General features: G+C 70.7%; 52 protein-coding genes and 4 tRNA genes (1 of these 56 only partly in view). 37 read left to right on the top strand and 19 right to left on the bottom strand.

The window, feature by feature from the left end:
- Nucleotides 1–79 precede the first annotated feature (79 nt).
- The 3 genes from ACFRAL_RS06410 (at nt 80) to ACFRAL_RS06400 (ending at nt 3277) form a co-directional block, all read left to right on the top strand.
- Nucleotides 80–1000, top strand: coding sequence for a PAC2 family protein (locus tag ACFRAL_RS06410; protein WP_336398041.1), 921 nt, complete (start codon nt 80–82; stop codon nt 998–1000).
- Between the two features lie 244 nt (nt 1001–1244).
- Nucleotides 1245–2585, top strand: coding sequence for an RNA polymerase sigma factor (locus tag ACFRAL_RS06405; protein WP_378880917.1), 1341 nt, complete (start codon nt 1245–1247; stop codon nt 2583–2585).
- A complete protein-coding gene (locus ACFRAL_RS06400) occupies nt 2582–3277 on the top strand; it encodes a coenzyme F420-0:L-glutamate ligase (protein WP_336398040.1) in 696 nt (231 codons plus the stop codon). Before ACFRAL_RS06405 ends, ACFRAL_RS06400 begins: the two co-directional genes overlap by 4 nt.
- A 65-nt stretch (nt 3278–3342) precedes the next feature.
- Here ACFRAL_RS06400 and ACFRAL_RS06395 read toward each other — a convergent pair whose 3' ends face one another.
- Nucleotides 3343–4365 (bottom strand): sugar-transfer associated ATP-grasp domain-containing protein, encoded by a 1023-nt coding sequence (locus tag ACFRAL_RS06395; protein ID WP_336398039.1) that lies wholly within the window; start codon nt 4363–4365, stop codon nt 3343–3345.
- A 45-nt stretch (nt 4366–4410) separates the two neighbouring features.
- Between ACFRAL_RS06395 and ACFRAL_RS06390 the strand changes: the two genes are divergently transcribed.
- Together ACFRAL_RS06390 and ACFRAL_RS06385 are read left to right on the top strand one after the other, a co-directional pair.
- Complete coding sequence (locus ACFRAL_RS06390) at nt 4411–5103, top strand: alanine racemase C-terminal domain-containing protein (protein ID WP_378880912.1); 693 nt, start codon at nt 4411–4413, stop codon at nt 5101–5103.
- Nucleotides 5100–6149, top strand: coding sequence for an alanine racemase (locus ACFRAL_RS06385; protein WP_378880910.1), 1050 nt, complete (start codon nt 5100–5102; stop codon nt 6147–6149). The genes ACFRAL_RS06390 and ACFRAL_RS06385 overlap by 4 nt, the downstream gene beginning before the upstream one ends.
- A gap of 12 nt (nt 6150–6161) precedes the next feature.
- Here the strand turns inward: ACFRAL_RS06385 and ACFRAL_RS06380 are convergent, their stop codons facing one another.
- Complete coding sequence (locus ACFRAL_RS06380; protein ID WP_336398036.1) at nt 6162–6386, bottom strand: hypothetical protein; 225 nt, start codon at nt 6384–6386, stop codon at nt 6162–6164.
- 165 nt (nt 6387–6551) lie between these two features.
- Here ACFRAL_RS06380 and ACFRAL_RS06375 point away from each other — a divergent pair, with 165 nt between their 5' ends.
- Nucleotides 6552–8636, top strand: coding sequence for a DNA topoisomerase IV subunit B (locus ACFRAL_RS06375; RefSeq protein ID WP_336398067.1), 2085 nt, complete (start codon nt 6552–6554; stop codon nt 8634–8636).
- Between the two features lie 81 nt (nt 8637–8717).
- Here ACFRAL_RS06375 and ACFRAL_RS06370 read toward each other — a convergent pair whose 3' ends face one another.
- On the bottom strand, nt 8718–11177 hold the full coding sequence (locus ACFRAL_RS06370; protein ID WP_336398035.1) for a DNA topoisomerase IV subunit A: 2460 nt from the start codon (nt 11175–11177) through the stop codon (nt 8718–8720).
- Between the two features lie 68 nt (nt 11178–11245).
- On the opposite strand from ACFRAL_RS06370, the gene ACFRAL_RS06365 reads away from it, so the two are divergent.
- A complete protein-coding gene (locus ACFRAL_RS06365) occupies nt 11246–12358 on the top strand; it encodes an alkaline phosphatase family protein (RefSeq protein WP_378880905.1) in 1113 nt (370 codons plus the stop codon).
- Between the two features lie 36 nt (nt 12359–12394).
- Here the strand turns inward: ACFRAL_RS06365 and sepH are convergent, their stop codons facing one another.
- On the bottom strand, nt 12395–13435 hold the full coding sequence (gene sepH / locus ACFRAL_RS06360; protein ID WP_378880902.1) for a septation protein SepH: 1041 nt from the start codon (nt 13433–13435) through the stop codon (nt 12395–12397).
- A 212-nt stretch (nt 13436–13647) separates the two neighbouring features.
- On the opposite strand from sepH, the gene ACFRAL_RS06355 reads away from it, so the two are divergent.
- A complete protein-coding gene (locus ACFRAL_RS06355; protein WP_336398032.1) occupies nt 13648–13941 on the top strand; it encodes a DUF4193 domain-containing protein in 294 nt (97 codons plus the stop codon).
- Here ACFRAL_RS06355 and ACFRAL_RS06350 read toward each other — a convergent pair.
- Entirely contained in the window at nt 13916–14419 is a 504-nt protein-coding gene (locus tag ACFRAL_RS06350) for a DUF3093 domain-containing protein (RefSeq protein WP_336398066.1), read from the bottom strand. The two genes, ACFRAL_RS06355 and ACFRAL_RS06350, sit on opposite strands and share 26 nt — an antisense overlap.
- Nucleotides 14420–14431: 12 nt before the next feature.
- On the opposite strand from ACFRAL_RS06350, the gene dut reads away from it, so the two are divergent.
- The 5 genes from dut (at nt 14432) to dxs (ending at nt 21295) form a co-directional block, all read left to right on the top strand.
- Entirely contained in the window at nt 14432–14884 is a 453-nt protein-coding gene (gene dut, locus ACFRAL_RS06345) for a dUTP diphosphatase (protein WP_336398031.1), read from the top strand.
- Complete coding sequence (locus ACFRAL_RS06340) at nt 14881–15480, top strand: DUF3710 domain-containing protein (RefSeq protein ID WP_336398030.1); 600 nt, start codon at nt 14881–14883, stop codon at nt 15478–15480. Before dut ends, ACFRAL_RS06340 begins: the two co-directional genes overlap by 4 nt.
- Nucleotides 15477–16271 (top strand): DUF3159 domain-containing protein, encoded by a 795-nt coding sequence (locus ACFRAL_RS06335; protein ID WP_378880899.1) that lies wholly within the window; start codon nt 15477–15479, stop codon nt 16269–16271. The genes ACFRAL_RS06340 and ACFRAL_RS06335 overlap by 4 nt, the downstream gene beginning before the upstream one ends.
- A 133-nt stretch (nt 16272–16404) precedes the next feature.
- On the top strand, nt 16405–19239 hold the full coding sequence (gene acnA / locus ACFRAL_RS06330; RefSeq protein ID WP_336398029.1) for an aconitate hydratase AcnA: 2835 nt from the start codon (nt 16405–16407) through the stop codon (nt 19237–19239).
- Nucleotides 19240–19336: 97 nt separating this feature from the next.
- Entirely contained in the window at nt 19337–21295 is a 1959-nt protein-coding gene (gene dxs / locus ACFRAL_RS06325) for a 1-deoxy-D-xylulose-5-phosphate synthase (protein ID WP_336398028.1), read from the top strand.
- Here dxs and ACFRAL_RS06320 read toward each other — a convergent pair.
- The 5 genes from ACFRAL_RS06320 to ACFRAL_RS06300 all read right to left on the bottom strand — a co-directional run bounded on the left by ACFRAL_RS06320 (nt 21292) and on the right by ACFRAL_RS06300 (nt 27438).
- Entirely contained in the window at nt 21292–22002 is a 711-nt protein-coding gene (locus tag ACFRAL_RS06320) for a hypothetical protein (protein WP_378880895.1), read from the bottom strand. The two genes, dxs and ACFRAL_RS06320, sit on opposite strands and share 4 nt — an antisense overlap.
- A gap of 223 nt (nt 22003–22225) precedes the next feature.
- Nucleotides 22226–24370 carry a 3-hydroxyacyl-CoA dehydrogenase NAD-binding domain-containing protein gene (locus ACFRAL_RS06315; protein ID WP_378880892.1) on the bottom strand — a complete coding sequence of 715 codons (2145 nt, stop codon included), beginning with the start codon at nt 24368–24370 and terminating at the stop codon, nt 22226–22228.
- Nucleotides 24371–24377: 7 nt separating this feature from the next.
- On the bottom strand, nt 24378–25583 hold the full coding sequence (locus ACFRAL_RS06310; protein WP_378880889.1) for a thiolase family protein: 1206 nt from the start codon (nt 25581–25583) through the stop codon (nt 24378–24380).
- Nucleotides 25584–25655: 72 nt separating this feature from the next.
- Nucleotides 25656–26855, bottom strand: a complete 1200-nt coding sequence (locus tag ACFRAL_RS06305) for a ribonuclease D (protein WP_378880886.1) — start codon at nt 26853–26855, stop codon at nt 25656–25658.
- Nucleotides 26848–27438, bottom strand: a complete 591-nt coding sequence (locus ACFRAL_RS06300) for a DUF3000 domain-containing protein (protein WP_336398023.1) — start codon at nt 27436–27438, stop codon at nt 26848–26850. Before ACFRAL_RS06300 ends, ACFRAL_RS06305 begins: the two co-directional genes overlap by 8 nt.
- Before the next feature lie 25 nt (nt 27439–27463).
- On the opposite strand from ACFRAL_RS06300, the gene ACFRAL_RS06295 reads away from it, so the two are divergent.
- Complete coding sequence (locus tag ACFRAL_RS06295) at nt 27464–28693, top strand: alpha/beta hydrolase (protein WP_378880883.1); 1230 nt, start codon at nt 27464–27466, stop codon at nt 28691–28693.
- Nucleotides 28694–28707: 14 nt separating this feature from the next.
- On the opposite strand, the gene ACFRAL_RS06290 is transcribed toward ACFRAL_RS06295, so the two are convergent.
- Nucleotides 28708–29148 (bottom strand): SufE family protein, encoded by a 441-nt coding sequence (locus ACFRAL_RS06290; protein ID WP_336398021.1) that lies wholly within the window; start codon nt 29146–29148, stop codon nt 28708–28710.
- A 43-nt stretch (nt 29149–29191) separates the two neighbouring features.
- Complete coding sequence (locus ACFRAL_RS06285) at nt 29192–30097, bottom strand: sulfurtransferase (RefSeq protein ID WP_378880880.1); 906 nt, start codon at nt 30095–30097, stop codon at nt 29192–29194.
- A gap of 147 nt (nt 30098–30244) precedes the next feature.
- On the opposite strand from ACFRAL_RS06285, the gene zapE reads away from it, so the two are divergent.
- The 3 genes from zapE to ACFRAL_RS06270 all read left to right on the top strand — a co-directional run bounded on the left by zapE (nt 30245) and on the right by ACFRAL_RS06270 (nt 33278).
- Nucleotides 30245–31273, top strand: coding sequence for a cell division protein ZapE (zapE, locus tag ACFRAL_RS06280; RefSeq protein ID WP_378880877.1), 1029 nt, complete (start codon nt 30245–30247; stop codon nt 31271–31273).
- 163 nt (nt 31274–31436) lie between these two features.
- A complete protein-coding gene (locus tag ACFRAL_RS06275) occupies nt 31437–32705 on the top strand; it encodes an ammonium transporter (RefSeq protein WP_336398018.1) in 1269 nt (422 codons plus the stop codon).
- Nucleotides 32706–32759: 54 nt separating this feature from the next.
- Nucleotides 32760–33278: a type II toxin-antitoxin system PemK/MazF family toxin gene (locus tag ACFRAL_RS06270; protein WP_378880873.1), complete on the top strand. Its 519-nt coding sequence runs from the start codon at nt 32760–32762 to the stop codon at nt 33276–33278.
- Nucleotides 33279–33326: 48 nt separating this feature from the next.
- Here the strand turns inward: ACFRAL_RS06270 and ACFRAL_RS06265 are convergent.
- Nucleotides 33327–33402: transfer RNA gene (locus ACFRAL_RS06265), tRNA-Val, on the bottom strand.
- A gap of 156 nt (nt 33403–33558) precedes the next feature.
- Here ACFRAL_RS06265 and ACFRAL_RS06260 point away from each other — a divergent pair.
- The 3 genes from ACFRAL_RS06260 to ACFRAL_RS06250 all read left to right on the top strand — a co-directional run bounded on the left by ACFRAL_RS06260 (nt 33559) and on the right by ACFRAL_RS06250 (nt 33860).
- Nucleotides 33559–33631, top strand: a tRNA-Gly gene (locus ACFRAL_RS06260).
- Nucleotides 33632–33684: 53 nt separating this feature from the next.
- Nucleotides 33685–33758: transfer RNA gene (locus ACFRAL_RS06255), tRNA-Cys, on the top strand.
- Nucleotides 33759–33785: 27 nt separating this feature from the next.
- Nucleotides 33786–33860: transfer RNA gene (locus ACFRAL_RS06250), tRNA-Val, on the top strand.
- 63 nt (nt 33861–33923) lie between these two features.
- Here the strand turns inward: ACFRAL_RS06250 and ACFRAL_RS06245 are convergent.
- On the bottom strand, nt 33924–34997 hold the full coding sequence (locus tag ACFRAL_RS06245; protein ID WP_378880870.1) for an alpha/beta fold hydrolase: 1074 nt from the start codon (nt 34995–34997) through the stop codon (nt 33924–33926).
- 306 nt (nt 34998–35303) lie between these two features.
- Between ACFRAL_RS06245 and thrS the strand changes: the two genes are divergently transcribed.
- Complete coding sequence (gene thrS / locus ACFRAL_RS06240; protein ID WP_378880868.1) at nt 35304–37301, top strand: threonine--tRNA ligase; 1998 nt, start codon at nt 35304–35306, stop codon at nt 37299–37301.
- A 53-nt stretch (nt 37302–37354) separates the two neighbouring features.
- The gene (locus ACFRAL_RS06235; RefSeq protein WP_336398064.1) at nt 37355–37882 is read left to right on the top strand and encodes an HIT domain-containing protein; all 528 of its coding nucleotides are present in this window, start codon (nt 37355–37357) and stop codon (nt 37880–37882) included.
- Nucleotides 37883–37931: 49 nt separating this feature from the next.
- Here the strand turns inward: ACFRAL_RS06235 and pdxY are convergent, their stop codons facing one another.
- On the bottom strand, nt 37932–38783 hold the full coding sequence (gene pdxY / locus ACFRAL_RS06230) for a pyridoxal kinase PdxY (protein WP_378880865.1): 852 nt from the start codon (nt 38781–38783) through the stop codon (nt 37932–37934).
- Nucleotides 38784–38790: 7 nt separating this feature from the next.
- Nucleotides 38791–40134: an aminotransferase class I/II-fold pyridoxal phosphate-dependent enzyme gene (locus tag ACFRAL_RS06225; protein ID WP_378880862.1), complete on the bottom strand. Its 1344-nt coding sequence runs from the start codon at nt 40132–40134 to the stop codon at nt 38791–38793.
- 128 nt (nt 40135–40262) lie between these two features.
- Here ACFRAL_RS06225 and pdxS point away from each other — a divergent pair, with 128 nt between their 5' ends.
- The 11 genes from pdxS (at nt 40263) to ACFRAL_RS06170 (ending at nt 51100) form a co-directional block, all read left to right on the top strand.
- Complete coding sequence (gene pdxS / locus ACFRAL_RS06220; protein WP_336398012.1) at nt 40263–41153, top strand: pyridoxal 5'-phosphate synthase lyase subunit PdxS; 891 nt, start codon at nt 40263–40265, stop codon at nt 41151–41153.
- Nucleotides 41147–41752, top strand: a complete 606-nt coding sequence (gene pdxT, locus ACFRAL_RS06215; protein ID WP_378881303.1) for a pyridoxal 5'-phosphate synthase glutaminase subunit PdxT — start codon at nt 41147–41149, stop codon at nt 41750–41752. The genes pdxS and pdxT overlap by 7 nt, the downstream gene beginning before the upstream one ends.
- A 36-nt stretch (nt 41753–41788) precedes the next feature.
- Complete coding sequence (locus ACFRAL_RS06210) at nt 41789–42310, top strand: hypothetical protein (RefSeq protein ID WP_336398011.1); 522 nt, start codon at nt 41789–41791, stop codon at nt 42308–42310.
- Between the two features lie 74 nt (nt 42311–42384).
- Nucleotides 42385–43146 (top strand): YebC/PmpR family DNA-binding transcriptional regulator, encoded by a 762-nt coding sequence (locus tag ACFRAL_RS06205; protein ID WP_336398010.1) that lies wholly within the window; start codon nt 42385–42387, stop codon nt 43144–43146.
- Nucleotides 43147–43216: 70 nt separating this feature from the next.
- On the top strand, nt 43217–43789 hold the full coding sequence (ruvC, locus tag ACFRAL_RS06200) for a crossover junction endodeoxyribonuclease RuvC (RefSeq protein ID WP_378880858.1): 573 nt from the start codon (nt 43217–43219) through the stop codon (nt 43787–43789).
- A 61-nt stretch (nt 43790–43850) separates the two neighbouring features.
- Nucleotides 43851–44474 carry a Holliday junction branch migration protein RuvA gene (gene ruvA, locus ACFRAL_RS06195; RefSeq protein WP_378880855.1) on the top strand — a complete coding sequence of 208 codons (624 nt, stop codon included), beginning with the start codon at nt 43851–43853 and terminating at the stop codon, nt 44472–44474.
- Nucleotides 44467–45495: a Holliday junction branch migration DNA helicase RuvB gene (gene ruvB, locus ACFRAL_RS06190; RefSeq protein WP_336398007.1), complete on the top strand. Its 1029-nt coding sequence runs from the start codon at nt 44467–44469 to the stop codon at nt 45493–45495. Before ruvA ends, ruvB begins: the two co-directional genes overlap by 8 nt.
- Nucleotides 45496–45580: 85 nt before the next feature.
- Nucleotides 45581–46039 carry a preprotein translocase subunit YajC gene (gene yajC / locus ACFRAL_RS06185; RefSeq protein WP_336398006.1) on the top strand — a complete coding sequence of 153 codons (459 nt, stop codon included), beginning with the start codon at nt 45581–45583 and terminating at the stop codon, nt 46037–46039.
- Between the two features lie 43 nt (nt 46040–46082).
- Entirely contained in the window at nt 46083–47804 is a 1722-nt protein-coding gene (secD, locus tag ACFRAL_RS06180; RefSeq protein ID WP_336398005.1) for a protein translocase subunit SecD, read from the top strand.
- Nucleotides 47804–48796 carry a protein translocase subunit SecF gene (gene secF, locus ACFRAL_RS06175; RefSeq protein WP_336398004.1) on the top strand — a complete coding sequence of 331 codons (993 nt, stop codon included), beginning with the start codon at nt 47804–47806 and terminating at the stop codon, nt 48794–48796. Before secD ends, secF begins: the two co-directional genes overlap by 1 nt.
- A gap of 54 nt (nt 48797–48850) precedes the next feature.
- Nucleotides 48851–51100: a bifunctional (p)ppGpp synthetase/guanosine-3',5'-bis(diphosphate) 3'-pyrophosphohydrolase gene (locus ACFRAL_RS06170; RefSeq protein WP_336398003.1), complete on the top strand. Its 2250-nt coding sequence runs from the start codon at nt 48851–48853 to the stop codon at nt 51098–51100.
- Here ACFRAL_RS06170 and ACFRAL_RS06165 read toward each other — a convergent pair.
- The 3 genes from ACFRAL_RS06165 to ACFRAL_RS06155 all read right to left on the bottom strand — a co-directional run bounded on the left by ACFRAL_RS06165 (nt 51070) and on the right by ACFRAL_RS06155 (nt 53674).
- On the bottom strand, nt 51070–51636 hold the full coding sequence (locus tag ACFRAL_RS06165) for a hypothetical protein (RefSeq protein WP_378880850.1): 567 nt from the start codon (nt 51634–51636) through the stop codon (nt 51070–51072). The two genes, ACFRAL_RS06170 and ACFRAL_RS06165, sit on opposite strands and share 31 nt — an antisense overlap.
- 101 nt (nt 51637–51737) lie before the next feature.
- Nucleotides 51738–53243: a DUF349 domain-containing protein gene (locus ACFRAL_RS06160; protein WP_378880848.1), complete on the bottom strand. Its 1506-nt coding sequence runs from the start codon at nt 53241–53243 to the stop codon at nt 51738–51740.
- A 110-nt stretch (nt 53244–53353) separates the two neighbouring features.
- On the bottom strand, nt 53354–53674 hold the full coding sequence (locus tag ACFRAL_RS06155) for a dioxygenase (protein WP_336398000.1): 321 nt from the start codon (nt 53672–53674) through the stop codon (nt 53354–53356).
- Between the two features lie 238 nt (nt 53675–53912).
- Between ACFRAL_RS06155 and ACFRAL_RS06150 the strand changes: the two genes are divergently transcribed.
- The 4 genes from ACFRAL_RS06150 to ACFRAL_RS06135 all read left to right on the top strand — a co-directional run.
- Nucleotides 53913–55208, top strand: coding sequence for a replication-associated recombination protein A (locus tag ACFRAL_RS06150; RefSeq protein WP_378881300.1), 1296 nt, complete (start codon nt 53913–53915; stop codon nt 55206–55208).
- Nucleotides 55209–55277: 69 nt separating this feature from the next.
- Nucleotides 55278–55817: a PadR family transcriptional regulator gene (locus tag ACFRAL_RS06145; RefSeq protein WP_378880845.1), complete on the top strand. Its 540-nt coding sequence runs from the start codon at nt 55278–55280 to the stop codon at nt 55815–55817.
- Entirely contained in the window at nt 55814–56107 is a 294-nt protein-coding gene (locus ACFRAL_RS06140) for a hypothetical protein (RefSeq protein WP_336397997.1), read from the top strand. Before ACFRAL_RS06145 ends, ACFRAL_RS06140 begins: the two co-directional genes overlap by 4 nt.
- A gap of 2 nt (nt 56108–56109) precedes the next feature.
- A protein-coding gene (locus ACFRAL_RS06135) for a hypothetical protein (protein ID WP_336397996.1) crosses the window boundary here: on the top strand, nt 56110–56245 show its beginning. Its footprint extends 254 nt past the window's final position; 136 of the gene's 390 nt are visible here — the first part of the coding sequence; its start codon is at nt 56110–56112; its stop codon lies off the right edge, out of view.

Here is a 56245-nt window from a genome sequence, read left to right as displayed (position 1 = left end):
CCCGGCGGGGACGACGGGTGTTCGCTCTGAGCGCGATGGCAGCGACCCGGCGTCGGCGGTCGGCTCGTAGCATGGGACCATGCCCCTTACCGGCCCGCTGTTCGAGCGTGCGGCCTCCGCGCCGCCCGTCCCGCGCGGACTCCCGCTGGTGATCGCCCTCACCGGGTTCACCGACGCGGGCAGCGCCGTGAGCCAGGTCATCGACTACTTCCGCGATGAGCTGTCGCCGTCTCCGCTGGCCGTGTTCTCCAACGACGTCCTCCTCGACTACCGTGCTCGACGGCCGATCGTCGCCTTCGAGAAGGACCACCTCACCGACTACCGCCCGCAGCGCCTGGAGCTGTCGTTCGCGCACGACGCCCTGGGCCAGCCCTTCCTGCTGCTGGCCGGGTACGAGCCCGATTTCGCGTGGGATGCCTTCGCCGCGGCGGTGCTCGACTTCACCGAGGCCTACGGCGTGTCGACGGTGACCTGGGTGCACGCGATCCCGATGCCGGTGCCGCACACCCGGCCGATCGGCACGACCGTCAGCGGCACCCGGTCGGAGCTCACGGAGGCGCACTCGGTGTGGCAGCCGCACACGCAGGTGCCCGCCACCGCGGGCCACCTTCTGGAGTACCGCCTCGCGGCGGCCGGTGTGCGCATCGCGGGCTTCGTCCTGCTCATCCCTCACTACCTGGGCGACACCGAGTACCCCGCGGCGGCGCTCGCGGCGCTGGACAGCCTCACGGTCGCGACTGGGCTGGTCTTCGCGGGGGACGACCTGCGCGACGAGAACCGCGAGTACCTCGAGAAGGTGACCGAGCAGATCGAGGGCAGCGACGAGCTCGCCCGCATGGTGCAGGGGCTCGAGGAGCGCTACGACGCCTACATGGCGGGATCGACGCTCGCCACGCCGATGATCCACACGGGGGATCTGCCCAGCGCCGACGAACTGGCGGCGGAGCTCGAGCGCTTCCTCGCGTCGCGACCGGGCGAGGACGACAAGCGCGGTTCCTGACGCGACCGCCGCCCCGGCGGAATGTCCGCGTGCGCCGCGGCGTTGAAGCCTTCGATGGAGGTGCGCCGCACTCCGCGGGGCGATGCTGGCGGCGCACGGCAAGTATGAGATACTAGACGCTCTGACCCGTTGTCAACCGTCTTCGTCAGGCTTCCTGCCGAAGATGTGGACTTGACAAGGGTCTTACTAGTGTCCGAAACCGACCGGAGGCGCGCGGCGCGCGTCGACCGGTGAAAGGCGAAACGTGACTCCAGGCACGAACACCAAGGCTCGCTCGGCCGCGAAGGACACCGAGTCGGACGAGAAGAAGGCTCCGGCTGCGACGAAGGCCGCGGCGCCGAAGGGCGGCGCGAAGGCGAAGGCCGCGCCGAAGACGGCGTCCAAGCGCGCGAAGAAGTCGGACGACGAGTTCGAGGACGACGTCGAGGAGCTCGACGACGACGTCGAGCTCGAGGGCGACGACGTCGACGCCGACGAGGAGTCGGGCGACACCGCCGCCGCCAAGACCGAGGGCAAGCCCGCTGCCGCCGACGACGCGAACCCCGCCGAGGAGGAGGACGAGGAGGAGAGCACCAAGCCGGTGTTCACCGAGCCCCTCCCGACCGGCGCCATCGTCATCTCGTCGAGCGACGAGGACGACGTCCCCGTCTACTCGACGCAGATCACCGGCGCGACCGCCGATCCGGTCAAGGACTACCTCAAGCAGATCGGCAAGGTGCCGCTGCTGAACGCGGCCGAAGAGGTCGAGCTCGCGATGCGCATCGAGGCGGGCCTGTTCGCCGAAGAGAAGCTGTCGCACATGTCGGCCGCCGAGAAGACGTCGCAGCTCGGTCTCGACCTGCAGTGGGTCGCCCGGGACGGTCAGCGCGCGAAGAGCCACCTGCTGGGCGCCAACCTGCGCCTCGTCGTGTCGCTCGCCAAGCGCTACACCGGCCGCGGCATGCAGTTCCTGGACCTCATCCAGGAGGGCAACCTCGGTCTCATCCGCGCGGTGGAGAAGTTCGACTACACCAAGGGCTTCAAGTTCTCGACCTACGCGACGTGGTGGATCCGTCAGGCCATCACGCGCGCCATGGCCGACCAGGCGCGCACCATCCGCATCCCGGTGCACATGGTCGAGGTCATCAACAAGCTCGCGCGCGTGCAGCGGCAGATGCTGCAGGACCTCGGTCGCGAGCCCACGCCCGAAGAGCTCAGCCGCGAGCTCGACATGACCCCCGAGAAGGTCATCGAGGTGCAGAAGTACGGCCGCGAGCCGATCTCGCTGCACACGCCCCTGGGTGAGGACGGCGACAGCGAGTTCGGCGACCTCATCGAGGACACCGAGGCTGTCGTGCCGGCGGATGCGGTGGGCTTCACGATGCTGCAGCGCCAGCTCGAGTCGCTCCTCGACTCGCTCTCCGAGCGCGAGGCCGGCGTGATCCGCATGCGCTTCGGACTCGGCGACGGCCAGCCCAAGACGCTCGACCAGATCGGCGACACGTTCGGGGTGACCCGCGAGCGCATCCGCCAGATCGAGTCGAAGACGATGGCGAAGCTGCGGCATCCGTCGCGCTCGCAGTCCCTCCGGGACTACCTCGAGTGAGTGAGGCGAACGCCGGCAAGGCACTCACCGTCCAGGTCGAGGGTTCGTCGTTCGCGCGCATCCCGATCCGCACGCGGGTCGTGATGCCCGGCGACGATCTCGACGCCTTCGTGCGCGAGTACGCGGCGGACGTGGTGCGCGAGGGCGACCTGCTCTTCGTGACCGAGAAGATCGTCGCGATCACGCAGGGCCGTTCGTACCTCGTGGAGGACATCCAGCCGCGCAAGCTGGCCTTCTTCCTCTCGCGGTACGTCACTCGCACGCCCTACGGCATCGGCCTCGGCATGCCCGAGACGATGGAGATGGCGCTGCGCGAGTGCGGGACGATGCGGATCCTGTTCGCCGCGGCGGTTTCGGCCGTGACGAAGCTCTTCGGCCGCAAGGGCGACTTCTACCGCATCGCCGGCGACAAGGCCCGCGCCATCGACGGGCCGACGTCGGGCACGATCCCGCCGTACAACAAGGCTGTCGTGCTCGGACCCGAGCGCCCCCGCGAGGTCGCACAGCACCTGAAGGCGCTCCTCGGCGGCGTGTCCGAGGTCGCCGTCGTCGACATCAACGATCTCGGCGGCAACGTCCTCGGCTCCACGCTCGACAAGGCGCAGGAGCGGCGACTGGTCGCGATCCTCAAGGACAACCCGCTCGGGCAGGGGCACCAGTCCACGCCGCTCGGCATCGTCCGGGCGGTCTGACCGCCGTCACGCGAAAGGCGCGGCATCTGCTCGGATGCCGCGCCTTCGACGTCTTCAGGTCCTCCTCAGAACCCGATGGCCTTCCGATAGCGCGGCTTGTGGCCGGTGCGGATGCCGGTGACGCTCGGCTTGTTCTCGTACACGCCGGCACCCCAGTTGCCCTCGACGAGCACGGGCCCGTCGGGCGTGACGACGATGTCCCAGCCCACGTACTGGATCTGCGGCACCACGCGCGCCACCTGGTCGACGAACGCCTTGACTTCGTCGACCATGGGCAGCTGGAAGTCGGCGATCACGAAACCGCTGTCGGGGTGCGCGACGTGCACGTGCCCGTGCGAGTCGTAGCCGGGGCCGACGGCGCGGCCGTCGTCGTCGAGCATCGTGTAGAAGCCGCCGAAGGTCATCTGGTCGCTCACCTCGCCGCGCCCGAACTTCTGGGCCATCGCCAGGATGTGCGTCTCCTCGCCGTCGAAGAAGGCGGTCACCCTGGTCGTGTTCACCGTCCCCGGGCAGACGGCCGCGAGGTCGGCGTGCTGGCGGATGACCTCCTCGATGAGGAGCTCGCCGCGCGCGAGGAGACCGCGGTGGAACTCGTCCCAATCCGACACCTCGCTCGCGTGGTAGCGGTGCACGCCCGTCCCGGCCTGGCCCACGGGCTCCTTCGTGACGATCGTCCCGTGCTTCTCCGCGAAGGCGCGCACGGCGTCGGCGTTGCCCTCCTCGACGATCATCCAGTCGCGCCGCAGGAACTCGCTGAACGTGCGGTCGAAGGCCACCTTGTCGTGGAAGAGGTGGCGGTAGTCGGGGTGGTCGTACTTCTGCGACAGCTCGTTCGACACCGGATGGGTCATGTAGGTGGCGCGCTCGGCGCGGCTGAGGATCGCGAAGTCGTAGTCGACGTAGTCCTGGAAGCCCACCTGCCGGAAGCCGGCGGACCACAGCATGTCGGCGAGCACCGCGGGGGTCCACTTGCCGTGTGCGTGCGAGGTCTCCTTCGCGCGTTCGAGCACCGAGCCCACATCGATGCGGCGGGCGCGGGCGGCGAGATAGCGAAGGCGGGGCGCGAGGCCGAGGCCCTGAGAAGGCATGCGTGCTCCGGGGTCGGGTTCGGGGGACCCCGTTAGTCTAGAGGCGTGAGTTCGTCGATCCCTGGGCATGCCGCAACGGGATCCGATCCACGCAGCGCTCCGGTCGCCCGCGTCTCGCGCGCGGCGCTGGCGGCCAATGCGCGCGCCGCGCGGGAGCGCGGCATCCGTCGCTACGGGACCGCCGTGCTGCAGGCGGACGCCTGGGGGCACGGCGCGGCGCTCGTGCAGCAGGTCCTCGACGCCGCGCGGTTCGCTTCCGCCGGCGACGGCACGCCCGCCGACGCCGACGACGTGCTCGCTCCCGAGACCCTGTTCGGCCTCCCCGGCGGCGATGCCGGCACGACACCGGCCCTGCGCCTGTCGGGCACGGTGCTGTCGATCAAGGACCTCCGCGCCGGCGAGGGGGTCTCGTACGGCTACGCCTTCCGCGCACCCGCCGACACGCGGATCGCGCTCGTCACGGGCGGGTACGCGCAGGGCGTCGTCCGCGAGCTCGGAGGGGCCGTGGACGTGAGCATCGCGGGGGAGCGGCATCCGGTCGTCGGACGCGTCGCGATGGACGTCTGCGTCGTGGACGTCGCGGATGCCGCGGTCCGACGCGGCGACGAAGCGCTCTTCCTCGGCGACCCCGGCGCAGGAGAGCCGTCGCTTGCCGACTGGGTGCGCGTGACCGGGCTGCGCTCCTCGGAGCTGATCACGACGGTCGGGCTCCGCGCTCTCCGCGAGGAGCTGCCGTGACCGCGACGCTGCACGTGGACCTGACCGCCCTCGTCGCCAACATCACGAGAGTGCGCGAGGCCGTCGCTCCGGCCGAGCTGATGCTCGTCGTCAAGGACGACGCGTACGGGCACGGCCTGGCCCCCGTCGTGCGGGCCGCGGCGGGCGCCGGCGTCCGCTGGTTCGGCGCGTTCGACATCGGCACGGCCCGGGCGGTGCGCGGGGAGCTCGGCGAAGACGTCCGCATCTTCGCCTGGATCGCGGCCGCGCACGCGGATCTCCGCGCCGCCGCCGAGGCGGGCATCGACCTCGGGGTGGGAGACGCCGACCTGCTCGAGGACGCGGCGGCCGCGGCCGGGCGTGTCGGGCGGCCGCTGCGCGTGCACCTCAAGCTCGACACGGGCCTGCACCGCAACGGCGTGCGCCCCGAGGCGTGGCCCCGCTTCGTCTCCCGGGCGGCCGCGCTGGAGGCGGAAGGCGCGCTGGACGTCGTGGGCATCTGGAGCCACATCGCCGAGGCGTCGGACGACGAGGACGACGACGCGCGGGCCCTGTTCGAGCGCGGGCTGCAACAGGCGCACGACGCGGGGCTCCGCCCCGTCGTCAGGCATCTCGCCGCCAGTGCGGCCTCGTTCGCGCGCCCGGAGTTCCGGTACGACATGGTTCGCGTGGGCGCCTTCTGCTACGGCATCCGCTCGGCCGGAGGTCCGTCCGCAGGCCAGCTCGGACTCGTGCCCATCGCCCGGCTGGAGGCTGAGGTGCTCGGCGTCGGAGAGGACGGGGTACGCGTCGACGTGGGCGCGCTGCACGGTCTCCCTTCGCGCCTGGAGGGGCGGGCGAGCGTGGCCACCCCGGCGGGGACCCGGCGGCTCCTGTCCGTGGGGGAGATGGACTCGCTGATCGCTGCGTGGCCCGGAGCGGCCCCCGGAGACCGCGTGATCGTGTACGGGTCCGGCGCGGACGGCGAGGCGAGCGCGACCGATCTCGCCGAGCTCATCGGCACGATCGGCGAGGAGATCGCCGTGCGCGTCTCACCGCTGGTCCCGCGTTCGTACGCGGTGGAGTGAAGCCCGTCGCCGTCAGTCGGTGTCGGACAGCCGCGCGGTCTCGTCGTGCCAGCTCGTGGCGATCGAGCGAAGCTTCTCTTCGTACTTGCGGCCGTGGTGCGCGCAGAACAGCAGCTCGCTGCCGTTGACCTCGGCGGCGATGTACGCCTGGGCGCCGCAGGAGTCGCAGCGGTCCACCGCCGTGAGGCGGTGCTCGAGGACGGCGCCGTTCTCGGTGGGTGTCGAAAGCGTGGTCATCTCGGTGCCTCCTCGTATGCGTAGAACTCCGTAGCGGTCATGAAATACAACCACGCCCACGTCTGAGAATGCCCGGAACCGACCACATTTCGCTGAGCGCGTACGCGTCCTGCCCCATGGTGCGTGTCTGCGCGGACGTGTCGGGAGCCCCGATTACCATGGGAGATTGTGACCTCCGAGTACTCCGCCCATCATCTGCAGGTGCTCGAGGGGCTGGAGGCGGTCCGGAAGCGCCCCGGCATGTACATCGGCTCGACCGACGCCCGCGGCCTCATGCACTGCCTCTGGGAGATCATCGACAACTCCGTCGACGAGGCGCTCGCGGGGCACGGCTCCCGCATCGACATCGTGCTCCACGCCGACGGCAGCGTGGAGGTGCGCGACCGCGCGCGCGGCATCCCGGTCGACATCGAGCCCCGCACGGGCCTGTCCGGCGTCGAGGTCGTCTTCACCAAGCTCCACGCCGGCGGCAAGTTCGGCGGAGGGTCGTACGCCGCGTCCGGCGGCCTCCACGGCGTCGGGGCATCCGTCGTCAACGCGCTCTCGGAGCGGCTCGACGTCGAGGTCGATCGCGGCGGCAAGACGTGGGCGATGTCGTTCCACCGCGGCGAGCCCGGGATCTTCTCCAACGGCAGTCCGGACTCCGCCTTCACGCCGTTCGAGGAGCGCAGCGAGCTGCGCGTCGTGGGCCGCGCGGCCAAGGGCGTCACGGGCACGCGCATCCGGTACTGGGCCGACCGCCAGATCTTCACGAAGGACGCGGCGTTCAACCTGCAGGAGCTCGAGCAGCGCGCCCGGCAGACGGCGTTCCTCGTCCCCGGTCTCGAGATCGTCATCCGCGACGAGCGTCCCGGCACCGAGACCGGCGAGCCTGTCGAGACGAGCTACCGCTTCGACGGCGGCATCTCCGAGTTCGCCGACTTCCTTGCACCCGACGCCGGCGTGACCGACACGTGGCGCCTCACCGGCTCCGGCACCTTCACCGAGACCGTGCCGGTGCTGCAGGCATCCGGCGCCATGGTCCCCACCGAGGTCGAGCGGGAGTGCCAGGTCGACATCGCCGTGCGCTGGGGGACCGGCTACGAGACGGTGTCCCGGTCGTTCGTCAACATCATCGCCACCCCGAAGGGCGGCACGCACCAGCAGGGATTCGAGCAGGGTCTGATGAAGGTGCTGCGCGATCAGGTCACGCAGAACGCGCGACGGCTGAAGGTCGGGAACGACAAGCTCGAGAAGGACGACATCCTCGCCGGTCTCACCGCCGTCCTCACCGTCCGCCTCCCCGAGCCTCAGTTCGAGGGACAGACCAAGGAGGTCCTGGGCACCCCGGCCGCCCGCCAGATCGTCGCCAACGTCGTCACGCGGGAGCTCACGGCCCGATTCTCCTCGTCCAAGCGGGATGACAAGGCCCAGACCTCGCTGCTGCTGGACAAGGTCGTCTCCGAGATGAAAGCGCGCATCTCCGCGCGCACGCACAAAGAGACCCAGCGCCGCAAGAACGCCCTCGAGTCGTCCTCCCTCCCTGCGAAGCTCGCCGACTGCCGTTCGAACGACGTGGGCGAGTCCGAGCTGTTCATCGTCGAGGGCGACTCTGCGCTGGGCACCGCCAAGCTCGCCCGCAACAGCGAGTACCAGGCGCTGCTGCCGATCCGAGGCAAGATCCTCAACGTGCAGAAGGCGTCGGTCAGCGACATGCTGTCCAACGCCGAGTGCGCCGCGATCATCCAGGTGATCGGCGCCGGGTCGGGCCGCTCGTTCGAACTGGACGCCGCACGCTACGGCAAGATCATCCTGATGAGCGACGCCGACGTCGACGGCGCGCACATCCGCACCCTGCTGCTCACGCTGTTCTTCCGGTACATGCGCCCCCTCATCGAAGAGGGCCGCGTGTTCGCCGCCGTGCCGCCGCTTCACCGCGTGGTGGTCATGAACCCGGGTTCCAAGCCCAACGACACCATCTACACCTACTCCGAGGCGGAGCTGCACGGGCTGCTCACCAAGCTCACGAAGGCGGGCAAGCGCTGGCAGGAGCCGGTGCAGCGCTACAAGGGGCTCGGCGAGATGGACGCGGATCAGCTCGCGACCACGACGATGGATCGCGCCGGCCGCACGCTGCGTCGGGTGCGGATGGAGGACGCCGAGTCCGCGGCATCCGTCTTCGAGCTGCTGATGGGCAACGACGTCGCTCCCCGCAAGGAGTTCATCATCGACTCGAGCGACCGGCTCGCGCGCGAGCGCATCGATGCGTGACGCGAGTCGGATCAAGGTCGAGTAGAGCGCGAGGAACGAGCACGCGTATCGAGACCTCCCACCGCCGACCCGCCGCCCCGGTCAGCGGACGCCGGTGCCGATCGCCCCGATGACGCCGTCCAGCGTCGTGCCCGAGGCATCGCGCTTGGCCCCCGATGCCGGGAGCGCGCGAACGGCGCCGTCCGGCCCGATCGCGCGCGGATCGGTGCCGACCCAGGCGATCGTGATCGCGTCTTCGCCCCTGAGGAACCGCTGAGCCCGCACTCCGCCGGTCGCACGTCCCTTCGCGGGGAACTCGCTGAACAGCGACACCTTGGCGCTCCCGGCGTCGGTGCCGGCGATCGCCGTGGTCGATCCGGCGACCGTGACCACCACGGCGTCGAACTCGGACGGTCCCACGACGTCGAAGGCGACGACCTGGGCGCCGTCAGCGAGACGCATGCCCGCCATGCCCCCGGCCGACCTGCCCTGCGGGCGCACCGAGGAGGCGTCGAAGCGCAGCAGCTGGGCGTCGCTGGCGACGAACACGAGCTCGGCCCCGTCGGAGGCGGGTGCGGCGCCGACCACGCGGTCGCCGTCCTTGAGGGAGATGATCTCGATGTCGTGCTTGGTGCCGAGCTCCCCGGCCGCGACGCGCTTGACGACGCCCTGCGCGGTGCCGAGCGCGATCGGCGGGGTGCTTGCCAGCGGAACGATGGCGACGACGTGCTCGCCGCCGCTGAGGCCGAGGTACTGGTCGCCGCGGGTCCCCGCCGCGAGCTGCACCGAGTTGCCGGGCACGGAGGGGAGATCGACGGGGGAGAAGCGGATCAGTCTGCCGAGGCTCGTCACCGCGCCGAGGTCACCGCGGGTGGTCGTATCGACCGCGGATCGGACCGCGTCGTGCTTGGAGCGGCGGGCGGGTGGGACGATGCCGCCGCCGGGGGCGTCGGCGACGAGCTCGGCGCGCACCATGCGGCCGGTCGCCGACAGGAACACACGGCACGGCGCGTCGGCGATCTGCAGATCGGCGGGGGCCGCGGCCGCACGCGATCGGGGCTGCACGGGGCCGCCGTTGAGGAGGAGCGTGCGGCGGGGGGTGCCGAACGCCTCGGCGGCGGCATCCAGCTCCTTGGCCACCTGCGCGCGCAGCAGGACGTCGCTGCCGAGGAGCTCCTCGAGCTCGGCGATCTCGCGCTTGAGATTGTCACGCTCCGTCTCCAGCTCGATGCGCGAGAACTTCGTCAGCCGCCGAAGCCGGAGCTCGAGGATGTACTCCGCCTGCGGCTCGGAGAGGTCGAAGACGTTCATCAGGCGCCCGCGCGCCTGCTCGCCGTCGTCGGAGGTGCGGATGACCTGGATGACCTCGTCGATGTCGAGGATGGCGATGAGCAGACCCTCGACCAGGTGCAGGCGCTCGTTGCGACGGGCCAGGCGGTAGCGGCTGCGCCGGGTCACCACGCTGATGCGGTGATCGAGGTACACGCGCAGCAGCTCGCGGAGGCCGAGCGTCTGCGGCTGGCCCTCGACGAGTGCGACGTTGTTGATGCCGAACGAGTCCTCGAGCGGGGTCAGCCGGTAGAGGTGCTCGAGGACGGCCTGCGGGTCGAACCCGGTCTTGATGCCGATGACGAGGCGCAGGCCCTTGTGGCGGTCGGTCAGGTCGGTGACGTCCGAGATGCCCTGAAGCTTCTTGGCGTTGACCGCGTCCTTGATCTTCTCGATCACGCGCTCGGGACCCACGAGATACGGCAGCTCGGTGACGACGAGGCCAGTGCGGCGCGGCCCGAGCGACTCGATGGAGACCTTCGCGCGGGTGCGGAAGCTGCCACGGCCGTTCGTGTAGGCGTCCTTGATCCCGTCGAGACCGACGATGATGCCGCCGCCGGGGAGGTCGGGCCCGGGCACGAACTCCATGAGCTCGTCCACCGTGGCGTCGGGGTTGTCGAGCAGGTGGGTCGCGGCGCCGACCACCTCGATGAGGTTGTGCGGCGCCATGTTGGTCGCCATGCCGACGGCGATGCCGGTGGTGCCGTTGACGAGCAGGTTCGGGAACGCCGCCGGCAGCACCTCGGGCTGCTGGAACTGCCCGTCGTAGTTCGGGATGAAGTCGACGACGTCCTCGTCGAGGTTCTCGGTGAGCGCCAGGGCGGGTGGCGCGAGACGCGCCTCGGTGTAGCGCGGGGCCGCGGGGCCGTCATCGAGCGAGCCGAAGTTGCCGTGCCCGTCCACGAGCGGCACGCGCAGCGAGAACGGCTGGGCCAGACGCACGAGCGCGTCGTAGATGGGCGCATCGCCGTGCGGGTGCAGCTTTCCCATCACCTCGCCCACGACACGGGCGCTCTTGACGTGCCCGCGGTCGGGACGCAGGCCCATGTCGGCCATCTGGAAGAGGATGCGCCGCTGCACCGGCTTCAGCCCGTCGCGGGCGTCCGGCAGCGCGCGCGAATAGATGACCGAGTACGCGTACTCGAGGAACGACGTCTGCATCTCGGACGAGACGTCGACGTCCTCGATGCGTCCGTGATCGGCGGCTGCGGGATCGGTGCGGGAAGCGGGCATGTGACGATGAGGCCTCGGGTGACGGCGGGAGCGAGGTGGGGAGATCGCAGTGTGCGAGACTGGCCCCGATGTCCTTCAGCCTACCCGCGGACCCGCCCCGCGCCCGGAGCCTCACCCGTGTCGTTCCCGAGATGTCGGCGGCTCTGACGGGCGACTCCGAATGGTTCGCGCCCGCCCGGAGCGCGATCGTGTGGGTGCTCGACGGGCTCGGCGCGCACAGCCTCTCCGCCCGCGCGGGGCATGCCCGCTTCCTCGCCGAGGCCCGATCGAAGCGGGATGTCGCACGAACGGTCTTCCCCTCGACGACCGCCGCCGCCCTCACGAGCCTGCTCACCGGCGCGCAGCCGGGGGAACACGGCATCGTCGGCTACCGCGCCCGCGTGCCCGGCACCGATGACGTCGTGAATCAACTGCGCGGCTGGGACACCGACGACCTGCCGCTCTCGTTCCAGCGCGCGACGCCGCTTTCGGCGACGCTCGGCCGCCCCTTCTTCGCCGTCTCGCGCGAGGAGTACCAGAGCACCGGTTTCACCGTCGCCACGCTCGGCGACGCCGAGTTCCACGCCGCCGACGACCTGGAAGACCGCGTGCGGATCGCCGCCGACCTCGCGGCGGGGCATCCGGGCTCCCTCGTCTACCTGTACGCGCCGGATCTCGACGCCGTCGGACACAAGCGCGGCTGGGAGTCCGACGAGTGGATCGCGGTGCTGGAGCACGTGGATGCCGCCGCGCGCACGCTCGCCGCCGCGGTCGACCGCGGCACGGGGGTCGTGGTGACCTCCGACCACGGAATGATCGACGTGCCGCGCCACCGGCACGTCCTGCTCGAGGAGGGTCCGCTGCTGGAGGGGGTGCGCCTGATCGGCGGCGAGCCGCGCATGCTCCACCTGTACGCCGAGCCCGGGCAGGCGGACGCCGTGCTCGACCGGTGGCGCGAGGCTGAGGCATCCCGCTCGTGGGTCATCTCGCGCACCGAGCTGGAGGCGTCCGGCCTGATGGGTGACGTGGCACCGGAGGTCCGCGAGAGGATCGGCGACGTCGTGGTCGCCGCCCGCTCGGGCATCGCCTACTACGACGACCGGCTGGCCGACAAGGCGCCGCAGAAGATGGTCGGTCAGCACGGATCGTTGACCGACGAAGAACGGGTCGTCCCGCTCATCCGGCTCGGCGCGTTCGCCTGATCCGCAGACCTGACGGCAGCGTCCGCGTGGTCCCGGTCAGTCGTCGGAGCGGGCGCCGAAGACGATCTCGTCCCACGAGGGCATCGACGTGCGGCCCTTGCGGCGACCCGCCTCGGCCACGGCGGGCGAGGGAGGCTGGTAGTCGGATGCCGGCGGCTCGTCGTCGCCGGCCGTCTCCTCGTAGCCCGGCTCGAGCGCGTCGAACAGGGCGACCGGCGCGGTGCTGCGGGGCGACGCAGCGACCTCCTCGGCCCCTGGCAGCGGTTCGCGCTGGCCCCGCCTGCGACGCAGCGCCTCGAGCAGGTCGGCTGTCTCGGCCGAGGTCGTCACGGGAGGCTCGCTCGCGCGCTTGATCGCCGCCTGCTGCACGGCCGCCGCTGCCGGCGCCGGCAGGTCCGGCGACTCGAGGTCGGCGTCGGGAAGCCGGCGCGGGCCGAACGCGCCGCTGTCGAACCGGGAGTCGTCCTTGGCGGGGGCGGTCTCGAGCGCCCGCAGACGGGGGATCAGGCCTTCCGGCAGCGATCCCTGACGCGAGAGCTGGATCGCGTCGGAGTTCAGCGGCGACAGCGTGGAGCGGCGCGGATCGAATCCCCAGCGGGCGTCGTGGCCGATGTCGTTCGAGGTGAACTCGAGCTTGACGATCCAGCCGGTCGGCTCCTTCCAGCTGGTCCACCGCTCTCCGACGGCTCCGGCCTCCGCGAGCTTGCCGCGCACCGCCGACCCGAAGGTGGTCTGGCCGTCGCCCTCGAGGTCGCCGCCCAGCAGCACCGGGACGGCCAGCGCCTGGCCGACGACGTGCTCGCGCTCGGCGAGCACGGGACCCTCGAAGCGGACGACGTCCTCGACGCGGGCGCCCAGCAGTTCGGCCACCTCGCGCGCGGAAAGCCCCGAGCGGATGTGCGACTGTATCTCGCGCGGGCTCGGCCGAGGAGTCTGCGCGTCGGTGTCGCGCTCCTTGCGCGCCTTGCGCAGCTCCACACGCAGCACGTCGTCGACGTCGAGCGAGAATCTCTCGCCAGACTCGGTCGCCAGAACGAGCTTGTCGTCCTCGGTTCCGATCACCTTGAGCTGTTCCATGCGAAACGCCCCTCCGATCCTGCCTGTCCGCCCATGCTGACACAGCGGACTGCGCGCGCCGGGAATATCCGGCGCGCGCCGCGAGTTTCACGCGGCAGCACCCCCGAGAGCGGCCGGATCGCATTTGCGAAATGAGGACCGGTCGTGCAAACTATCGCCGCCCGCAAGGGCCAGCGCAACCCGCGATACCCCGGAAGTAGAGACCTTCACGCATGGCCACCGATTACGACGCCCCCCGCAAGACCGAGGACGACAGCGAGTCGATCGAAGCGCTCAAGGAGCGCGTTCCCGACAAGCTCTCGGGTTCGGTCGACGTGGAGGACGCCGACAACCCGTCGGGCTTCGAGCTGCCCGGTGCCGACCTGTCGGACCTCGAGCTCGACGTCGTCGTTCTCCCGCCCCAGGAAGACGAGTTCACCTGTTCGAACTGCTTCCTCGTCAAGCACCGCTCGCAACTCGATCACGACACCGCGCACGGGCCTATCTGCTCGGAGTGCGCCGCCTGATCTGAGCCCGCCGCACCGCGGCCGCCAGCCGATCCGGCGTCCGCGAGGAGATCACCCACGCGGTCGTCGGGTCGTCGGGATCGGTCACGGGGATCACCACGACCCCGTCGATGCCCCCGCGGATGAGATGCCACGACCGCGGATCCAGACCCGCCCCGCGCGCGTGACGCGCATCGTCGCCCGTGTGCATCGCCGGGTCTCCGAGGAACTCCACTCCGATGTGAGCGCGCCCCGCCCGCAGCTCGCCGTCCCGGATCTCCAGGACCGGCGCTGCCGCGATCAGCACGCCGACGAGGAGCACCCCCACCGCCACCCCGATGACGAGCGCGACCGTGGTGTCGACGGGAGTGAGCACGAGCGCCACCATCGGAGCGGCCAGCGCCGCCGCCACCAGGATCCACAGCGAGGGACCCAGCCGCTCGCGATAGCCGTCGGTCCGAGGGCCCGCGGCTCCGGCATGACGCGTTGAGTTCTGCATTAGCCTCATGGGGTGACTGAAACGGTGGACGTCCCCATTATCGCCCCCGACGTCCCGGCGTACGCCCACCCGGGCGACGCGGGCGCCGACCTCGTGGCGGCCGAGGCGGTGCGCCTGGAGCCCGGTGGGCGCGCCCTCGTCGGGACCGGCGTGCGCATCGCGCTCCCGGAGGGCTACGTCGCGTTCGTGGTGCCCCGCAGCGGTCTGGCCGCGAAGCACGGCATCACTGTCGTCAACGCCCCCGGCACCATCGACGCCGGCTACCGCGGCGAGATCAAGGTCATCCTGCTCAACACCGACCGCGAGCAGGCCCACGACATCGCCGTCGGCGACCGCATCGCGCAGCTGATCGTGATGCCGGTGCCCCGCGCCGTGTTCATCCGCGTGGAGACCCTGCCCGACAGCGTGCGCGGCGAGGGCGGCTTCGGCTCCACCGGCTATCAGAAGGACGGAGTCCTGGCATGACCGATCCCTCATCCGCCGACGGGCCGCGCAAGGTCGCGCCCGAGGACCGCGCCGAGACGGGGCCCTTCGACGAGTCCGAGGCGAATCCCGTGCGGCCGTACATCGACCTCGGCGGGATCAAGATCCTCCCGCGCGAGGGCCTGAACCTGCGCCTCGAGGTCGAGGAGCAGACCAAGCGCATCGTCGCCGTCGGGCTGGACTACGCCGGCTCGACACTCCAGGTGCAGCCCTTCGCCGCCCCGCGCTCGGCGGGCCTCTGGGAGGAGACGCGCGAGCAGATCCGCCAGCAGATCCGCCAGCAGGGCGGCCGCGTCGAGGAGCGCGAGGGCCCGCTCGGGCCCGAGCTGCTGGCCGAGGTGCCGGTCGTGGCAGGCCCGGACGGCACCGCCGGCAAGCGCCTCGCGCGCTTCGTGGGCGTCGACGGACCGCGCTGGTTCCTGCGCGGCGTGATCGGCGGGGCGGCCACCGCCGACGTCGAGGCGGCCGCTGCCGTCGAGGACCTCTTCCGCTCCATCGTGGTGGTGCGCGGCGGATCGCCGATGCCCCCGCGCGACCTCATCCCGCTGCGGATGCCGGCGACGCCGGGCACGGCGTGAGCGACGCCCCGCGGTTCGACGACGACGCCGGCCGTCCCGCTCCCGGCGGCACGGCGGGCGACGCCGGCGAGCAGACCGATGCCGCGCCCTCGGCATCCGACGTGCTCGGCGCCGCCCTGGGCGGCGCCGCGCGTCGCGCCGGACTCGACCCCGCCGAGGGGAAGAGCACGGGCCACGTCGTGTGGGCCGCCATGGGCGGCTGGCGCGGCATCCTCGAGTCCGTGCTCCCCGGCGTGGTGTTCCTCGTCGCCTGGACCGCGACGTACGACTCCGATCCGGACGTGCGCTCGGGGAACCTTCCGCTGAGCCTCGGGCTGTCGGTCGGCCTCGCCGCGGTCTTCACCGTCGTGCGCTTGATCCAGCGCCAGTCCGCGAACGCGGCGATCGGCGGTCTGATCGCCGCGGCCGCCGCAGCGGGACTGTCCCTGTGGACCGGACGGGGAGAGGACAGCTTCATCCCGGGCTTCCTCACCAACACGCTGTACGGCACCGCATTCCTCGTCTCGGCGTTCGTCGGATGGCCGCTCATCGGCCTCGCCGTCGGATTCCTGATGGGGGAGGGCACCGCGTGGCGCGCCGACCGGCGCAAGCGGCGCGTGTTCTTCTGGCTCTCGATCGCCTGGGCCGCGCTGTTCGCCCTGCGCCTCATCGTCCAGGTGCCGCTGTACCTCGCCGGTGAGGTGGCCGCCCTCGGCACGCTCAAGCTCATCATGGGCCTGCCGCTGTTCGCGCCTCTCGTCGCCGTGACGTGGCTCGCCGTGCGTGCGCTCTACCCGTCCTCGCCGAAGTGATACATTTATCTTGACATCAAGATACTTTCCCGCCGCACGATAAGGGAGACCTCACTAGCCGAGGGCTCCGGTGCGGGGGAAGATGGGGATGCCGGACTCCGGCCCGATCCCGCCGCCGACGAAGGAGACAGACGTGTCCACGGTTGACAGCTTCGGTGCGAAGAGCACCCTGACGGTCGGCAGCACCGACTACGAGATCTTCCGCATCGACACCGTCGACGGCTACGAGAAGCTCCCGTTCAGCCTCAAGGTGCTGCTGGAGAACCTGCTGCGCACCGAGGACGGCGCGAACGTGACGAAGGAGCAGATCAAGGCCCTCGGCTCGTGGAACCCCGACGCCGAGCCCGACACCGAGATCCAGTTCACGCCGGCCCGCGTCGTGATGCAGGACTTCACCGGCGTGCCCTGCATCGTCGACCTCGCCACGATGCGCGAGGCCGTGACCGCCCTCGGCGGCGACCCGAACCGCATCAACCCGCTGTCGCCCGCCGAGATGGTCATCGACCACTCCGTGATCGCCGACCTGTTCGGCACCGAGAACGCCCTCGAGCGCAACGTCGAGATCGAGTACGAGCGCAACGGCGAGCGGTACCAGTTCCTCCGCTGGGGGCAGACGGCGTTCGACGACTTCAAGGTGGTCCCGCCCGGCACCGGCATCGTGCACCAGGTGAACATCGAGCACCTCGCGAAGGTGATCTACGACCGCCAGGTCGACGGGGTTCTGCGCGCCTACCCCGACACCTGCGTCGGAACCGACTCGCACACCACCATGGTCAACGGCCTGGGCGTGCTGGGCTGGGGCGTCGGCGGCATCGAGGCCGAGGCCGCCATGCTCGGCCAGCCCGTCTCGATGCTGATCCCGCGCGTCGTCGGCTTCAAGCTGACCGGCGAGATCCCCGCCGGCGTCACCGCGACCGACGTCGTGCTGACCATCACCGACATGCTGCGCAAGCACGGCGTGGTCGGCAAGTTCGTCGAGTTCTACGGCGAGGGGGTCGCCTCGGTGCCGCTGGCGAACCGCGCCACCATCGGCAACATGAGCCCGGAGTTCGGCTCGACCGCCGCGATGTTCCCCATCGACGACGTCACGCTCGAGTACCTCCGCCTCACCGGGCGCGACGAGGACGCCGTCGCGCTGGTCGAGGCGTATGCCAAGGAGCAGTCGCTCTGGCACGACCCGACGCGGGAGCCGGCCTTCAGCGAGTACATGGAGCTGGACCTCGGGACCGTCGTCCCCTCGATCGCAGGCCCCAAGCGCCCGCAGGACCGCATCCTGCTGTCCGAGGCGAAGGCGCAGTTCGAGAAGGACATCGTCAGCTACGCCACGGCCTCCACCTCCGACGACATCGTCGACCTCGAGTCCAAGCACTCCTTCCCCGCTTCCGACCCGGGCCAGGTCCCCGGCGAGGAGGAGCCCACCACGCGTCCGGTGCACATCAACAGCGGCGCCCCGGCGACGGCGTCCAAGCCGGTCAAGGTCACCACGCCCGACGGCGAGGCGTACATCCTCGACAACGGCGCCGTCACGCTGGCCGCCATCACGTCGTGCACCAACACCTCGAACCCGTCGGTCATGATCGCGGCCGGTCTGCTGGCCAAGAAGGCGGTCGACAAGGGCCTCAAGCGCAAGCCCTGGGTGAAGACCACGCTCGGCCCGGGTTCCAAGGTCGTCACCGACTACTACGAGAAGTCCGGCCTGGACAAGGCGCTCGAGGGCCTGGACTTCTTCACCGTCGGCTACGGCTGCACCATCTGCATCGGCAACTCGGGTCCCCTCATCGAGGAGGTCTCCGCCGCGATCAACGACCATGACCTCGCGGTGACCGCGGTGCTCTCGGGCAACCGCAACTTCGAGGGCCGCATCAGCCCCGACGTGAAGATGAACTACCTCGCCTCGCCGCCCCTCGTGGTCGCGTACGCGCTGGCGGGCTCGATGAACTTCGACTTCGAGACCGACCCGCTGGGCAAGGACACCGAGGGCAACGATGTCTTCCTGAGGGACATCTGGCCCTCGCCCGACGAGGTCCAGCAGATCATCGACACGTCGATCTCGCGCGAGCAGTTCATCACCCAGTACGCGACGGTGTTCGAGGGCGACGAGCGGTGGAAGAACCTGCCCACGCCGACCGGTCCGATCTTCGAGTGGAACGACGAGTCGACCTACGTGCGCAAGCCCCCGTACTTCGAGGGCATGACGATGGAGCTGACCCCGGTCAGCGACATCACCGGCGCGCGGGTCATGGCGACGCTGGGCGACTCGGTGACCACCGACCACATCTCGCCGGCGGGCAACATCAAGGCCGGCACGCCGGCTGCGCAGTACCTCACCGAGCACGGCGTCGCGCAGAAGGACTTCAACTCCTACGGCTCGCGTCGCGGCAACCACGAGGTCATGATCCGCGGCACGTTCGCGAACATCCGCCTGAAGAACGAGCTCGTCGCCGCGGTCAACGACGGTCAGATCGTCGAAGGCGGCTTCACGCGCGACTTCACCCAGGAGGGCGGCCCGCAGTCGTTCATCTACGACGCGAGCATGAACTACCAGGCGCAGGGAACGCCCCTGGTCGTCTTCGGCGGCAAGGAGTACGGCTCCGGCTCGTCGCGCGACTGGGCGGCCAAGGGCACGAGCCTGCTCGGCGTGAAGGCCGTGATCACCGAGAGCTTCGAGCGCATCCACCGCTCGAACCTCATCGGCATGGGCGTGGTCCCGCTGCAGTTCCCGGCCGGCGAGAGCTGGCGCTCGCTCGGTCTGGACGGCACCGAGATCGTCTCGATCGAGGGCCTCGAGCAGCTCAACGAGGGCGTCACGCCCAAGACGGTGCGCGTCACCGCCGAGCCCAGCGAGTTCTCGCCCGAGGGCAAGCAGACTGTCGTGTTCGACGCGGTCGTCCGCATCGACACGCCCGGCGAGGCCGACTACTACCGCAACGGGGGCATCCTGCAGTACGTGCTCCGCTCGCTGGTCTGACAGCCGATTCACGGGGGACCGGATGCCGAGGCATCCGGTCCCTCGTTCATGCCGCGGGTAGACTGACAGGGCCCTTCCGGGCTGGAAAGGAGCGGGGATGTCGCTGCTGTCGTCCATCGCCGGACCCCGTGACCTCGACGCGCTGACCACCGACCAGCTGGAGCAGCTCGCGGACGAGATCCGCGGCTTCCTCGTCGAGAACGTCGCCCGCACCGGGGGTCACCTCGGCCCGAATCTCGGCGTCGTGGAGCTCACCATCGCTCTGCACAGGGTGTTCGACTCGCCGAACGACCCGATGATCTTCGACACCGGTCACCAGTCGTACGTGCACAAGCTGCTGACCGGCCGCCAGGACTTCTCGCGGCTCCGCGCACGTGGGGGCCTGGCCGGCTACCCCCAGCGCTCGGAGAGCCTCCACGACGTCGTCGAGTCCTCGCACGCCTCCAGCTCGCTGAGCTGGGCCGACGGCGTATCCCGGGCCCTCACGCGCACCGGGCGCAAGGACCGCCACGTCATCGCCGTCGTCGGCGACGGATCGCTCACCGGCGGCATGACGTGGGAGGCGCTCAACAACATCTCCGACGACAACGACCGGAACCTGGTGATCGTCGTCAACGACAACGGGCGGTCGTACGCCCCCACGATCGGCGGCATGGCGCGGTATCTGAACCGCGTGCGCACCGCCGAGTCGTACCGCACGCTGCACCGCGGCTCCGACAACCTGTTCCGCAAGCTCGGCCCGGCCGCGCGCGCGGTCTATCGCGGCGTGCGGGGCGGGACCCACGGATTCCTGTCCCGCTTCACCAACAACGCCGCCCTCTACTCGAACCTCGACATCAAGTACCTGGGTCCGGTGGACGGCCATGACCTGCCGACCCTCATCGAGACGCTCGAGCTGGCCAAGGAGTACGGCGCGCCCGTCATCGTCCACGCCATCACCGAGAAGGGCCGCGGCTACGCGCCCGCACTGTCGGACGAGGCCGACCAGTTCCACGCGGTGGGCAAGATCGACCCCCTCACGGGAGCGGCCCTGGGCTCCTCCGGCGGCCTCGCATGGACCGACGTCTTCGCCGACGAGCTCGTCGCGGTCGGCGACGAGCGCGAGGACATCATCGCCATGACCGCCGCCATGCTGCGGCCCACGGGACTCCTCTCGTTCGCGCAGCGCTTCCCCGACCGCGTCTACGACGTCGGCATCGCCGAGCAGCACGCCGTCGCCTCGGCGGCCGGCCTCGCCTTCGGCGGGCTGCACCCCGTCGTCGCGATCTACGCGACATTCATGAATCGCGCGTTCGACCAGGTGCTGATGGACGTCGCGCTCCACCGCGCGGGCGTCACGTTCGTCCTCGACCGCGCGGGGGTCACCGGACCCGACGGTCCCAGCCACCACGGCATCTGGGACCTCGCGATGCTGCAGATCGTGCCGCACATCCGCATCGCCGTGCCCCGCGACGAGCCGCGGCTGCGCGAGGAGCTCCGCGAGGCCGTCGCCGTCGACGACGCGCCGACCGTGGTCCGCTTCCCGAAGGGCGCCGTCAGCCCGGAGCTGCCGGCGATCGAGCGCCTCGAGGACGGTGTCGACGTGCTGGTGCGCTCCGACGCCCACGACGTCCTCCTCGTGGGCATCGGCCCGATGGCGCACATCGCCGTCGACGTGGCCGAGCGGCTACGCGCCCAGGGGATCGGCGCCACCGTCGTCGACCCGCGGTGGGTCGTCCCGGTGCAGCCGTCGATCGTGGAGCTGGCGGCATCCCACCGCCTCGTCATCACCATCGAGGACGGCATCCGTGTCGGCGGCATCGGCACGCGCGTGCGGCAGGTGCTGCGCGAAGCGGGAATCGACACGGCCGTCGACGAGCTCGGCGTGCCCGACGAGTTCATCGACCACGCGAGCCGCGAGCAGATCCTCGAGGACGCCGGTCTCACGCCCGCGAAGATCGCGCAGGACGTCGTCGCCCAGGTGCTCGGCACGCGCATCCCCGTCGCCCGCGGAGCCCAGACCAGCGAGATCCCCACGCTGCCGGACCTGGCCCGCACGCGCGACGAGCGCCGCTAGACGGAGCTCAGCCGGTCCGCCAGCACGGCGGCCGCCGCGCCCCACTCGGACCGTGCGGGACCGGGCGCGAGGGGCGCGACCGCCTGCGACAGCAGGTATCCGTCGGTGAGCGCATCGCCGGTCACGATCACGCGCAGCAGCTCCACGCCGCATTCCCTGCGCACGAGCTCGGTGCACGCAGCCACGATGCGCGGCGACAGCGCGTCGTTCGGCGGGAGGACCGCGCCGTCCAGCTCGTGCACGAGGTCGCGCAGCGCGGCGCCGACGATGTTGCCCGCCCGCTCCTTCACGTTCAGCACGTCCAGCTCGAGCACCCGCAGGTCGTGGCCCGAGACGATGGACCGCCAGTCGAACGACGCATGGACGAGGTGCTGATGCCCGCTCGCCGCCGTGAGGCAGCGCGCCGGGAGATCCGTCGATCGGGCCCGGACGTCGACCATGCGGTACCAGTACAGGATCGGGAACGCCCCGTGGGTGCCCGGTCGCAGCACCACGACCTCGCCGCGGCCGTCGTCCGACCCGCGCACCCGTCGGATGATCGGCTTGCCGTTGCGCGTGCGGATCGCGGCCGAGCCCTCGTCCACCGTGACCAGGAAGAGCTTCATGAGCGCCGGGACCACCACGAGGAGGGTCAGCGCCGCGCCGCTCGTCTTGACGAGCACGCTGAGCGCGTTGCCGCTGAACAACCCTGAGATCGCATCCAGCACCCGGACTCCTCCCGATCGTCCCTGAGTAAAGGATGCCCTGCGTCGATCCCGGGACATCGCCGAAGACGCCCCTGCTCGCGAGATGTTCACCGGCATGACCGCCGGCGTTCCACGGCGGGGGTGCGGTCGTTCGCCGCGCCGGCCGCTGTCGCCCCCGCGGCACGCACAGGGCGCACCCTCCGAGGAGGATGCGCCCTGCGCGGCCCGCCTGTCGTCGGTCGGCTCAGCTGCCGATGCCCGTGATCACCGGGTGGTGGAAGGTGTCGCCGAATGCCCGCTGCGAAGCCCCCTCGCGGTCGAGGTAGGGCGATGCGCCACCGTCGATGAACGGCCAGCCGGCTCCGAGGATGAGGCACAGGTCGATGTCCTGCACCTCCGGGACCACGCCCTCGTCGAGCATGATCCTGATCTCCTGGGCGAGTCCGTCCTGGACGCGCTCGAGAATGGTCTCCGCCGAGGCGGGCGAGGAGCCGACGGCGGGCTTGAGCACCTTCTCCGCCGCCTTCGTCCAGCCGGTCACGCGGCCGCCCTTGTCCTTCTCGACCACCTGCGGCAGCTCCGCGAGGGCGTGGAAGTTCTCGTTCGCGTAGAAGCGGTCGGGGAAGGCGCGCACCATCGTGTCCTGCACGTGTGCGGCGACCTTCCATCCGACGAGGTCGATCAGCTGGAACGGTCCCATCGGCAGTCCGAGCGGCGCGAAAGCCTTCTCGACGTCGGCGATGGGAGTGCCCTCGTACACCGCGCGCGCCGCCTCGCCCATGACCTTGGCGAGCAGCCTGTTCACCACGAAGCCCGGCGCATCCGCCGTCAGCACGCCGTTCTTCCCGAGGCTCTTCGCCACGACGAAGGCCGTCGAGAGTGCGGCATCCGACGTCTGCGGCGTCTTCACGATCTCGATCAGCGGCATGACCGCCACCGGGTTGAAGAAGTGGAAGCCCACCAGGCGCTCGGGATGCGTCAGCTTCGCGCCGATCTCCGCCACGGACAGCGACGAGGTGTTGGTGGCGAGGATGGCGTCCTCCGCGATGATCTTCTCGATCTCGCCGAACACCTGCTGCTTGACCGCCACCTCCTCGAATACGGCCTCGATCACGAAGTCGCAGTCGGCATAGAGCGTCTTGTCGGTCGTGCCGGTCACGAGGGCGCGCAGCCTGTTGGCCGCGTCGCCGTCGAGTCGCCCCTTCGCCTCGAGCTTGCCGATCTCGTCGTGGATGTAGGCCACACCCTTGTCGACCCGCGCCTGATCGAGGTCGGTGATGAGCACCGGCACCTGCAGCTTGCGGACGAACAGCAGCGCGAACTGGCTGGCCATGAGGCCGGCGCCGATGATGCCGACCTTGGCGACCGTCTTCGCCAGGGCCTTGTCAGGAGCCCCGACCGGCCGCTTGGCGCGCTTCTGCACCAGATCGAACGCGTACATGGATGCCGCGAACTGGTCGCCGGTTACGAGCTCGGCCAGCGCCTCGTCCTCGCGGGCGAAGCCCTCAGCCTTGGTGCCGCCCTTCGCCTTGTCGAGGAGGTCCAGCGCCACGTACGGCGACTTCGGGACCGTCCCGATCCTGGACTCGAGCATGCCGCGTGCCATCTTGATCGCGATGGGCCACTTGGTGAGGCGCTCGATCTTCCCGGGCTCGTGCTTGCGCTCGACCTTGGTCTTGCCGCTGAGCACGCGGTCCGCCCAGTTCAGCGAATCCTCGAGGTAGTTCGCCGCCGGGAAGATCGCGTCCACGATTCCGTAGTCGAACGCCTGCTGCGGCTTGAGCATGCGGTTCTGCTTCAGCGGGTTGGAGATCACGACCTCGAGGGCGTTCTCGATGCCGATGAGGTTCGGCAGCAGGTAGGCGCCGCCCCAGCCGGGGATGATGCCGAGGAAGACCTCGGGGAGGGCGATCGCGGCGGCCGACGCATCCACCGTCCGGTACGTGCTGTTCAGCGCGATCTCGAGGCCGCCGCCCAGCGCCAGCCCGTTCACGAACGCGAACGTCGGCACCCCCAGCTCGGACAGCATGCCGAAGACCTTGTGACCCAGCTGGGCCACCAGGCGTGCATTGTCCTTCGAGCCGACCTTGCTGATGTCGGAGAGGTCGGCGCCCGCCGCCAGGATGTACTGCTTGCCGGTGATGCCGACCGCCTGGATCTCACCGGCCGCGGCACGCCCCTCGAGCGCCTCGAGCGTCTCGCCCAGCTGGAACATCGTCGCCGGTCCCAGCGTGTTGGGGCGGGTGTGGTCGCGACCGTTGTCGAGCGTGATGAGGGCGAGCACCTTGCCGGAGGGGAGGCGGATGTCGCGCACCCGCGAGTGCGTGATCACCTCGCCCTCCGTGACGGCGAGGATGGGGGAGAAGTCGATGTCGTCGTAGTTCGTCATTCCGCGCTTACTTCCGCTTCTTTCCGTCGTAGAACGGGTTCTCCCAGATGACCGAGCCGCCTTGGCCCAGACCGACGCACATCGCGGTGAGGCCGTAGCGCACGTCGGGTCGTTCGGCGAACTGCGCCGCGAGCTGGATCATCAGGCGGACGCCGGACGCCGCCAGCGGGTGGCCGAAGGCGATGGCGCCGCCCCACTGGTTGACGCGCGGGTCGTCGTCGGCGATGCCGAAGTGGTCGAGCAGGGAGATCACCTGGATGGCGAACGCCTCGTTGAGCTCGAACAGTCCGATGTCGCCGATCGTCAGGCCCGCCTTCTTCAAGGCCTTCTCCGTCGACGGGATCGGCCCGATGCCCATGATCTCGGGCTGGACGCCGGCGAACGCGAACGAGACGAGCTTCATCTTCGGCGTGAGCCCGAGCTCCTTGACCGCGCCGCCACCGGCGAGGAGCGACATCGTCGCACCGTCGGTGAGCGGCGACGAGGTGCCCGCGGTCACCCGGCCGTGCGGGCGGAACGGGGTCTTGAGGCTCGCGAGGTCCGCCATCGTGGTACCCGGCCGCCGGCCCTCGTCCTCGGTCGCGAGACCCCACGAGCCGTCGGCGTCCTTGATCGCGACCGGCACGAGATCCGGCTGGATCTTGCCGGCGTCGTACGCCGCCTGCACCTTGTGCTGGCTGAGCATGCCGAAGCGGTCGGAGCGCTCCTTGGTCAGGTGGGGGAACCGGTCGAAGATGCGCTCGGCGGTGACGCCCATGTTGAGCGCGCCGGGGTCGACCATCTTCTCGGCGACGAAGCGGGGGTTGGGGTCGGCGTTGCCGCCGATCGGGTGGTGGCCCATGTGCTCCACCCCGCCGGCCAGGGCGACGTCGTACATGCCCACGCCGATCGAGGCGGCCATCGTCGTGACGCTGGTCATCGCGCCCGCGCACATGCGGTCGATCGCGAAGCCCGGGACGGTCTGGGGGAGCCCGGCGAGGATCGCGACGCTGCGGCCGAGGGTCAGACCCTGATCGCCCGTCTGCGACGTCGCGGCGATGGCGACGTCGTCGACGCGGTCCCTCGGAACGCCCGGATTGCGCTCCATGAGTCCGATCGTCGCCTTGACGGCGAGGTCGTCCGCGCGGGTGTTCCAGTACATGCCCTTTTCGCCGGCGCGCCCGAACGGGGTGCGCATGCCATCGACGAAGTAGACGTCCGAAATCTCGGCCACTCTGCCTCCAAAAGTTGGGATGACGCCAGCCTAGGAGGGCGGTCGGAGCGGTCTGAATCGGGTGGCGGAAACCTACGAAGCCGTTTCGGAGGGCTCCGACACGGCTTGCACGGATCCCACAAAGGCATCGGCGATCAGCTGTGCAGTCTGCGCAATCTGCCACGACCGCGCGCCGAGCGAGGCGAGCGCGTCGCCGATGGATGCCTCGGTCACCGGCTCCGGCGGCGTCCACGCGATGCGCCGCAGCAGGTCGGGAGTCAGCAGGTTCTCGGTCGGCATGCGCAGCTCCTCCGCCCGCCGCTCGACGACGGGGCGCGCCGCCTTCAGGCGCGCGTCCGCCTCGGGGTTGCGGTCCGCCCACGCGCGGGGCGGCGGGAGCGAGTCCCCGCCCGTCGCGCGCTCCAGCGGGAGGTGGCTCGTGGCACGGCCCGCCTCGATGGCGGCCCACCAGCGATCGAGCTGAGAGCGGCTGGCCCGCCCGGTGAACTCCTTCACAGCGGCCAGTGCGCTCTTCGACTTGGGGTCGGCGAGCACCGCGGCCACCAGCGCGCGGTCGGGCACGAGTCGCCCGGGCGCGACGTCCTCCGCCCGCGCGTACTCCTCGCGCGCGGTCCACAGCTCACGGGCGACGGCCAGCGCCTTGCGTCCACGTACCGTGTGCAGGCCGCTCAGGCGACGCCACGGCTCTTCGCGCGGCGGCTTCGGCTCGCGTTCGAGCACGGCGCGGAACTCCTCGGCCGCGAAGTCGGCCTTGCCCTGCTCGTGAAGCTCCTCGAGCAGCTTGTCGCGCACGTCCACGAGGTGCTCGACGTCCAGTGCCGCGTACTCCAGCCACGACTGCGGCAGCGGACGGGTGGACCAGTCCGAGGCGGAGTGCGCCTTGGCGAGGGTGATCCCGAGGGTGTCCTCCACGACCGCACCGAGGCCAACCCGGTCATGACCCAGAAGTCGCGCGGCGAGCTCGGTGTCGAAGATCGAGTCGGGCACGAGGCCCAGTTCGCGCAGTGACGGCAGGTCCTGGCTGGCGGCGTGAAGGACCCACTCCTCGTGACCGATCGCGTCCTGCAGCGCCTGGAAGTCCCCGATGGGCGGAGGGTCGAACAGGAACACGCCGACGCCGCGACGGAACACCTGCACGAGGTATGCGCGTTGCGAGTACCGGAATCCGGAGGCGCGCTCGACGTCGACGGCCACAGGCCCCTGGCCGGCGGCCAGCCGGCGCGCGGCGTCGGCGAGGTGGCCCACCTCGTCGATCACCTCATAATCAACCACGCGGCGTCCTGCGCGAACCCAGCATCGCGATCCCTTCCGAGCCGGGCGGGAGCCCGGCGAGCATGCATACCAACTCCGCCCATGCTTCCACGTGCGGAGCGATCGCGCCTTCCGGTGACCAGGACGCCCGCAGCTCGATCTGCGCACCGTCTCCTTCCGCGGCAAGGGAGCCGAAACCTTTGGAGAGCGTCTTCGTGGCCGTCCCGGAGGCCGAATGGAACCCGGCGCGACGCGACGCCAGCGCGTCGGTGAGCCACGTCCACGCGACATCGGCCAGGAGCGGATCGACTCCGATCTCCGGCTCGAGCGGCGCCTGGGCGAAGCACACGATGCGCCAGGGGCCGTTCCACGGCGCCGGCTCCTCCGGATCGTGCAGCAGCACGAGCCGACCCGTGCCGTACGGCGAGTCGACGTCGTCGGGGGAGGAGCGCACATCGCCCGCGATCGCGAGCGCCTGGGGCGCCAGCCCCTGCGGTGCCGGGATCTCACGCACCGTCAGGTCGTCGCGGAACGAGATCGAGCGCACCGCCTCGGCCGCCTGCTCGAACGAGCTCGGTGCCGCGGGGGGACGCTGGTCAGCCACGCGGACAGACTAGAGTGATGCCTCGATGGTCGCCTTCAGGCGCGCCGCGATGGGCGGCGCAACCCGCAGCTCCGCCACCCGGCCCCGCACACCCGCCTACGTCGCCGGGGTCAAAGCCGCGCTCACGGTGCTGAGCGTCGCGCTGGCCGGGACGCTCGGCGCCCTCGCCGCCGGGTCCGTCCTGATGGCCCGCCGCGTCGTCACGCCGACGCGGCGCGAGCCCGACACGCGCATCCTCGCCCTGGACACCGCCGCGCAGACGATCACGCTGTCGCGGACGCCCGACACCGCGCTTCCGGGGCGCTACGGCCTGTTCACCAAGGGCACCTCGGATTACATCAAGCTCGGCTCGGTGCTCTCGGAGGACGCCACCAGCGTCAAGCGCAAGCTGCTCACCCATATCGGCTCCGACGCCGAGCTCGCCCCCGAGGCGGCCTTCAGCGGCTGGTACTACGACCGTCCCGAGCAGCTGCACCTTCCCTTCAGCCCGGAGCTCATCGGCTCGACCGTCGGCCCGTGCCCGGCGTGGCTCTTCCCGGCGGGCTCCGGCGAGACGTGGGTCATCCAGGTGCACGGGCGCGGTACGACGCGCGCCGAGTGCCTGCGCGCGGTCCCCGTCTTCCACGGGCTCGGCATCACCTCGCTCGTGGTCTCGTACCGCAACGACGGTGAGGCGCCGCGCAGCCGCAGCGGCACCTACGGGCTGGGATCGACGGAATGGCGCGACGTCGATGCCGCCGTCGGGTTCGCCCGGCGACGGGGCGCCCGCCGGATCGTGATCATGGGCTGGTCGATGGGCGGAGCGATCGCGCTGCAGCTGGCCCTGAACTCCGCACACCGCGACGCGATCGCCGGCCTGATCCTCGAGTCGCCCGTCGTGGACTGGAGCCTCGTGCTGAAGTACCAGGCGCGCGAGCAGCGCGTGCCCGACGCGATCACGGGTCTGGCGATGGAGGCGCTCCGTACGGAGTGGGCGGCCCCGCTCACCCGCACCGGCGCGGCGATCCGCCTCGACCAGCTCGACGTGCTGTCGCGCGCGAGCGAGCTGCGGCATCCGATCCTCATCCTCCACAGCGACGACGACGGCTACGTCCCCTCGGACGCCTCGCACGACCTCGTCGTCGCCCGCCCCGATCTCGTCCAGATGCAGGTGTTCGAGGTCGCGCGGCACACGAAGCTGTGGAACTACGACCAGGAGCGATGGAGCGACAGCATCCGCTCGTGGCTCGCAGCGCAGAGCCTCCTGCCCGGCTGAGGAGTGCGCGCGGGTCAGGCGGCCGCTTTGGCGCGCACCTGCCGCTGCGCGCGCAGCAGCATGCCCGTCATGCCCGAGATCCGCAGCGGCGACACGACGCGGGTGAGCCCCAGCGTCTGGGGAAAGTCGCCCGGCACCGCGAGGACCTCGCCGGCTGTCAGCCCGGTGAGGCCCTGGGCCAGGATGCTGGCGAAGCCGCGCGTCGTCGGCGCCTCGGGCGGCGCCGTCGCGTGCATGGCCACGGTGCCGTCGCCGTCGACGTCCACGACGATGAAGACGGGGGACTGGCACTCGACGACGCGCTCGTAGAGCTCGGGGTGGCCTTCGTACTCCGCCGGCACGGCGGGCAGCTCGTACGAGTACTCCAGGAGCAGCTGCAGCCGGTCGGCCTCGGGCAGCTCCAGGAACTCGTCGCGGATCTCGGCGAGGCGCTCGGGCAGGGCGGTGTCGGTCATCCCCGCCATCATCCCACGCCCGGCTGGCGAGGGACCCGGCCGGTCACCGGCGGGGGGCGTCGCCGGGCTCGGCTCCCGCGACGATCGGCACGCGCACCGCGCTGCCCCACTCCGTCCATGACCCGTCGTAGTTGCGCACGTCGTCGAAGCCCAGGAGATGCCTGAGCACGAACCAGGTGTGGCTGGACCGCTCGCCGATCCGGCAGTAGGCGACGATCGCATCGTCGCCTTTCAGCCCGACCTCGCCCCGGTAGATCGCGTCGAGCTCGGCGCGGCTCTTGAAGCCGCCGTCCTCGGCGACGGCGCGTCCCCACGGGACGCTCCTCGCCGTGGGGATGTGTCCGGCGCGCAGGGCGCCCTCCTCGGGGTAGGCCGGGGCAGTGGTGCGCGAGCCGTCGTACTCCTCAGGGGAGCGCACATCGATGAGCGGACCGCTGCCGAGGTGTGCGAGGACGTCCTCCTTGTATGCGCGCAGCACCGAGTCGTCGCGCTCGACGACCGGGTAGCGCGTGGGCGCGGGCTTGGGCACCTCGGTCGTCATCGGGCGGCCCTCGGCGATCCACTTGTCACGGCCGCCGTCGAGGAGCCGGACGTCCTCGTGCCCGAAGAGGGAGAAGACCCACAGCGCGTAGGCCGCCCACCAGTTGTTCTTGTCCCCGTAGATCACCACCGTGTCATCGCGGGAGATCCCCTTGCGGCCGAGCAGCGCGGCGAAACCCTCGCCATCGACGTAGTCGCGCACCACGGGGTCGTTGAGCTCGGTGTGCCAGTCCACCTTGACGGCACCGGGGATGTGCCCCGTCTCGTACAGCAGCACGTCCTCGTCGGATTCGACGACGACGAGCCCCGGCCGGCCCAGCCGGGCCTCGAGCCACTCGCCGGTGACGAGCCGTCCGGGCTGGGCGTACTCGGCGAACTTCTCGGACGAGGTGTCGGTCTCGACGGGCATGGCGTCTCCTGATGTCGGCGGGGTGCGGGCACGCGTCGGCGCCCGCGGGCGGCGGTTAGGGTTGAACCGTCGCCTTCGACCCTAGATTCCCGGGCGGGCGAGCACAGCCCTGCTGTAACGCGCCGTCCACTTCCACCGAGGATCCGCATGACCGTCTCCGCCACCCGCTCCGGCGTCGTCCACCTCGCAGAGCGGACCCCGCAGCTCGCCGGTGCCGAGATGGTCGCCGCCCTCGTGCCGCCGCCGCAGTTCGCCGACGCGACTTTCGACACCTACCGGGCCGATCCCGCATATCCCTCGCAGCAGGAGGCGAAGGACCTGCTCCTGGCGTTCACCGGAACCGCGGCACCCGTCAAGGGCGGGCTCTTCCGTCGCGCGAAGCGGCCGGAGGTCAAGCCGGGCGTGTACCTCGACGGCGGCTTCGGCGTGGGCAAGACCCACCTCCTGGCCGCGGTGTACCACGCGCTGCCCGCGCGGCGGAAGTACTTCGGGTCGTTCATCGAGTACACGGCGCTCGTGGGCGCGCTCGGCTACCAGAACACCGTCGAGCTGTTCCGCGGCTCGGATCTGCTGTGCATCGACGAGTTCGAGCTGGACGACCCCGGTGACACGATGGTGATGACCCGGCTGCTGGGCGAGCTCGTCGCCTCCGGGACGCGTCTGGCGGCGACATCCAACACCCCTCCCAACGCGCTCGGGGAGGGGCGGTTCGCCGCGCAGGACTTCCTGCGCGAGATCCACGCCATGGCGGCGAGCTTCCATACGGTGCGCATCGACGGGACGGACTACCGTCACCGCGCCGTCGACGGCCACGCGATGGTGCTCGAGCGCCCGCAGTACGACGCGGCGATCGCGGATGCCGCGGCCACGAGCCTCGTCTCCGACGATGCGTTCGACGACCTCGTAAGCCACCTCGCCCGCGTGCACCCGTCGCGCTACATCCGCCTGATCGAGGGGCTCTCGATGGTCGGACTGCGCGACGTCGAGCCTTTCACGGACCAGTCCGCGGCGCTGCGGTTCGTCGCCTTCATCGACCGCGTGTACGACGCGCAGCTGCCGGTCCGGGCGACGGGGACGTCGCTGGACCTCGTCTTCCCGGAGGAGATGCTCGCCGGGGGGTACCGCAAGAAGTATCTCCGGGCGATCTCCCGCCTGGTCGCGTCGACCCTCGCCTGATTCCCGGCGGGTCCTCGGAGCCCCGAAACACGATGTTTACGTGCGGGGCGGCTCCGTAACGAAGGAGAAACACGGGTCGTCCCGCTGCCGAAACGGACGGTCGACACACTGAGGGAACCCGACGCTTTCAGCTGCGTCCCCCGCAGAGAGGTTCTCCACCGAGATGGATCAAGGCAACACCGCATTCATGCTCATAGCGGCCGCGCTCGTCTTGTTGATGACGCCCGGTCTCGCGTTCTTCTACGGCGGCCTGGTGAAGGCCAAGAGCGTCATCAGCATGATGATGCTCAGCTTCGGCGCACTCGGCCTCATCGGCGTGCTGTGGGTCGTCTACGGCTACGCCATCGCCTTCCCCGGCGCTGAGGGCCTCGTCGCCCCGTGGTCGATCGACTGGTCGGCCATCGGACTGACCAGCCTCCTCGAGGTGCCGGAGGGCGCGGCATACCCGCCGCTGGCCTTCGTCGCGTTCCAGGCCACCTTCGCGATCCTCACGGTCGCTCTGGTGTCGGGCGCCATCGCCGACCGCGCCAAGTTCGGATCGTGGATGATCTTCGCGGCCATCTGGGCCACGATCGTCTACTTCCCGGTCGCCAGCTGGGTGTTCAACTTCGGCCTCGCCGAGGACGGCAGCTTCGCCTACGGCGGCTGGATCACCTACGGCATGCAGGAGTGGTTCGGAGTCGGCGCGATCGACTTCGCGGGCGGCACGGCCGTCCACATCAACGCCGGCGCGGCCGCTCTCGCGCTCGCCCTGGTGCTCGGCAAGCGCGTCGGCTTCCAGAAGGGCGTCCACGTCCCGCACAACCCGCCGTTCGTGCTGCTGGGCGCCGGCCTGCTGTGGTTCGGCTGGTTCGGCTTCAACGCCGGCTCGGAGCTCGCCGCCGACGGCACCGCGGCCCTCGCGTTCGTCAACACGATCGCCGCCCCCGCCGCGGCCCTCCTGGCCTGGCTCGTGGTCGAGAAGCTGAAGGACGGCAAGCCCACCTCGGTCGGTGCCGCCTCCGGCGCCGTCGCGGGTCTGGTCGCCATCACCCCGGCGTGCGCGTCGGTGACCCCGATCTGGGCGATCGTGCTCGGCCTCGTCGCCGGCGCCGTCTGCGCCCTCGCGATCGAGCTCAAGTACAAGTGGGGCTTCGACGACTCGCTCGACGTCGTGGGCATCCACCTCGTCGGCGGCCTCATCGGAACGCTGTACCTCGGCTTCTTCGCCAACGGCACCGGCCTCATCTACAGCGGCTCGTTCACGCAGCTGCTCGTGCAGGCCATCGCCGCGATCGCCGTCCTCGTGTACTCGTTCGCCCTGGCCTTCGGCATCGGCCTGGTCATCGAGAAGACGATCGGCTTCCGCGTCAAGAACGAGGACGAGGTCGCCGGCATCGACACCGTCGTGCACGGCGAAGAGGGATACGTCCTGGAGGGCACTCGCGCCTGACGCTCTTCGCACAGCGCCGAAGGGGCGCCGGGGCGGCCCGACGCGCCTCGTAGGATGACGCGTGTGACACAGCGAAGAGGTCTGCTCGGCGTCCTGAGCGGCATTCTGCGGCCGCGGCGGTCCGCAGCGCCGGCGGTCCCCGCCGCGTCGCACGCCGGCGCGACCGCCACGATCGAGGTGCCGCCACCGGGCCGGAGCGCGCTGCGGATCGCGTACGCCCCCGACCGCGACGGCGAGCCGGACGCCGGAGAGGTCGTCTGGACCTGGGTGCCGTACGTCGAGAACGACGGGCGTGGCAAGGACCGTCCCGTGCTCGTCATCGGAAGGCAGGATTCCGAACGCGTCTACGCCGTCAAGCTCACCAGCAAGGCCCACGACGGCGACCGCGACTTCCTCCCCCTGGGCGCGGGGGAGTGGGACGCGCGCGGCAGGCCGTCGTGGGTCGACATCGACCAGATCTACAGCGTGCATCGCGAGGGACTGCGGCGTGAGGCATCCGCCCTCGATCTCGAGCGCTTCATGCGGGTCGCCGACGCGCTCCACCGCCGCTACGGCTGGGCGATTGACGACTGACCGGATGCAGAAGAGGCCGGCCACTGACGTGGCCGGCCTCATCCGTCGTGGTGGGCGATACCAGACTCGAACTGATGACCTCTTCCGTGTGAAGGAAGCGCGCTACCAACTGCGCCAATCGCCCGTACCCCGAGGGGGACGAGTAACGATCCTACCGGATGGCGAAGCGCGCCTCGAACCACATCCGTGTGACACGCGCGGGGTCCGTCCGGTTTTGCATGACGGCGAGGATCGGCTAAAGTCGTTCAAGTGCCCGGGGTGCGAATCCCGGAAGCGAAATGCGGATGTAGCGCAGTTGGTAGCGCATCACCTTGCCAAGGTGAGGGTCGCGAGTTCGAGTCTCGTCATCCGCTCGAGTGCAGGGATCCCCTCCAGGGATCACGGCACGTGGGGTCAAACCACACGCGGTGGCGTGGCCGAGCGGCTAGGCACCGGCCTGCAAAGCCGTTTACACGGGTTCGAATCCCGTCGCCACCTCCACTCCCGGTCCCGACCGGAGTTCGACTCGGGCGATTGGCGCAGCGGTAGCGCGCTTCCCTGACACGGAAGAGGTCACTGGTTCGATCCCAGTATCGCCCACCACTGGAAACCCCCGGATCCCCGGGGGTTTCTTCGTTCCTCGCCATGCCGGCCGTGCTCGATCGGTCAGTTGTACCGGTCCAGCTCAGCGGTGAGGACCGGGTAGACATCGCGCGCGGCATCCGTCCCGATGAAGCAGTCCATGTGGGCGTAGCCGGGGATCACGTGCCGCGTGTAGTACCCGTCGCCGTTGACCTCCCGCAGGTGCTCGTACGTGATCCGGCTGCCCTCCGGCAGGAAGAGGCGATTGGCCTCGCCGTGGACGAACGCGATCGGGACGCGCAGGCCGGAGACGTCGTCGAGGTAGTCGTGCTCGCCGTCCATGCTCACGGCATGGTCCTCGCGGAGGATCTTCGTGATGTGGGTGAGCGCCGTCAGGTTGGCCACCCCGAACGCCTCATGCAGGTGATCGTGGGTCGCCTCGTTGAGGCGGTCGTGGTCGTAGACCTCGCCGTAGATGAACATCACCCGGCGGCAGAACGGCCTGTCGCACGGCTCCTCGCCCGCGGGATACAGCGCCAGGGCACGGTCGTAGAGCGACTCGGCCCACGACGGATCGTCGGCGGGCTCGGTGGTCAGCGTGTCGACGCCGAGCGCCTGGAGGACGTTGCCCGTGTAGATGCCGGCGCGGAACTCGTTGAGCGCGCCCGCGCGCGGGTGGAGCGTCACCTGCGAGGCCACCGCCGACCGCACGCCGCGCAAGCCCAACCCGAGCGACATCAGCAGGGTGAGCGATCCGACGCAGTGCGCGACGATCTGCACCGACTCGGCGCCGCTGACGTCTCGGACCTTCTGCACGGCGGCCGGGTAGTCGAACCGCGCGATGTCGTCCAGCGTGAACTGCGAGCTCGCCGACGCCAGGGCGGGGCTCGCGCGATAGTCCAGCACCCACACGTCGTAGCCGCGCTCGTAGAGGTGCTCGGGGAGGTTGGTCTCGGTCGTGTCGAGCGTGTAGGCCAGCGCCGACGTCCCGAAGCCGGGGGAGAGCACGACAGGTCCCCTGCGCCCGCCCCGGAACCGCGTGAGCCGCAGCGCCACGCCGTCGGCCGCGTCGAACCCGTGGATCACCGGCTCACCGCAGCGGAGCCTCCGCCTGATCCGATCGCCGGTCGCCGCCGGCAGGACATCGCCCTCGCTCATGTCGACCCCCAGTGGTCGCGTCGCGCGTGTCGCCGCACGCCGGGCGGCTTCCGCACCGCATGCGACGACGCCGTCAGCCTATTGCCCGCAGCGCGGCCCCGCCACGAGCTCGTCCACATCGGCCGCCGTCCGGAGGGCACGGGCGCCGCCGTCGGCTGACTAGACTCGGAGCGTGGAACTCGTCTGGTCGGCCGCCGCTGCGGCACTCGAGACCGACACGCGAACGCTCGGCGCCTGAGCGGGCGGGGCGTGTCGTGCGCCCGAAGCTGAGTAGCCTTGATCCGAGCCATTCCCTGGAGAGTTTCCGTGACTGACGCTGTGTCCTATCCCGCCGACGGCTTCGCCCTGTTCCCCGATCGCTCCGTGGTCGCCCTCCGCGTCAACGGTGAGTTGAAAGACCTCGCGACGGTGGTGGAGCAGGCGGATGCCGTGGAGCCCGTCACCATCGACAGCCCCGACGGCCTGGCGATCCTGCGCCATTCGACGGCCCACGTCCTCGCGCAGGCCGTCCAGCGCATCCACCCGCAGGCGAACCTCGGCATCGGCCCGCCGGTGACCGACGGCTTCTACTACGACTTCGGCGTCGAGCATCCCTTCACCCCCGAGGACATCAAGGCCATCGACAAGGAGATGCAGCGCATCGTCCGCGAGGGCCAGCGCTTCGTGCGCCGTGTCGTGACCGAGGAGGAGGCGCGCGTCGAGCTCGTCGACGAGCCGTTCAAGCTCGAGCTCATCGACCTGAAGGGCGGCGGCGCCGCCGACAAGGCCGAGGGCGCCTCCGTCGAGGTCGGCGCGGGCGAGCTGACGATCTACGACAACGTCGACCGCGACGGCCAGACCCTGTGGAAGGACCTCTGCCGCGGACCGCATCTGCCCAACACCCGCATGATCGGCAACGGGTGGGCGCTCCAGCGGATCGCGGGTGCATACTGGCGCGGCAGCGAGAAGAACCCCCAGCTGCAGCGCATCTACGGCACCGCCTGGCCGACCAAGGACGAGCTGCGCGCCTACCAGACGCGCCTCGAGGAGGCCGCGAAGCGCGACCACCGCAAGCTCGGCAAGGAGCTGGACCTGTTCTCGTTCCCGGACGAGATCGGATCGGGCCTGTCGGTCTGGCACCCGCGCGGCGGCGTGGTGCGCGGCGAGATGGAGCAGCACGCGCGCCGGCGCCACATCGAGGGCGGCTACACCTACGTCTACACGCCCCACATCTCCAAGCAGGACCTGTTCCTGCAGTCCAACCACCTCGTCACCTACAAGGAGGGGATGTTCCCGCCCATCCATCTCGACGAGGAGCGCGACGAGCAGGGCGAGATCACCAAGCACGGCCAGGACTACTACCTGAAGCCGATGAACTGCCCGATGCACATCCTCATCTACAAGGAGCGCGCGCGCAGCTATCGCGACCTGCCGATGCGGCTGGCCGAGAACGGCACGGTGTACCGCAACGAGCTCTCGGGCGCGCTGCACGGCCTCACCCGGGTGCGCGGCTTCACCCAGGACGACTCGCACCTGTTCGTCACTCCGGAGCAGCTGGAGGAGGAGGCGACCCGCGTCCTGGAGTTCGTCATCTCGATGCTCCGCGACTTCGGCCTCGAGGACTTCGAGCTCGAGCTGTCGATGCGCGACGACGAGAAGGAGAAGTGGATCGGCTCGGACGAGTTCTGGGAGCACTCGACCGACGCGCTTCGCAACGTCGCCCTCGCGAGCGGCCTGAAGCTCACCGAGGTCCCGGGCGAGGCGGCCTTCTACGGTCCGAAGATCGACCTCAAGACGCGTGACGCGATCGGCCGCACCTGGCAGCTGTCCACCGTCCAGGTCGACCCGAACCTGCCGGAGCGGTTCGAGCTGGAGTACACCGATCGCGACGGCCAGAAGAAGCGGCCGATCATGATCCACCGGGCGCTCTTCGGCTCGATCGAGCGGTTCTTCGCGATCCTGCTCGAGCACTACGCCGGCGCGTTCCCGGTGTGGCTCGCGCCCGTGCAGGTGGTCGGCATCCCCGTCGCCGAGGACTTCGCCGACTACCTCGGCGATGTCATCGCGCAGCTGAGGGCAGCGGGAGTGCGCGCCGAGCTCGACCACTCCGACGACCGCATGCAGAAGAAGATCCGCACCCACACCACCCAGAAGGTGCCGCTGCAGCTGATCGCGGGCGCGCAGGACCAGTCCGCCGGCACCGTGTCGTTCCGCTTCCGCGACGGCTCGCAGGAGAACGGCGTGCCGATCGCCGACGCCGTCCGCCGCGTCCGCGACGCGATCGCCTCGCATGCCCTGGTGAACACGGCGGAGGACTTTTCGTGACGGACGTCGGCGAGCCCGGTCCTGGGACTCCGGGAACGGATGCCCCGGACCCGGTGCTCGTCGACGCCGCGACGCTCCCGGGGGTGCCCGACCAGTTCCAGCGGCTGTGGACCCCGCACCGCATGGCGTACATCCAGGCGGGCCCCGAGGTGCTGCGGCAGGAGTGCCCGTTCTGCGAGGCGCCCCGCAGGTCCGACGAGGACGGCCTCATCGTCTTCCGCGGGAGGACGGCGTACGCGCTGCTGAACCTCTTCCCGTACAACTCGGGCCATCTGCTGATCTGCCCGTATCGCCATATCGCGACCTACGACCAGGCGACGGACGAGGAGGTCGCCGAGATCGGCCTCCTGACCCAGCAAGGCATGCGCGTGCTCCGTCAGGTGTCGCGCTGCGACGGCTTCAACATCGGCATGAACCAGGGGCATGTCGCCGGCGCGGGCGTGGACGAGCACCTGCACCAGCACATCGTGCCCCGCTGGGCCGCGGACGCGAACTTCTTCCCGATCATCGCGAAGACCAAGGCGCTGCCCCAGCTGCTGGGCGACGTGCGCCGCGCGGTGGCCGACGCCTGGAGCGCCTGACCGGAGTCGACGGATGCCGCGGCCCGCGGCATCCGTCACTCCGATGCGATCAGCGGACCCGCGTGACCTCGAACTGCAGACGCGGGTGGGCGTAGGCCTCCTGCGACTCGACGAGCTGCAGCTCGCGCTCGCCCGACGCGTGCGTGCGCTCGAGGAGGTCGAACACGCTCGATGTGGTGCGGGCGAGCGCATCGGCCGCGTCGCCGGTGCGGCGGTAGTGCGCGGTGAAGAGGGCGGCCGTGACGTCGCCCGATCCGTTCGCCTTCATCGGGATGTGGGGCGTCTGCACGATCCAGGCGCCGTCATCGGTCACGGCGAGCATCTCGATCGTCCCCTCCGGGCGATCGGGCCGTTCGACGCTCGTGACCAGCACCGTTCCGGGGCCCATCGCCCGGGCGAGGTCTGCCGAGGCGAGCGTCGATGCGACGTCGGCGGGCTCGGTGCCGGTCAGGAAGCCGAGCTCGAACTGGTTCGGGGTGATGATGTCGGCGGCGGGGACCACGCGCTCCCGCAGCAGCACGGGGATGGCCGGCGCGACGAAGCAGCCCGACTTCGCGTTGCCCATCACCGGGTCGCACGCGTAGACGGCCTCGGGGTTGGCCTGCTTGACCCGTGCGACGGCGTCGAGGATCACGTCGGCGATGCCCTCGCCGCCCTGGTACCCCGAGAGCACGACGTCGATCTCCGGGAACGCGCCGCGCTCCTCGATGCCCGTGATGACCTCGCGCACGTCGTCCGGGCTGATGAGGGGGCCGCGCCATGCGCCGTAGCCGGTGTGATTGGAGAAGTTCACCGTGTAGACCGGCATGACCTCGACGCCGATGCGCTGGAGCGGGAAGACGGCGGCGGAGTTGCCGACATGACCGTAGGCGACCGCGGACTGGATCGAGAGGATCTTCACCGCTCGATCATGCCACTTCGCGCGTGACGAGCCGTCCACCGGCCGCTCGCACGGCGGCGGCGACGTCGGCGGCGAGCCGGTCGGCGTCGGGGTCGTCCAGATCGTGCACCGTGAGCCGCAGGCGGTGCGACGGGCCCGCCTCGGCCAGCACGAACTCGTCGCCGGGCCGGGCGAGCCACCCGCGGCGCATCAGCTGCTCCGAGACCGCCCGCGCGGGCACGGGGAGCGCGATCCACAGGTTCAGCCCGTCACCGGCGCCCGCCGGCACGCCCTGCGCCGACAGGCGCTGCACGAACGCCGCGTTGCGCGCCGCGTAGTGGGCGCCCGCGCGCTCGATGGCCGCCATGGTCGCGGCATCCGTCACCAGAGCGAGCGTGAGCCGCTGGAGCAGGTGGCTGACCCAGGTCGTGCCGGGAGTGAGCCGCATCGCGAGCCGCTCGGCCGTCTCGGGATCGGATGCCGTCACCGCCAGGCACATGTCGGGACCCAGGAACTTCGACACCGACCTGACCAGCGCCCACCGTCGGTGGCCCGCCGCGACGAGGGAGTGGAACGGCTGCCGCGACAGCAGCGAGAAGTGGTCGTCCTCGATGACGAGGACGTACGGGTGGTCGCGCAGCACCGCCCGCAGCTGCTCGGCGCGACGCTTCGAGAGACTCGCCCCGGTGGGGTTCTGCGCCCGCGGCGTGTGGACGACGGCGCGGACGCCCTGGTCGAGCGCCGCCCGCAGTCCCTCGACCGTCATGCCCTCGTCGTCGACGGGGACCGGGACGGCGCGGTACCCGCCGATGCGGACGGTGTGGATGCTGGTGAGGAAGCAGGGGTCCTCGAGCGCCACGGCGTCGTCCCGCGTGAGCGCCTGGGCGAGCAGGCGCTCGACGGCGTCGGCCGCGCCGCTGGTGATCGTCAGCCGCATGTCCGCGGCGGGTGCCAGGTCCTGCCGCATCCACTCCCGCGCCCATTCCTCCAGGGCGGGGTCGATCACCGGCTCGCCGTACAGGACGGGCCGCCCGGCCACGCTCGCCAATGCGGACGACGGGTCGGGGATCAGGTCGGGGTCGGGGTTGCCCGTGCCGACGTCGCGCAGCACGCTGCCGGCGGCGAAGCCCTCCTGGGCGACGGGGGCGGGGTCGGCCACGCGCGTGCCGCCGCGGCCGCGCGTCACGATGACGCCGGCCTGCGTGAGCTGGCGATAGGCAGCGACGACCGTGTTGCGGTTCACCCCCAGCCCGTCTGCCAGGGCGCGGACGGGCGGGATCGCCTGCCCGGGGCGAAGGTCGCCGCGCTCGATCAGGGCACGCAGGCTGTCGGCGATCTCGGACGCCGACCTGCCGCGGATGTCCAGGTCCATTGCGCATCCCCCTTCAGCGGCCGTCTCCGGATGAGTGTAGGGCCCAGCTCATGCTATCTTTTGGCCTAGGCCAATACCCGCATTTGTCCTCACCGCTGCGCGCACCGCGCCGAACGAAGGGAACCCTCGTGACCACTGCCGACACGGGAACCGACCGCGTCAAGCGCGGACTCGCCGAGATGCTCAAGGGCGGCGTCATCATGGACGTCGTCACTGCCGAACAGGCGAAGATCGCCGAGGACGCGGGCGCCGTCGCGGTCATGGCGCTCGAGCGCGTGCCGGCCGACATCCGCGCGCAGGGAGGCGTCGCCCGCATGAGCGACCCCGACCTCATCGACGACATCATCGCGTCGGTCTCGATCCCGGTGATGGCCAAGGCCCGCATCGGCCACTTCGTCGAGGCGCAGGTGCTGCAGGAGCTCGGCGTGGACTACATCGACGAGTCCGAGGTGCTTTCGCCCGCCGACTACGTCAACCACATCGACAAGTGGAAGTTCACCGTCCCGTTCGTGTGCGGCGCGACCAACCTCGGCGAGGCGCTGCGCCGCATCAACGAGGGTGCGGCGATGATCCGCTCCAAGGGCGAGGCCGGCACCGGAGACGTGTCGGAGGCGACCAAGCACATCCGCAAGATCAGCTCGGAGATCAACGTCCTGCGGTCGATGACCAAGGACGAGCTGTACGTCGCGGCCAAGGAGCTCCAGGCGCCGTACGAGCTGGTCGCCGAGATCGCCGAGACGGGCAAGCTCCCCGTCGTCCTCTTCGTCGCCGGGGGCGTCGCCACGCCCGCCGACGCGGCGATGATGATGCAGCTGGGCGCCGACGGCGTCTTCGTCGGCTCGGGGATCTTCAAGTCGGGGAACCCCGCCGAGCGCGCGGCGGCGATCGTGAAGGCCACCACCTTCTACGACGACCCCACGGTGATCGCCGACGTGTCCCGCGGACTCGGCGAGGCGATGGTGGGCATCAACGTCGCCGACCTCGCCGCGCCGCATCGGCTCGCCGAGCGCGGCTGGTGACGAGGCCGCGACCCCGGGTCGGCGTCCTCGCGCTGCAGGGCGACGTCCGTGAGCACGTGCGCGTGCTCTCGGACCTCGGGGCCGAGGTCGCGACGGTCCGACGCCCCGAGGAGCTCGCCCAGGTGGACGGCCTCGTCCTCCCGGGCGGCGAGTCGAGCGTCATCGACAAGCTCGCCCGCGCGTTCGGGATGCGCGACCCGGTGCGCGCCGCGATCGCGGAGGGGATGCCCGTCTACGGGACCTGCGCCGGCCTGATCCTCCTCGCCGACCGGATCACGGACGGGATCGAGGGTCAGCAGACCTTCGGCGGCCTCGACGTGACGGTGCGCCGCAACGCCTTCGGCAGCCAGGTGGACTCGTTCGAGGTGGATCTGGACGTCCCCGTGCTCGGCCGCCCCCCGGTGCACGCGGTGTTCATCCGCGCGCCGCTCGTGGTGCAGGCGGGGGAGGGCGTGGAGCGCCTGGCCGCGCTCGCCGACGGACGCGTGGTGGCCGTCCGACAGGGGGCGCTCCTGGGCACGTCCTTCCACCCCGAGGTCGGCGGGGAGCAGCGCTTCCACGCGCTGTTCCTCGACATGGTCCGCGATCGCGTCGGCTGACCGGCCGGATCCGCCTCGCGGGGTAGATTCTGATCCATGACGATCAACGACTGGTGGCGCGAGCACCCGGAGGAGCGCTACTGGATGATCGCCCCGTCGCGCGGTGTCGTCGGCGACGCGCTGACGGCTCCGAAGGCGGCCGACGACCGCCGCTTCGAGTGGTCCCATGAGCTCGTCGGGTTCACCGAGCCCGGTGACACGCTCTTCGTGTGGGATCGCACGCTGCCGGTTCCCGGCATCGCCGCGTGGGGTCGCGTGCTCGGCCCGCTCGGCGAGGAGACCCGTTCCCGGCGCGGCGACGAGCTGCGCCACTGGCGCATGCCCATCAGCGACACGCTGCGCCTCGCCTCGCCGATCACCCTTCCCCGCCTGCGGCGCGTGGGCGCCGAGATCGTCGCCGTCCGCGATCGGGTCGAGCAGCTGACCGAGGGCCCGGTGTACTTCCCGTTCATCGGCTCGGCGGACAGGCTCGCCCCAGCCCCCGCCTATCTCACGAAGGTGCCGCGGGACCTCGTGGCGCTGCTGTCGTCGCGTTTCGGGTTCGAGTTCGCCCTGTGACGCGGGGATAAACTAGTCCGTCGTGGCGCCGCGATCGAAGCGCCGGGCGCCGACGAGCGTGATTCAGGAGGACCATGTCCGGGCATTCCAAGTGGGCGACGACCAAGCACAAGAAGGCGGTCATCGACGCGCGCCGTGCGAAGTCGTGGGCCAAGCTCATCAAGAACATCGAGGTCGCCGCGAAGCTCGGCGGTCCCGACCTGGCGGGCAACCCGACCCTGTTCGACGCCGTGCTGAAGGCGAAGAAGACGTCGGTCCCCAAGGACAACATCGACCGCGCCATCAAGCGCGGCGCCGGCATCGGCGGGGAGTCGGTCGAGTACTCCTCGATCATGTACGAGGGGTACGGCCCCTCCGGCGTCGCCCTCCTGATCGAGTGCCTCACCGACAACAAGAACCGCGCGGCCGCCGAGGTGCGCACCGCGCTCACCCGCAACGGGGGGACGCTCGCCGACCCGGGGAGCGTCGCGTACAACTTCACCCGCAAGGGCGTGATCGTCGTCGGCGGCGAGTCGACCACCGAGGACGACGTCATGATGGCGGTCCTGGAGGCCGGCGCGGAGGAGGTCGAGCCCCACGCCCAGGGCTTCGAGGTCATCACCGAGGCATCCGACCTCGTCACGGTGCGCACCGCGCTGCAGGAGGCGGGCATCGACTACGAGTCGGCCGACGTCGAGTTCGTCCCCAATCTCAAGGTCGAGGTGGACGCCGAGACGGCGCGCAAGGTCTTCCGCCTCATCGACGCCCTCGAGGACAGCGACGACGTGCAGAACGTCTACAGCAACTTCGACCTCACGCCCGAGGTGCAGGCGGAGCTCGAGGACGACGAGGACTGACGATCGCTGCGGATGCCCCGCCCAGGCGCGCCTGGGCGGGGCATCCGTCCGCCTGGCCTAACGTGGGGGAGTGGCGTCCTCCCGTGGTCCTCTGCGCGTGCTCGGCATCGACCCGGGCCTCACGCGCTGCGGCGTCGGCGTCGTCGACGTGCGTCCCGACCGCTCCGCGACGCTCGTGCACGTCGGCGTCGTGCGGTCCGACCCGAGCGCCCCGATCGAGGAGCGGCTCGCACTGATCGCGACGGGTCTGCGTGCGGTGCTCGACGCGCACGAGCCCCACGTCGTCGCGGTGGAGCGCGTGTTCGCACAGCACAACCGCGCCACGGTGATGGGCACCGCGCAGGCGAGCGGCATCGCGCTCCTGGTCGCCGGGGAACGCGGACTCGCGGCGGCGACGCACACGCCGTCGGAGGTCAAGGCGGCGATCACCGGGTACGGGAACGCCGACAAGCGGCAGGTGCAGACCATGGTGGCGCGCGTGCTGCGGCTCGACGAGCTGCCGAGACCCGCCGACGCCGCCGACGCGCTCGCCCTCGCGCTCTGCCACGCGTGGCGCGGAGCCCCCGCGACCGGGTCGCGCTCCGAGCCCCTCACACCGGCGCAGCGGGCATGGGCCGATGCCGAGCGCCTCGCCCGGAAGTGAGCGGTGCGCCGCCGAGCGTGTCGCTCGAACAAACGTGCGAACCGCAACGTAGGCTCGGAGCATGATCTCCTCAGTCCGCGGCACGGCCGTGCACGTCGACGCGGACGCGGTCGTCGTCGAGGTCGGCGGAGTCGGCCTCCACGTGGCCGTGACGCCGCAGGTGGCGCGCATGACGCAGGTCGGCGACACCCTCACGCTGCACACGTCGCTGATCGTCCGCGAGGACGCGCTGTCGCTGTTCGGGTTCGAGTCCCGCGAAGAGCTGGGCGTGTTCGGGCTTCTGCTGGGCGTCACGGGCGTCGGACCGAAGTCTGCGCTCGGGGTGCTGTCCACCCTGACCGTCCCGCAGATCGCCGACGCGGTCGCCGCCGACGACGACGCGCCGTTCCGCCGCGTGTCGGGGATCGGCCCCAAGACGGCGAAGCTCATCGTGGTGCAGCTGGCGGGGAAGATCGCCGTCACCAGGCCCGCCGGCCCCGCCGGCGGCGCAGGCGCCGCCGCGGCGATCCCGGCACAGGTGGTGCAGGCGCTCGTCGGGCTGGGGTGGTCGGAGCGCGTGGCAGCAGAAGCGGTGGACCTCGTCGCCGCCGACGCCGCCGACAGGGACCGCTCCTCGGTCCCCGCCCTGCTGCGGCTGACCCTGGCGGCCCTCGGGCCCGCGCGGAAGGAGCCGGTCGGTGGCTGAGGTGCGCGAGGCGACCGAGCCGGTCGACGAGGCCGAGCTCGCGATCGAGGGCGCGCTGCGCCCCGGCTCGCTCGCCGAATTCGTCGGACAGCAGAAGGTGCGCGGTCAGATGCAGCTGCTGCTGGACGCCGCGCGCATCCAGCAGCGCCCCGCCGACCACATCCTGCTCTCCGGACCCCCGGGCCTCGGCAAGACGACGCTCGCGATGATCGTCGCGCACGAGAGCGAACGGCCGCTGCGGCTGTCCAGCGGTCCGGCGATCCAGCACGCCGGCGACCTGGCGGCGCTGCTGTCGAGCCTGACGCCGGGAGAGGTGCTCTTCATCGACGAGGTGCACCGCATGGCGCGCTCGGCGGAGGAGATGCTGTACCTCGCGATGGAGGACTTCCGCATCGACATCATGGTCGGCAAGGGCGCCGGTGCGACCAGCATCCCGCTCGACCTCGCCCCCTTCACGCTGGTCGGCGCGACGACGCGGTCGGGGCTGCTGCCCAATCCGCTGCGCGACCGCTTCGGATTCACCGCGCATCTGGAGTACTACGAGCCGGAAGAGCTCGAGCGCGTCATCGAGCGCTCGGCGGCCATGCTCGGCGTCTCGCTGCCGCCGGCGGCCCGCGCCGAGATCGCCCGCCGGTCCCGGGGGACGCCGCGCATCGCCAACCGCCTGCTGCGTCGCGTGCGCGACTACCTCGTGGTGCACGGCAACCGTCGCGGCGCCGACATCGCCACCGTCGACGCCGCTCTGGACCTCTACGACGTCGACGCCATCGGGCTGGACCGCCTGGACCGCGCCGTCCTCGACGCGCTCGTGCGGCGGTTCCGCGGCGGTCCCGTGGGCCTGGGCACCCTCTCCGTCGCGGTGGGCGAGGAGCCCGACACGATCGAGTCGGTGGTGGAGCCGTACCTGGTCCGCATCGGCTTCATGGGCCGCACACCGCGCGGACGCATCGCGATGCCGGAGGCGTATGCCCACCTGGGGGTGCCCCTCGCAGACTCGGCGCTCCGATTCGATGACCTATAATCGCTGGAGGCTTTCGCCCACCCCCTCCTGCAAGGCAGTGCCGCCGCTGGCGCGCACGCCTTAACCGAAAGGTGCTCCCGCCTCCATGGACCTCGCTACGTTCCTGAGCAATTACGGCCTCATCATCCTGCTGGTCGGACTCCTCGTCTTCATGTTCTGGAGCTCGCGCCGCCGGATGCAGAAGCAGAAGCTGGAGCAGGAGGAGAAGGCCCGCCAGACCGTCCCCGGCGCTGAGGTGCTCCTGCAGGGCGGCCTGTACGGCACGATCGTCTCGTACGACGCCGACAACCTCGACCAGCCCGCCATCGTCGAGCTGGCCCCGGGCGTGCAGATCAAGGTGCACAGCCAGGCGATCCTGCGCATCGTGAACCCCACCGTCGGCGCCGTCAGCGAGGACGAGTACCTCGCGGCCGAGGAGAGCCACGCCGAGTACGCCGAGGGCGTCGCCAACGGCGACATCAGCTCGATCAGCGACGACCAGGCCGCCACCGGCAACACGAAGGCCGACCCCGACACCGAGCCCGGCACCAAGTCGCAGGGCTGACGCCCCTCCTCCGCCCGTTCGGGCATCCCAAGAAAGCAGAGACGTGGCGACATCCACTCCCGTCCGGCATGCGTGGCGCGCGCTGACCGGCCTCCTCGCCATCACGGCCCTCCTGTTCGGCATCAACGCCCTGGGCGTGTACGTGTTCGGCCAGAGCTCGTGGACCCCCGCTCTCGCCCTGGACCTCCAGGGCGGCACCCAGATCGTGCTCGAGGCCCAGACCGAGGACGGCGCCGACCCGTCGGCCGAGCAGATGGAGCAGGCCGTCACGATCATCCGTCAGCGCGTCGACGCCTCCGGCGTCGGCGAGGCCGAGGTGACCACGCAGGCGGGCAACCAGATCGTCGTGCAGATCCCCGGGCAGGCCGACGAGGAGACCCGCAACCGGATCGAGGCCTCGGCGCAGCTCCAGCTGCGCGCCGTGCTGTACGCAGGCGACCCCGCCACCGAGTTCGTCGGAGAGGACGGCAACGCCACGCCGTATCCGACTCCCGACCCCACGTTGCAGGCGACGCCCACGACCTCGCCGACCAACGGCAGCGACACCGCGTGGATCACGCCGGCCCTGCAGGCCGAGTTCCTCGCGTACGACTGCTCCGACCCGGCCAACGACCCGGCCAGCGCTCCGGCCGACGAGCCGCTGATCACCTGCGACGCCGACCGCACGGTCAAGTACATCCTGGGCCCGGTCGAGCTCGACGGCTCGTCGATCGACGACGCGACGTTCGGCCTGCAGCAGCAGAACGGGCTGTGGGCGGTCAACCTGCAGTTCGACGGCGAGGGCACCCAGATCTTCGGCGAGATCAGCCAGCGCCTGTACGGCGCCCAGGCGCCGCTGAACCAGTTCGCGTTCGTCCTGGACGGGTACGTGCTCTCGGCGCCCTCCATGAACGGCGTCATCACCGACGGCAAGCCGAGCATCACCGGCAGCTTCACCCAGGAGACCGCCAAGGTGCTCGCCGACCAGCTCAAGTACGGCGCGCTGCCGCTGAGCTTCACGGTCGAGAGCTCCAACTCCATCTCGGCGACGCTCGGCTCGCAGCAGCTGCAGATCGGCCTCATCGCAGGTCTCATCGGTCTCGCGCTCGTCGCGCTGTACTCGCTCATCGTCTACCGCGCGCTCGGGTTCGTCATCATCGCCTCGCTGGCGGTCATGGCCGTGCTCACCTACGTCACGCTGTGCATCCTCGCGTGGCGCATGGGCTTCCGCCTCTCGCTGGCCGGCGTCGCGGGCCTCATCGTGACGATCGGCTTCACGGCCGACTCCTTCATCGTCTACTTCGAGCGCATCCGCGACGAGCTGCGCGACGGCAAGTCGGTCACGGCGGCCGTCGAGGACGGCTGGGGACGCGCGAAGCGCACGATCTACATCTCGAAGTCGATCAACATCCTCGCCGCAGTGGTGCTCTACATCCTCGCGGACTCGACGGTGAAGGGCTTCGCCTTCACCCTCGGCCTCACCACGGCCATCGACGTCCTGATCTTCATCCTGTTCACGCACCCCGTGATGCAGCTGCTCGTGCGCACGAGGTTCTTCGGGTCGGGGCATCCGCTGTCAGGGCTCGATCCGACGGCGCTCGGCGCGGTGTACCGCGGGCGCGCGCAGTTCCGCGAGCCGGTGCTCGCCGGCGGCGCCGCCGGACGCCGCACCGTCAAGGCCCGCGGCGAGGCTGTGCGCCGCCAGACGATCGCCGAGCGCAAGCAGGCCGAGCTCGCCGCGGCCGACAGCAGACCGGGCACGACCGTCAAGGAGGGAGACGACTGATGCGCTCCATGAGCCAGCTCGGCAACGACCTCTACACGGGCAAGACGTCGTTCCCCTTCGTCGGACGCCGCAACCTGTGGTTCCTCATCGCGGCGCTCCTCGTCCTCGGCTCGGTTCTCGTGCCGCTGTTCCGCCCGATCCAGTTCTCGATCGAGTTCACCGGCGGCTCGCAGTTCACCGTCAACGGCGTGCAGTCGCCGGTCGACCAGTCGCTGGCGACCGACGCCGTGCTGTCGGTGGTGCCCGAGGCGACGACGAAGGTGGTCACGATCGGAGAGGACGCCGTCCGCGTCCAGACCGATCAGATGACGGATGCCGAGAGCCGCGAGGTCTCCGACGCCCTCGCCGAGGCGTACGACGTTCCGGAGAGCGAGGTGAGCTACGCGTTCATCGGCCCCAGCTGGGGTGCCGACGTGACGCGGCAGTCGCTGTGGGGACTGGCGATCTTCCTGGCCCTGACCTTCATCATCCTCGCGCTGTACTTCCGCACGTGGAAGATGTCGGTGTCGGCGATCATCGGCCTCGTCGACGTCCTCATCATCACCATCGGCGTCTACGCGCTGTTCGGGTTCGAGATCTCGCCCGCCGCGGTGATCGGCTTCCTGACGATCCTCTCGTACGCCCTGTACGACACCACGGTCGTGTTCGACAAGATCCGGGAGAACACCAGCGAGGACGGAGAGGTGTCGGGGCGCACCTTCGGTGAGTCGGTCAACCTCGCGGTGAACCAGACGCTCGTGCGCTCCATCAACACGACCGTCGTGGCGATCCTGCCGACGGGTGCGATCCTGTTCATCGGCCTCATCTGGGCCGGCGCGCAGACGCTCACAGACCTGTCGCTGTCGATCTTCGTGGGAACGATCGTGGCCGCGTACTCGACCATCTTCGTCGCCGCGCCGCTGTACTCGCTGCTGCGTGAGAACGAGCCGGCGATCAAGACGCGCGACGCGCGCGTCGTGACGGCGCGCGAGCTGGCCGGCACCCCGGCCTGAGCGCACGACGCGCGGGCGTAGGATTGTGAGGTCCGGCGGAGGGGAGGGTTTCGAATGACCGAGACCGTTCCCCCCGCCCAGTCCTCGTCGCTTCGGCGTCTCGTGCCGCGCATCTTCTCGCGGTCGGCACGGCGCGACGACGTCGAGCAGCTCCTGCGCACGGTGCGCACGCACCACCCCAAGGGCGATCTGTCGATCGTCGAGCGCGCGTACTCGGTCGCCGAGTCCGCCCACTCCGGCCAGGCGAGGCAGAGCGGCGAGCCCTACATCACGCATCCGCTCGCGGTGGCCCAGATCCTCGCCGACCTCGGTCTCGGCCCGCGTGCGATCGCGGCGGCCCTGCTCCACGACACAGTGGAGGACACGCACTACTCGCTCGAGATGCTCACGAGCGAGTTCGGCGACGAGGTCGCGATGCTCGTGGACGGGGTCACGAAGCTCGACAAGGTCAAGTACGGCGAGAGCGCCCAGGCCGAAACCGTCCGCAAGATGATCGTCGCGATGTCCCGCGACATCCGCGTACTCCTCATCAAACTCGCCGACCGGCTGCACAACGCGCGCACCTGGGGCTTCGTCCCGCCGGAGAAAGCTCGCAAGAAGGCCACTGAGACGCTCGAGATCTACGCGCCGCTGGCCCACCGGCTCGGCATCCAGGCGATCAAGTCCGAGCTCGAGGACCTCTCGTTCGCCGTGCTGCACCCGAAGCTGTACGCCGAGATCGACAGCCTCGTCAAGCAGCGCACGCCGCAGCGCGAGCAGTACGTGCAGAACGTGATCGCCGCGGTCGACAGCGACCTCCGCGAGCTGCGCATCCGCGGCCGCGTGATGGGCCGCCCCAAGCAGCTGTACTCGGTGTACCAGAAGATGGTCGTGCGCGGTCGCGAGTTCGACGACATCTACGACCTCATCGGCATCCGTGTCCTCGTGGGCAGCGTCCGCGACTGCTACGCCGTGCTCGGTGCGATCCACGCACGCTGGACGCCGCTGTCCGGGCGCTTCAAGGACTACATCGCGACGCCGAAGTTCAACCTGTATCAGTCGCTCCACACCACGGTGATCGGCCCGGGCGGGCGCACCGTCGAGATCCAGATCCGCACGCACGAGATGCATCAGCAGGCGGAGTACGGCGTGGCCGCCCACTGGAAGTACAAGGAGCAGATGAACGGCGGCAAGACGGACGCCAAGTCCGTCGACACCGACATGGCGTGGCTCGCGCACATCTCCGACTGGCAGGCAGAGACCGCCGACCCGGGCGAGTTCCTCGACTCGCTGCGGTTCGAGATCGGCGCGAAGGAGGTCTACGTCTTCACGCCGAAGGGGCGCGTGATCGGCCTCCCGGCCGGCGCGACCCCGGTGGACTTCGCCTACGCCGTGCACACCGAGGTGGGCCACCGCACGATGGGTGCGAAGGTGAACGGCCGCCTGGTGCCGCTGGAGTCCGAGCTCAAGAGCGGTGACGTCGTCGAGGTGTTCACCTCCAAGAACCCCGACGCCGGCCCCAGCCAGGACTGGCTCGGGTTCGTCAAGAGCACCCGCGCGCGCAACAAGATCCGCGGCTGGTTCACCAAGGAGCGCCGCGAGGAGGCGATCGAGCAGGGCAAGGAGTCGATCGCCCGCGCGATGCGCCGGCAGAACCTGCCGCTGCAGCGCCTGATGAGTCAGGACTCGTTCACCGAGGTCGCCCACCAACTGCGCTACGAGGACGTCTCCGCGCTGTATGCCGCCGTCGGCGAAGGTCACGTCTCGACGCAGTCCGTGATCGAGAAGGTGACCGCGCTCGTCGCCGCCAACGACACCACGACGGGTCCGATCGACCTGCCGGTCGTCGGTCGCTCCCGCGCGCCGCGCGGCGGGGACTCCGGCGTCCTCGTCCGCGGAGCCCCCGACATCCTCGTGAAGCTGGCCAAGTGCTGCACGCCGGTCCCCGGAGACGAGGTCGTCGGCTTCGTGACCCGCGGCAGCGGCGTCTCGGTGCATCGGACCGACTGCACGAACGTGAAGTCGCTGATGGCGGACCAGGAGCGCCTGATCGACGTCGAGTGGGCGCCGACCACCAAGAGCGTCTTCCTGGTGCAGATCCAGGTCGAGGCGCTGGACCGCTCCGGGCTGCTGAGCGATGTCACGCGCGTGCTCAGCGAGCACCACGTCAACATCCTCTCGGCCACCGTCTCGACCTCGAACGACCGGCTCGCCCTCAGCCGGTTCGTGTTCGAGATGGGCGACATCGTCCACCTCGACCGCGTGCTGAACGCGGTCCGGCGCATCGACGCGGTCTACGACGTGTACCGCGTCACGTCGTCCTGATCCGCGGCCTGGATCCGTTGGAGCACCGCCAGGGCTGATCGCTTGTGGGGGAGCGTCCCGGCCTCCAGACGTGCGATCGCGAGGGGGACGAGGGCCGGAGCGGCCGCGGCGAGCAGCCGCGCCGCCCGCACGTGAGGCCCGTCGCCGAGCCGGGCGAGGTCGGCGAGCGTGCGCTCCGGCGTCGTCACCAGGACGCCGCCGACGCGCTGGAGGTCGTCGGGCGCGACGGCGAGGTCGCGGTAGACCAGCCGGCGGTCGGGGACGAGGTGCAGCCGCCGCGGCACCGCCCGCTGGACGGTGTGCCGGGCAGGCGGCAGCGGGAGCCCGCCGTGGATCCACGCGGCGGTGAGGTGGGTGGCGGCGAGGGTGTCGCCGAGTATCGGGGTCAGCGACCCCGCCCGCAGCGCCGCCGTCTCGACGGCGTCGGCCGGGATGTACGCGTCACCGAGTGCGACGAGGTCGCCGTCGAGGCAGGCGGCCGTGAGCTCGGCCTCCGAGAGGCGATCGTCGGTGAAGTAGAGGAACGGCGATCCCATGGGGGAAGTGTGCCGCAGCGCGCCGCCGTCGCGGGCGCCGCATCGGCCGGGCTGTGGAGAACGCGACCGGCGTCAATCCCTCCGGCCGTGCGTGCGTCGGCTCAGCCGCCCAGTGCCTTCAGCCACGAACGGCGGGCCTCCAGCGCCTCGGTCGCCTTCGCGATCGCGCGCTTGTCGCCCGTCGCTTTGGCCGCCTCCACCTCGTCCTCGAGCTTCTGGATCGCGTCGGTGAGCTGGCGCGTCATGTCGTTGGCGCGCGCCTTCTGCTCGGGGTCGTTCCGCTTCCAGTCGGCGTCTTCGCGGGTGCGCAGCGCGTTCTCGACGCGCCGGAGCTCGTCGTCGAGGGAGCGCTCGGTGTCGCGCGGGAAGACCCGTCCGATCTCGTCCCAGCGGCGCTGGATGCCCGTGAGGATCGACCTCGCCTTGGCGATGTCGCGCTCGTCGCCGACCGCCTTCGCCTCCTCGAGCAAACCGCGCTTGAGCTCGATCTTCTCGCGGGATGCCTCGGCGTCCGCCGCCTCGCGCTCCACGCGTGCGCCGTAGAGGGCGTCGCCGGCGGCCTTGAACCGGGCCCACAGCGCGTCGTCGACCTTCTTGCCGGCCCGGCCGGCGGTCTTCCACTCGTCCAGCAGCTCGCGGTAGGCGGGGATGCCGTCCTCGCCCTTGGACGACAGCGCCTCGGCCTTCTCGACCAGACGGCTCTTGCGGTCGCGAACGGTCTTGTGGGCCTCGTCGAGCTCGGCGTAGAACGCACGACGGTGCTTGTCGACCGTCGCACGGGCGTCCCGGAATCGCTTCCAGAGCTGCTGCGCGGTCGACTTCGGCAGGCGGGGGCCGCTCTGCTGCTGCGACTGCCACTGCTCGAACAGCGCGTTGAGGTCGGCGCTCGCCTGCTTCCACTGCACCGTCTTGGGGTCGCGCGCCGCGAGGGCCTCGGCCTTCTCGACGAGCTCCGTGCGTGCCTTGACGGCGTCGTCGACGGCCGCGCGGGCCGCCACGGCCTCGGTCTCGGACTCCGCGGCGAGGGTCTCGGTGAGAGCAGCCACGCGGGCGGCGAGGCTCGCGAGGTCGCCGACCGCCGCGGCGCCGTCGAGCTTGCCGTTGATGGTGCGGGCGGTGGCGCGCAGGTCGGATGCGGACGCGCCGCCGCGGCGGTGACGCACCTCGAGGAGCGTCACCTCGCTCGCGAGGTCGGAGTACTTGCGCTCGAAGTACGCCAGGGCCTCCTCGGCGGAGCCGTCGGGATACTGGCCCACGACGCGCCACCCGGCGGCCTCGCGAACCGAGACGGTGCCGTCCTCGTCGACGCGGCCCCAGGGCTCGTCGGACGCCGGAGCGGGCGTCTCGGCGCCGGCGGCGGGCCCGGCGTCGGCGACCGCGGGCTCAGCGTCGGCGACCGCGGGCTCGGCGTCGTCCGTCGACTCGGGGGTCTGCTCGGGCTCGGCGTCCGCGGGGGCCTCGTCGGGCGAGCCGTCGGCCGCGGCCGCGGCATCCGTCCCGTCCGCCGTGATCTCGGCCGCCTCCGCGGTCGCGGGGTTCTCGTTCTCGCCGGTCCCGGTGTTCTCGGGGGCGTCGGTCTCGGGCTGGAAGTCTGCTGCGGCAGTCACGGGATGCACCTCATCGCGGCTCGCGCCGTCTGTAGGGAGTAGGACGGCTAAAGCCTAGTACGGCGGATGCCCCGACTCCGATGACTTCGCCGCCTCGGAGATCGACCTCGTCAGGACGTCGCGGTGGGGCTCGGCGTCGGCTCGGGCGTCGTGGTGGGCGCGGGCGTCGACGACGGGGTGGGCTCCGTCGGCGAGGGCGTGGGCGTGGTCACCGACGTCGGGGACGGGGCAGGTGCTCCGGGCCCCGCCACGAAATAGACCGTCTGCGCGGCGATGAGTCCCAGCACCAGCACGCCTCCCGCGATGCCGGCGATGAGATTGTCGCGGCGACGGCGACGGGCCTGGTCCTCATGGAACTGCCGACGCGCCTGATAGAGCCGCGAGCGCTCCTTCTCGGCACGTGCGCCGCGATCCTTGCCACCGGTCGCCACGGGACCTCCTCGTTCGCCTCGTCGCCGGCCGTCCCGCGCGGGGGAGGGCCCGGTCGTCCGCTCCGGACCGGATCGGGCCGCGCGGTGCTCCCGGGGCGCGCCCGGGCGGGTTGATCCTACGGGGCACGCCCGGCGGCGGCCAAAACGCCCCGGATCCGCCGTCCGCGCACCGGGATAGCCTGGAGGCGTGACCAGTCCGACCGCGCTCTTCCAGGGGCTCACGCCTCTCGCGGTCCGCATGCGTCCGACCTCGCTCGACGAGGTGGCCGGTCAGTCGCACCTGCTGCGCGCGGGATCCCCGCTCGTGACGCTCGCGAACCCCGAGGCGGCCGCGCGCGCCGCGACCTCGGTCATCCTGTGGGGGCCGCCCGGCACCGGCAAGACGACCCTCGCCCAGGCGATCGCGCGCTCCTCCGGCCGGCGGTTCGTCGAGCTGTCCGCCGTGACGGCGGGCGTGCGCGACGTGCGCGAGGTGATGCAGGAGGCGCTGACGCAACGCGATCTGTACGGGCAGTCGACCATCCTCTTCCTCGATGAGATCCACCGCTTCACCAAGGCGCAGCAGGACGCCCTGCTGCCCGGCGTCGAGAACGGCTGGGTTGTCCTCATCGCGGCGACCACCGAGAACCCCTCGTTCTCGGTCATCTCCCCGCTGCTGTCGCGCTCGCTCCTGCTCACCCTCAAGCCGCTCACCGACGACGACCTGCGCATGCTGCTCGACCGGGCGGTGGCCGATCCGCGCGGACTGTCCGGCGCGGTCGCGCTGGGCGACGAGGCTCGCGACGCGATCGTGCGCCTGGCATCGGGGGACGCGCGGCGAGCCCTGACGGCGCTCGAGGCCGCGGCATCCCTCGCGGTTCCCGACGACGATCCCGACGACGCCGAGGCGGCCGGGGTCCCCGAGATCACGACCGAGCAGGTGTCGCAGGCCGTCGACCGGGCACTGCTGCGCTACGACCGCCAGGGGGACGAGCACTACGACGTCATCAGCGCGTTCATCAAGTCGATCCGCGGCTCGGACGTCGATGCCGCCATCCACTACCTCGCCCGCATGATCGAGGCGGGGGAGGACCCCAGGTTCATCGCCCGCAGGCTCATCATCTCCGCTGCCGAAGACATCGGACTGGCCGATCCGCACGCGCTGCCGATCGCGGTGGCAGCCGCGGATGCCGTGCAGTTCATCGGCATGCCGGAGGGCCGCATCCCGCTGGCAGAGGCGACGGCGTACCTCGCGACCACGGCGAAGTCCAACGCCGCCTACCTCGCGATCGACAAGGCGATCGCCGACGTGCGCGCGGGCGGCTTCGGGCGGGTCCCGGTCCATCTGCGCGACGCGCACTATCCGGGCGCCAAGCGCCTCGGTCACGGCAAGGGCTACGTCTACCCGCACGACGCCGAGATCGGCATCTCGCCGCAGCAGTACCTTCCGGACGAGCTGCGCGGACGCCGGTACTACGAGCCCAAGGCGCTCGGCGCGGAGCGCGACGTGCAGGCGCGCCTCGAGAAGATCCGGCGCATCCTCGACGGCAGCTGATCGATATCCCTCAGAGGTAGATATATATCCCTCAAAGGGATATCGTGGCGTTCGACCCCGGGGGCGCCCATGCAATTCGTCATCCTCGGCCTGCTGCTCGGCGGGCCGCTGTCGCTCTACGACCTCCAGAAGCGGTTCGCCGCGGGGATCTCGCTGTTCTACAGCGCGAGTTCCGGCAGCATCCAGCGCGCCCTGCAGCACCTGACCGCCGCCGGCGCAGTGGTGGTCGAAGAGGCCGACGGCACCAGGCGCGGCCGAAAGGTCCACCGGATCACCGACGAGGGCACCCGACGGTGGCGGGCCTGGATGCTGGCGCCCATCCCGCAGGGGACGGAGGCCGAGACGACCGTGCTCGCCAAGGTGTTCCTCCTCGGCAGGCTCGAGCCGGCGTCGGACCGCGCCGGCGTCCTCCGCACCATCCGCGAGCACGTCGACGACTCGCGGCGGGCGCTGGAAGCCCTCGCCGTCGAGGTGGACGCGCGGACGGGGGATCTCGACCCCGCCACCCAGCGGCTGTTCGCGTACCAGCGCGCGACGCTGGACTACGGCCTGCGCTCGCACGCGCTGATGCGCGCCTGGATCGACGAGATGGGGGAGAAGCTGCCATGACCGCGAAGCCCCGCGCCCGCGCGCGGACCCTCTTCGGACTCGCGTCCGCGGCCGCCCTGGTGGTGACCGTGGTCTTCGCCACCGTCGGCGACGGCGTGGAGGTTCCCGAGGCCACGGGGCTGCGCCTGGCCGTCGTCGACGGCGGCCACACGCTGGTGTGGGCCCTCCTGACCGCCGCCTTCGCGATCGCGGCCGTCCGCGCGCGCTGGGGCCGCCTGTCGAACGGGCTCGCCGTCGCAGCGGGCATCGCGTACGCCATCTTCCTCATCGCCGTCTTCGTGTGGAGATAGGGATGCCGCCGACCCCCGCCCTCGTCGCGGCCACCGTTGCCACGCTGATCCTGTGCGCGCTCGCGGTGCTGCAGGCCTGCGTGGCCGCAGGCGCACCGTGGGGAAGGTTCGTGTGGGGCGGCGCCCATCGTGTGCTGC

It is taken from the genome of Microbacterium sp. NPDC056736, assembly GCF_042790415.1.
In the GTDB taxonomy this organism is placed as follows: Bacteria; Actinomycetota; Actinomycetes; order Actinomycetales; family Microbacteriaceae; genus Microbacterium.
The sequence above is the reverse complement of the archived record's forward strand: the minus strand, read 5'-3'. Positions and strand labels throughout refer to the sequence as shown.

Excerpts from the sequence above, each read along its gene's own strand:
- yajC (WP_336398006.1), top strand. The coding sequence starts at position 45,581 with ATGGACCTCGCTACGTTCCTGAGCAATTACGGCCTCATCATCCTGCTG.
- ACFRAL_RS06210 (WP_336398011.1), top strand. The coding sequence starts at position 41,789 with ATGACGATCAACGACTGGTGGCGCGAGCACCCGGAGGAGCGCTACTGG.
- ACFRAL_RS06225 (WP_378880862.1), bottom strand. The coding sequence starts at position 40,134 with ATGGACCTGGACATCCGCGGCAGGTCGGCGTCCGAGATCGCCGACAGC.
- ACFRAL_RS06365 (WP_378880905.1), top strand. The coding sequence starts at position 11,246 with ATGTCCTTCAGCCTACCCGCGGACCCGCCCCGCGCCCGGAGCCTCACC.
- ACFRAL_RS06205 (WP_336398010.1), top strand. The coding sequence starts at position 42,385 with ATGTCCGGGCATTCCAAGTGGGCGACGACCAAGCACAAGAAGGCGGTC.
- zapE (WP_378880877.1), top strand. The coding sequence starts at position 30,245 with ATGACCGTCTCCGCCACCCGCTCCGGCGTCGTCCACCTCGCAGAGCGG.
- ACFRAL_RS06170 (WP_336398003.1), top strand. The coding sequence starts at position 48,851 with ATGACCGAGACCGTTCCCCCCGCCCAGTCCTCGTCGCTTCGGCGTCTC.
- ACFRAL_RS06245 (WP_378880870.1), bottom strand. The coding sequence starts at position 34,997 with ATGAGCGAGGGCGATGTCCTGCCGGCGGCGACCGGCGATCGGATCAGG.
- ACFRAL_RS06270 (WP_378880873.1), top strand. The coding sequence starts at position 32,760 with ATGACGCGTGTGACACAGCGAAGAGGTCTGCTCGGCGTCCTGAGCGGC.
- ACFRAL_RS06380 (WP_336398036.1), bottom strand. The coding sequence starts at position 6,386 with ATGACCACGCTTTCGACACCCACCGAGAACGGCGCCGTCCTCGAGCAC.
- ACFRAL_RS06410 (WP_336398041.1), top strand. The coding sequence starts at position 80 with ATGCCCCTTACCGGCCCGCTGTTCGAGCGTGCGGCCTCCGCGCCGCCC.
- ACFRAL_RS06355 (WP_336398032.1), top strand. The coding sequence starts at position 13,648 with ATGGCCACCGATTACGACGCCCCCCGCAAGACCGAGGACGACAGCGAG.
- dxs (WP_336398028.1), top strand. The coding sequence starts at position 19,337 with ATGTCGCTGCTGTCGTCCATCGCCGGACCCCGTGACCTCGACGCGCTG.
- sepH (WP_378880902.1), bottom strand. The coding sequence starts at position 13,435 with ATGGAACAGCTCAAGGTGATCGGAACCGAGGACGACAAGCTCGTTCTG.
- ruvA (WP_378880855.1), top strand. The coding sequence starts at position 43,851 with ATGATCTCCTCAGTCCGCGGCACGGCCGTGCACGTCGACGCGGACGCG.
- ACFRAL_RS06350 (WP_336398066.1), bottom strand. The coding sequence starts at position 14,419 with ATGCAGAACTCAACGCGTCATGCCGGAGCCGCGGGCCCTCGGACCGAC.
- ACFRAL_RS06140 (WP_336397997.1), top strand. The coding sequence starts at position 55,814 with ATGACCGCGAAGCCCCGCGCCCGCGCGCGGACCCTCTTCGGACTCGCG.
- ACFRAL_RS06340 (WP_336398030.1), top strand. The coding sequence starts at position 14,881 with ATGACCGATCCCTCATCCGCCGACGGGCCGCGCAAGGTCGCGCCCGAG.
- ACFRAL_RS06165 (WP_378880850.1), bottom strand. The coding sequence starts at position 51,636 with ATGGGATCGCCGTTCCTCTACTTCACCGACGATCGCCTCTCGGAGGCC.
- ACFRAL_RS06315 (WP_378880892.1), bottom strand. The coding sequence starts at position 24,370 with ATGACGAACTACGACGACATCGACTTCTCCCCCATCCTCGCCGTCACG.
- ACFRAL_RS06370 (WP_336398035.1), bottom strand. The coding sequence starts at position 11,177 with ATGCCCGCTTCCCGCACCGATCCCGCAGCCGCCGATCACGGACGCATC.
- ACFRAL_RS06290 (WP_336398021.1), bottom strand. The coding sequence starts at position 29,148 with ATGACCGACACCGCCCTGCCCGAGCGCCTCGCCGAGATCCGCGACGAG.
- ACFRAL_RS06395 (WP_336398039.1), bottom strand. The coding sequence starts at position 4,365 with ATGCCTTCTCAGGGCCTCGGCCTCGCGCCCCGCCTTCGCTATCTCGCC.
- ACFRAL_RS06295 (WP_378880883.1), top strand. The coding sequence starts at position 27,464 with ATGGTCGCCTTCAGGCGCGCCGCGATGGGCGGCGCAACCCGCAGCTCC.
- secF (WP_336398004.1), top strand. The coding sequence starts at position 47,804 with ATGCGCTCCATGAGCCAGCTCGGCAACGACCTCTACACGGGCAAGACG.
- ACFRAL_RS06285 (WP_378880880.1), bottom strand. The coding sequence starts at position 30,097 with ATGCCCGTCGAGACCGACACCTCGTCCGAGAAGTTCGCCGAGTACGCC.
- ACFRAL_RS06145 (WP_378880845.1), top strand. The coding sequence starts at position 55,278 with ATGCAATTCGTCATCCTCGGCCTGCTGCTCGGCGGGCCGCTGTCGCTC.
- ACFRAL_RS06150 (WP_378881300.1), top strand. The coding sequence starts at position 53,913 with ATGCGTCCGACCTCGCTCGACGAGGTGGCCGGTCAGTCGCACCTGCTG.
- ACFRAL_RS06275 (WP_336398018.1), top strand. The coding sequence starts at position 31,437 with ATGGATCAAGGCAACACCGCATTCATGCTCATAGCGGCCGCGCTCGTC.